Genomic DNA, 57,671 nt, shown 5'->3' with positions numbered 1-57,671 from the left:
TTTCATTCCTACTGTTTTGCACCAATCAACAGCTCTCTACAAGTTCAAAAATTTTTACTAATCCTTTTCACGGTATTTTATATTTTAAGTCGCTGATTAATACCTTACCATATAGGATAATTTTTTGCAAGAGTTTAGTATACAAATTTACATTTTATTTTAAAGAATTGACATCTTTATAAAAATCTTTCACTGCTCGATTAAACATATCATATGCCTTTTTTTCATCTTCTCTATTATCTACTCTTTCAAAGATAGTATTATCTTCTTTATCTTTTAATACAAATTTAGCTGAAAAATACTGCGTATAATAATAATACCCTGGATTAGTCACTATTACAGGAATTGTCACAGATGACATTTTTCCATCTTTATCTTTATGACTAATCGTTTGATTTTGTGTAACTTTTTGTTCATTTGCCCAATGTTTATTCGTTCCCCAACTTAACATCTTTATGGACAATACTGCATCTGCCATATCTTTATTATTCACAAGTTTATATTTTTTCATATATTTTCTATTCTCATTTAAAGATTGTAGAATTTTTAAATTCTCTAAATCTGAAAATGATACACCATCATTTTTATCTATATCGTATTCAATATATATTTTCTGTATTTTATCTATATCATAATCTTCTGCTTTCCATTCAGCCTGTTCAGCACTAACCACCGTTACTGACAACAAAATACACATCATAATAACCATAGAACTCAAATATTTTTTCATTACACCATCTCCTTTATATTGGTTTCTTTTTTCTATAGAAAAATTTTATCATAAGTATTAGTATAAACCAATATTTATTTTTTAATAAAACTTCTATACTACTAAACTAAAATATTTTTCTTAAAATCATCGCCCACTAAAAATACATCTATAAAATACTATTTGTAATAAATTTTTACAAAAAGCCAATAAAAAACATTACTCTTGACAAATTTTTTTTATTTGTAATATTATATCTTTTAATGATATTGTTAATTTGTTAACTTAAAATAAAATTTGGAGGGATATTCCATGGGAATGACAATGACAGAAAAAATTCTGGCAAAACATGCTGGAGTTTCTCAGGTAACACCGGGACAGCTCATTACTTGTGACCTCGATATGGTTCTTGCTAATGATGTAACGGCTCCACCTGCAATTAAAGAATTTGAAAAAATCGGTAAACCTGTATTCGATAATACAAAAATTGCTCTCGTACCAGACCACTTTACACCTAACAAAGATATTAAATCAGCTGGTCTTTCTAAAATCGTGCGTGATTTTGCTCATAAAAACAATATTGTAAACTACTTTGAAGTAGGTCGTGTCGGCATTGAACACGTTATCTTACCAGAAAAAGGTATCGTAGCTCCTGGTATGCTCACAATTGGCGCTGACTCCCATACATGTACATATGGCGCTCTCGGCGGTTTCTCCACTGGCGTAGGTTCTACAGACCTCGGTGTTGCTCTCGCTACTGGTCAAGCTTGGTTTAAAGTTCCTGAAAGTATTAAAGTAAATATCACAGGCAAAAAACCAGCTAATATCTGCGGTAAAGATGTAATGCTCACATTAATCGGCATGATTGGCGTAGATGGCGCTTTATATAAATCTCTTGAATTTGCAGGCGATGGCATCAGTGAACTTTCTATGACTGACCGTTTAACTATCGCTAATATGGCTATTGAAGCTGGTGCTAAAAACGGCATATTCCCAGTTGATGAAAAAACTCTTGAATATATCAAAGACCGCGTAACTAAACCATATGAAGTCGTATCTGCTGACCCAGATGCTAAATATTGCCAAACAGTAGAAATCAATCTTTCTGAATTAAAACCTGTTGTAGCGTTCCCTCATCTTCCAGAAAATACACATACTGTTGAATCCATTAAAGAACCTATCACTATCGACCAAGTTGTAATCGGCTCTTGTACAAATGGCAGATTGGAAGACCTCGCAATCGCAGCTTCTATTCTCAAAGGACATAAAGTTCATCCACATGTTCGTTGCATCATTATTCCTGGTAGTCAACAAGTGTACTTAGATGCTATTCATGCTGGTTATATCGATACATTTATCGAAGCTGGCGCCGCTGTAAGCACACCTACTTGCGGTCCTTGCCTCGGTGCTCATATGGGTATCATGACTGCTGGCGAACGTTGCGTTTCCACTACAAACCGTAACTTCCGCGGTCGTATGGGACACGTTGACAGTGAAGTTTATTTAGCAGGCCCATTCGTTGCGGCAGCTAGTGCAATTTTAGGCAAAATAGCAACTCCTGAGGAGGTTAAATAAAATGGCAGAAAAATTAGAAGGAAAAGTTTGGCGCTATGGCGACAATATTGATACAGATGTAATTATTCCAGCTCGTTATTTAAATTCATTTGACCCAAAAGAACTCGCTTCTCATTGCATGGTGGACATTGATGAAACATTTGCCACTAATGTACAAGCAGGCGATATCATGGTCGGCGGCAAAAACTTCGGTTGTGGCTCTTCTCGTGAACATGCTCCAGTTGCAATCAAAGCTAGTGGCATCACTGTTGTAATCGCTGCAAGCTTTGCACGTATTTTCTACAGAAACAGCATTAACACAGGTCTTCCACTTTTAGAAATCGGCGATGATGTAGAAAAAATCCATGCTAATGATAAATTACGCGTTGATATTTCTACTGGTACTATTGAAAATTTAACCACTGGTGATACATTCCATGCCGTTCCACTTCCTGGATTTGTTCAAGAAATCGCTAAAGCTGGCGGACTTATAAACTATATTAAACAGAAAGGTTAATGTTCATGAGCAGAAAAATCGTTGTAATTCCTGGCGATGGCATTGGCAGTGAAATCACTGACAGCGCTGTAGCCGTTTTAAAAAAAGTATCTGAAAAATACAATTTAGATTTAGAATTCGAAACACATCCAGCAGGTGGTACAGCTTATGATTTATGCGGTACTCCACTTCCTGATGAAACTTTAAACGCAGCTAAAGCAGCTGATGCTGTATTATTCGGCGCAGTTGGCGGGCCAAAATGGGACAATGTAGACCCAGCACTTCGTCCAGAAAAAGCTGTTTTAGGACTTAGAAAAGGCCTTGGTCTTTATGCTAACCTTCGCCCTGTTAAAGTGGCTGATGCACTCGTTGAATATTCTCCACTTAAAGAAGATATCGTCAAAGGCACAGATATTTTAATCGTGCGCGAATTAATCGGTGGAATTTACTTTGGTGATAAATGTGAAAGTGAAATTCACAACGGTGCTGAACGCGCTTGGGACTTAGAAAACTATTCCGTACCAGAAGTTGAACGCATTGTAAAATTCGCTATGGAAGCTGCTAAAAAACGCAGAAACAAAGTAACTTCCGTTGATAAATCCAACGTTCTTGCAACTTCCAGACTTTGGAGAAGAACTACAGCTAAAGTTGCTGAAAATTATCCAGAAGTTGCACTTGATAATCTTTATGTAGATAACTGTGCTATGCAGCTTGCTATCAATCCATCTCAATTTGATGTAATTGTTACAGGCAATCTCTTTGGCGATATTTTAAGCGATGAAGCAGCTGTTTTAAGTGGTTCTATCGGCATGTTACCATCTGCAAGCATCGGTTTTTCTACTAGCCTTTATGAACCAATTCATGGTTCTGCACCAGATATTGCAGGCAAAGGCATTGCAAATCCAGTTGCTACAATTTTATCTGCTGCTATGTTACTTCGTTATTCTCTCAATGAAGATAAAGCTGCTGATGATATTGAACAAGCTGTAGATAAAGCTTTAGCTCAAGGATATCGCACATTAGATTTATATAAAGAAGGCTTCAAAAAAGCTGATACAAAAACTATGACTGAAGCTATTTTAAATAACATAGATTAAAATCTAATCCTTGAATATATAAAATCTATATTTAAATCGATTTTGTTTATATTTTGTATTGACAAACTTTTAAAAATCTAATATAATTTTTTTGCTAGGACTTATATACATTCTTTACTCACCCCTTAGTATAATACTAAGGGCTTTTCTTTTAATAAAAAAAGCCGGACATCTGTCCGGTTTTTTTATATACTCAAATCTGGTCGAGGATATTTGCGATAATTAAGTGGTGTATCATTATAAGCCTTCTTAAACTGATGACAAAAAGATGACACATCATTAAAACCACAAAGTTCAGCAATCTCCATAATTGAAAGCTGAGTACATTCTAATTTATTTACAGCCACTCTTAAACGAAAATTTAGCAAATACTTTTGCGGTGAAATACCACATTCCTTTTTAAACAAGCGATATAAATACGTTCTATCTATATTTAGATAATTTGATATATCGGCTATAGTGATATTCTTATTATAATTTTCAAAAATATAATCTATAGCTTTTTCTACGTAGATAGATTTTACATTTTCTTTTTTTAATTCTTTTTTCATATGAGCAAAAAAATTGTACAGTAAACTCAACATTGTATATTTATTATGTTTGTTACGTCTGCAAGAAAACACAAATTTGAGTAAAGCATTTCTAACTTTTCCATCACTTTTATCAAAAAATAATAAATTGTTCTCGGAAAAACCACAATCTCGTAAAATATCTGGCACATCATAGCCGTCTATACAAATCCAGCAATATTCCCAAGGCTCGTCTTTATCCGCTGTATATGTAGTAATAACGCCTGGTCTTATCAAAAATATCGTATTTTCCCCAATTTCATAACAAGTATTTTGAGCATCATTAATCCATAATTTGCCCTTTCCTTTTGTCACATAATGCAATAAATAATGCTGTCTTATAGCTGGCCCAAAACTATGTAACGATTTACAAATTTCCCAACCACCATAATATAAAGTGAGCGCTCTACTCAATGTTGTTGTATTATTAAAAAAGTCATACGTACCTCGAAATTCCATAAACTATGCCTCGAATTCTCATATTTTTTTCCTCTAGTCAAAATAAAAACAAAAAATAAAAAAAAATAAAAAAATTTGCTAAATAATTCATTAATAATATTTTCTTATATAATAAACTATTTCCATTATATATGCAACATCTAACCAAAAAATGTATATATATACTTGACTTATGTATATGGAATTGATACCATATATATGGAAACAGTTCCATATATTACATAAAAGGAGTAGTTCGTATGCAAAATTTAAAATTAACTAGCCCTATACAAGGCAAATTAATTCCCTTAAATGAAGTCAAAGACCCTGCCTTTGCTAGTGGAGCTATGGGCGCGGGCGTCGGTATTATTCCAAGCGAAGGAAAGGTATTTGCTCCATTTGATGCTAAAGTAGAAGTTTTATTTGAAACAAAACATGCAATTGGCTTAACTGGAGTAAATGGAGAAGCTATTTTAATCCATATTGGCATTGATACAGTAAATTTAAACGGTGCTCCTTTTAACAATCTTGTAAATCAAGGAGATACTGTAAAAAAAGGTGATTTGCTCTTAACATTTGATATCGAAGCAATAAAAAAAGCAGGCTACGATGTAACTACACCTTTTTTAATCACAAATGCTTACGATTACAATGAAATCATAATCGAAAATGATGCACAAAGCTTAATCGCACAAGCAGATAAACAAACTAAAATAGCAGAAGAAAAATCTGATGAAACTTCCGCGCCAGATACTGCAAATAATGAAGAAGCAAATGATAAATACGCTAATTTATCTAAAGAAGAATGCGTTGCAGCTGAAATTTTAGACAATATCGGCGGTAAAGATAATATTCGCTCTGTAGAACACTGTGCTACACGTTTGCGCTTAATCTTAAACGACAAAACAAAAATCAATGAAAAAGCCATTGAAAATATCGACGGCGTAAAAGGACAATTTTTCGCAGCAGCTCAATATCAGATAATTTTAGGCACTGGTTTTGTCAATAAAGTTTATGATGTTGTGATAAAGCAAACAGGAAATTTTAATAGTAACAATAAAGCTGAAGCGTATGCTCAAATGTCCATGTCCCAAAAAATTTCCCGTACATTAGGCGATATCTTCGTTCCTATCATTCCTGTATTAGTTGCCACCGGTCTTTTCATGGGTATTCGCGGTACTTTAATGAGCCTTGGTTTTGAATTCAGCGATAATTTCTTAATGATATCTCAGATTTTAACCGATACGGCATTCGCATTTTTGCCAGCACTTGTTACATGGTCAGCCATGAAAAAATTTGGCGGAACACCAGTAATAGGCATTGTCCTCGGTTTGATGCTCGTAGCACCACAATTGCCAAATGCTTATGCTATCGCCGCTGGAACAGTTGACCCTTTGTATTTTAATATCTTAGGCATAAACATTCCTGTAGTTGGCTATCAAGGTTCTGTTTTACCTGCTTTGATTTTGGGTATTGTTGCTTCCAAATTACAAGCGTATTTGAAGAAAATCATACCTGATGTAATTGATTTAATCGTCACACCATTTTTGACTTTATTCATCTGCATGATTTTAGGACTTTTAATCATTGGACCAATCATGCACACAATTGAATTATTTATATTTGATGCTGTAAAAACCTTCCTTGAAATGCCATTCGGTATCGGTGGCTTTGTTGTCGGCGGTCTACATCAAGTAATCGTCGTAAGTGGTATCCACCATGTATTCAACGCTTTAGAAATCGAATTATTATCCTCTACAGGAAAAGATATGTTCAATGCTATCATCACTGGCGCTATCGTTGCCCAAGGAGGTGCTGCTCTCGCTGTTGCTTTTCGCACTAAAAATAAGAAAAAACGTACTATGTATATATCTTCCATCATTCCTGCATTTTTAGGTATAACTGAACCTGTAATCTTCGGTATCAATCTGCGTTTTATGAAGCCATTTATCTGTGGTTTAGTAGGCGGTGCTTGCGCTGGTGCTACAGCTAGTTTATTAAAACTTGCTGGAACTGGTATGGGCATCACTGTTATCCCTGGTACATTGTTATACATGGATAGATTGCCTGCATATCTTCTCGTTAATTTCATCGGTCTAGTTGTTGCTTTTATCTTAACTGTGGTATGCTTTAAACCAGAAGAATAATAAAAGCAAAGGAATGACTTTATCATGAATAAAAAAATTACCATACAAGAAATAGCTACTATGGCAGGGGTGGCAAAAAGCACAGTATCCCGCTATTTAAATAATGGATATGTGAGTAAAGAAAAAGCTGCTCTTATTGATAAAGTTATAACGCAAACAGGTTATAAATCAAATTTTTTTGCTAGACGTTTAAAGACAAAAAACAGTAAATTAATCGGCATTGTAATGCCTCGTCTTGACTCATTTTCTGCCAGTAAATTGCTCGCTGGCTTCAATTCAATTTTACAAAAAGAAGATTATCAAGTTCTCATATTAGTAAGTGATTTACAGATTGATAAAGAAATAGCTAATATTCGCCAATTAATTCAGCAAGGTGTAGATGGGATTATCGTGCAATCTATAGCTATAACAAAAGAACATCTATCCATTGTCAAAAATGCTCCCATTCCCATTTTATTCACTGGTCAAAGCCATCCTGATACAACGTATTTAAAAGTAAACGATATAAAAGCTGGTCATATTATGGGCGAATATATTGCTAGCCTAAATCACAAAAATGTCGCATATCTCGGCGTATCACCTTTGGATATAGCTGTAGGTGTTGACCGTTATAAAGGATTTGCAGATACTTTTCTATCTATAATTCCAGATGGAAAAATTCATTTCATTGAAACGGATTTCAACTTTGATACTGCATATAAAAAAGGAAATGAAGTTCTTTTTTATAAACCTACTGCTGTAATTTGTGCTACTGATAATATCGCTTTAGGTCTTTTGCGCTATTTACACGAAAAAAATATCAAAGTCCCTCAAGATATTTCACTGACAGGTTTTGGCGGATATCCTTATAGCAAAGTCTCTTATCCATCATTGACAACGATATCTTTTGATTATAAATATCTCGGTGCTAAAACGGCTGAAAAATTATTATCCATGTTACATGGAAACGCTGTACAATCTGAATTCGATAATAATATGGTTCTTTTAACTCAAGAAAGCACACGGAAAATCTAAAAATTTATAGAAAGGAGTTTCTCTATGGACAATAAAACATTGAAGGACAATTGGCATATATACATGGAAAAACCTAGCCTCTGGCACAATAAATTCCATTTAGAAATGCCCTTTGGCCTCGTAAATGACCCAAACGGTCTTTGCGTATATAATGGCAAATATCAAATTTTTTATCAATGGAATCCTACAGGCTGCCAACATATCAATAAACATTGGGGCTATACAACCACAACTGATTTTATCAACTATTCCATTCCTCAATTAGCTTTAGCACCTATAGATGATTTTGATAAAAATGGTTGTTATTCCGGTTCTGCGCGCGTAAATAACAATCGATTAGAACTTGTTTATACTGCTAATCTAAAAGATGCAAATAACATTCGTTATCCTCGTCAAGTTTTAGCTATAAAAAATGATGATGGCAGTTTTTCTAAAAAAGAAATTCTCGTAGATGATGTGCCAAGTGGATATACTACACATTTTAGAGATCCTTATCTTTTTAAACACAGCAATCGCTCATTTTTTATAATCGGTGCTCAACGCGAAAATTTAACTGGCTGTGCCCTAATCTATGAAGAAGTAAATAATGCTTGGCAGTTGCGTGGCGAATTGAAAACAGATTATAAAGACTTTGGCTATATGTGGGAATGCCCTAATTTTATAAATATCGACGGTCATGATATCTTAATCTTTTGCCCGCAGGGAATTAAAGCCCAAGGACATAAATATAACAATATTTATCAAGCAGGCTATTTAATCGGCAAATTCAATCCAGATACACTTGAATTTACTCATGGTGAATTTCAAGAACTTGACCACGGTTTTGATTTTTATGCACCCCAAGTTCTTGTCAATAAAAACCGCAATATTTTAATTGGTTGGATTGGCATGCCTGAAAAAGAAAGTGAATACCCTACAACTAATGAAGGGTGGATTTATTCTTTAACCATACCACGTGAATTGCATATAAAAAATAATATAATTTATCAAACTCCTGTACAGGAATTAAATGCACTCAATAAAAATAATGAAACATATTTAAATTGCCAAGATTTAATTTTAAATACTCCTTGTAAAATCACTCTTGATATTGATATGACCGATAAAAATTATTGGCAGGGGGATTTTGAAATTGGTGGCGATATTTTAAAATTATCTTTTGATAAAAATACACAAGAATTTTGTGTAAATCGCGATGATTTATCTTTAGGTGGAAAGGGAAAAAGATATTTTACTGTTTCAGTTAAAGAAAAACTTCATTTAGATATTTACATTGATACTAGCGTCATGGAAATATATTACCAAGATGGCGAAGCTGTAGCAACTAGCTGTTATTACGCTAAAGAAAAATTATCTGCAATACCATTTAAAACAAATATACCTACTTCAATTACTGTTTCTCAATTAAACTCTATTGAATTTAATTAATAGAAAAAGCGTATCTAAATAAATTAGATACGCTTTTTTTATTTTACATTATTGAAAGTTCGGCATTTAATACATCTGTTATGAACATATAACCAGGTGCATGCGTTATCATAAATTCTGGTTTCACTGCCATTGCCACCGCTTGTGGCGTTACACCGCATGCCCAAAATACTGGAATTTCACCCGGTTTTATTTCTGAGCGTTCACCAAAATTAGGTTTATCTATATCTTTTATGCCGATTGCTTCAGGGTCACCAATATGAATTGGCGCACCGTGTACAAATGGCATGCGCGTCGTAATCTGTACTGCACGAATTGCATCAGCTGGTTTCATCGGGCGCATGGAAACAACCATCGGCCCATGAAATACACCTGCTGGTATACATTCAATATTTGTCTTATACATAGGCACATTATGCTGGTCTGTAATATGGCGAACTTCTAAACCAGCTTCTAACATCGGCCCTTCAAAAGAAAAACTACAGCCTAATAAAAAAGCAACTAAATCATCACGCCAATATTTTTCTACATCAGTCACTTCATCAGTGAGTTCACCATGGCGATATATGCGATAGCGTGGTATATCGTGGCGCAAGTCAGCCGTTGGCGCTACAAGTTTTGGCACTGGTGAACCTACTTCTGTTACATCGAGCACAGGACAAGGCTTTTTATTGCGCTGTGTAAATAATAAGAAATCAAACGCCAAATCTTTTGGCAATACAGCCATATTAGCTTGGGCATATCCATTGCACATACCACTTGTCTGTGCATCAATTTCACCCTTGCGTATCAACTGTCTAACTTCACTAGGTGTTGCTGTTGCTAAATTCATAATCTCACCATCTTTTTATAAAACATCAATATTTATTTAAAATTTCTTCTAAGTGTTCTTCCAAATAATTTGTATCAATTTTGGCTTCTTTAAAAGCTTCTGTCATTAAAATTTTACGTTGTAAATTAATTGTAGTGTTCACCCCTTCAATACGGAAGGAAGCTAAAGCCCTTTCCATCTTTTCAATAGCTTCTTGCCTTGTCGGTGCCCAAACAATTAATTTAGCAATCATTGAATCATAAAATGGCGTTATTAAATATCCTTTATACATGGCACTATCAACGCGGATGCCCTTGCCAAATGGAGGATTATAGCGCGTTATTTTTCCAGGACATGGCATGAAATTATGCAATGGGTCTTCTGCATTTACACGACATTCAATCGCCCAACCATTTATATGAATATCATCTTGTGTCCATGGCAATTTTTCTCCTGCTGCCACGATAATCTGAGTTTTAATCAAGTCTGTACCTGTTACCATTTCCGTTACAGGATGTTCAACCTGAATGCGCGTATTCATTTCCATAAAATAAAAATTCTTATGTTCATCTACAATAAATTCCACCGTACCAGCACCGCTATAATTAACAGCTCTAGCAGCATTGACAGCTGCTTTACCCATTTTATTTCTAATTTCTGGCGTTATGATAGGAGAAGGCGCTTCTTCAATGACTTTTTGATGACGGCGTTGCGTTGAACAATCGCGTTCACCGAGATAAACTACATTTCCATAATTATCAGCCATTATCTGAATTTCTACATGGCGAGAATGTGTCAAATATTTTTCCAGATAAACGCCTGCGTTACCAAAAGAACGTTCTGCTTCTTGAGCAGCTTGTCGCAAAGCTTTTACAAGCTCTGTGCTATCTTCTACCACGCGCATGCCTTTACCGCCACCGCCAGCAGTCGCTTTTATGAGCACAGGATAGCCAATTTTTTCTGCTGTTTCCTGCGCTTCTTTTTCATCATGAATTAAATCTTCTGTTCCTGGTACGACAGGCACGCCTACTTTTTGCATGGTTTTTCTAGCTACAGCTTTATCGCCCATTTGGCGAATAGCTTCACCACTTGCTCCAATATACGTGATATTATAATTTTCACAGGCATCAGCAAAATCCGCATTTTCTGCTAAAAAACCATAGCCTGGATGAATGGCATCTGCCTTGGCAGCTTTAGCCGTTTCTATAATTCTCGATATATCTAAATAACTTTTTTTAGCCTGTGAAGGACCGATACAATACGCTTCATCAGCAAGGCGCACATGTAAAGAGTCCTTGTCTGCTTCCGAATATACAGCTACTGCACTAATTCCCAGTTCATGGCAAGCACGAATGATGCGTACTGCAATTTCACCGCGATTAGCAATTAAAACTTTCTTAAACATAAGCAAAACCTTTCTCTAATACCGTCATACAGTTTTTACTTTAAATAAAGGCTGTCCAAATTCAACAAATTCACCATCTTTAACGAGAATTTCTGTGATTTCGCCTTCAACTTCCGCTTCAATTTCTGAAAACAATTTCATCGCTTCCAAAATACAAACCACTGTATTCGGTGTTACTTTAGAACCGACTTTGACAAAAGGTTCAGCTTTAGGGTCTGGCGCACCATAGAAAGTTCCTACCATAGGTGCTGTAATTTCCACAATCTGTTCGCCCGTTTTTGCAGGCATTGCCATAGGTGCAACTGTCGTATTTACCACTGGTTCATTTATTGCAGTAACTGTTTTTTCTAATAAAACTTTACCGTCTTCATATTTAAGTTCTAATTTATTTAAAGAAGAGTCTTCTAATACTTTTACTAATTCTTTTATTTCCTCTAAAGATAACAAATCAAAAACCCCCTGTTAGAGTTTGCCAGCTACAGCAATTTTTATATTTTCAATACATTTTTCCATAGCAATAAATAATCGCTCGCCTTCTTCATTGCTAATCAATTTAAAATTAATTCTATCGCCCGGTTTTAATTGAGCGATACGCGCTACATCTACAAGCGCAATCTGTCCAATAACTGGATAACCAGCCGTGGTCTGATGGTCTGCCATTAAAATAATCGGCAAACCATTCGGTGGCACTTGAATTGTCCCTGAGCAAGCTACTTCAGAAATCATTTCTAAATGACCATTTGTTTCCAGTTTAGCACCTTCTAAGCGATAACCCATTCGGTCTGATTGCGTTGTAATCAAATAATCCGTTGCAAAAAAATCATATTTGGCTTTTTCTAAAAAACTATCGTATTGCAATCCGGCCATCACTCTAATCGGTTTGCGCAAATTTTTCTCAGAAGTATGAACTTTGCTTATGCACCATTTAGCATGAGCAAATGAATGAGCACCGCGCGATAATAAATTTATCATCATCTGTTGTCCGTATTCACTCGGTTCATTCGTATTTAGTAAATCGCCTTTTTTCAAAACACGACCATTAAAACCACCTATATTAGCTCTTAAATAAGTGCTTTTACTGCCCATAACTTTTGGCACATCATAACCACCAGCTACAGCAAGATATGCTCGACAACCGACTTTGCACGAACTGAATTTTAAAATAGCACCCGCTTTTACTGCAACAGGTCTAAGTGTTGGCACTTTTTGCCCATCAATTATCGGTGAAAAATCTCCTCCAGTAATTGCAATCAAAGTATCTGAAGTAAATTCTATCGTCGGCCCTGTAAGTGTTATCTCAAGTGCTGCCTCATTTTCATCATTGCCCACTAAAATATTAGCCAAGCGCAGAGAATATACATCCATAGCACCAGAAGTTATTACACCTACTTTTTGATAGCCATATCTGCCAGTATCTTGCAATGTAGTCAACAATCCTGGACGGATAATTTTAAGACTCATCTGCCTGTTCCCCCTTTAGTGCTAAATACTCTTGTTCAGATATCGCATAAAATTTTACTAAATCACCTGAATGTAGCAGCGAAGGATTTTGTTCATCTTTCGGATTGAACATTTCAATCGGTGTACGTCCAATTATCTGCCAACCACCAGGGGTACTTATTGGATAACCACCCGTCTGTTCACCTGCAATGCCAATGCTACGAGCTGGTATTTTTACGCGTGGAACTTCGCGGCGCGGTGTGGCAATACGCTTATCCATACCGCCTAAATACGGAAAACCAGGACAAAAACCAATCATATACACTAAGTATTGCGGTGCTGTATGAAGTTTTATAACTTCTTCTACAGATAAATTATTATGCTTTGCCACAAATTCTATATCAGGCCCGTATTCTCCGCCATAACATATTGGAATTTCAACCACTTTAGCGTTGTTTTCATCTACTTTTTGCATTTTCTGCACACAATCTTTTATATATGTCGCTACAATTTGAAAAGCCGATTGACCTTTATACATGATAAAAGATTTTTTCACGATAAATGGATTGTAATATATTGCCAAACTCGTATATGATATAACGTATTCTACCATGCCTATAAATGGATGTTGCTCCAAATAATCCGACAAAGCTTTTATTTTATAATGAATATCGGGGCTGATTTCATTACCAAATTTTACAATAATACCAGCCTCGCCTAATGGTTTTATTTCAAAATCATTATTCAAATCAAATCGCCTCCATATCACATGAATAATTTAGGCAATTGATTTATAACGGTTAAAATGCCCATATAAGCTGTCATTAAAACGACGATAACACCAAAAATACTCATCCATAATGGATGTTTATAATCTCCTACGATAGATTTTTTATGTGCTGCAATAATCATAACTAATAAAGTGATAGGCAAAATCAAACCGTTTAAAGTACCTACTACAATTAAAGTCTTTACTGGCTGACCTACAATTGCAAAAACTACAGTAGAAAATACGATGAAAGCAATTACAAACCAACGATAATTATTTTCTATTTTAGGGCTGAAACTGCGAATAAATGATACAGAAGTATATGCTGCACCGATTACAGAAGAAATAGCTGCTGCCCACATTACAACGCCAAAGATTTTATAACCAACATTACCTACTGCAAGATTGAATACAGATGCTGGTGGATTAGCTGAATCAAGTTGCAGACCTTGTGAGATGACGCCTAATGCTGCTAAGAATAAAACAACGCGCATGATACCAGTTACACATACACCTGTTACAGAGCTTCGTGTAATCTGTGGCAATGCTTTTTGACCAACAATTCCTGCATCTATTAAGCGATGGCCACCAGAAAAAGTGATATAACCGCCAACTGTACCGCCTACAAGTGTGACAATAGCCATAGGGTCAATGATATCTGGCATAAAAGTCTTTGTAATAGCTTCGCCAACTGGTGGAGCAGAAGAAATTGCTACATATAAGGTCAATATTATCATTACGAAACCAGCAATTTGCGTAAATCTGTCCATCAAGCGTCCTGCTTCTTTAAATAAAAATATGGATATAGCAATAATTGCACTTATGACAGCACCTGTTACCGTATCAATGCCAAACATTACATTAAAGCCCATGCCAGCGCCTGCGATATTGCCAATATTAAATCCAAGACCGCCCATTACGATTAAAAGAGCTACAAAATATCCTAGCCCTGGCATTACCATATTAGCTACATCTTGACCGCGTTTGCCAGAAATACCAATTACACGCCATACATTGAGCTGTGCACCAATATCTAAAATAATAGAGATTAAAATAACAAAACCAAAACTAGCTAATAATGTCTGTGTGAATACTGTTGTCTGTGTTAAAAATCCAGGGCCAATAGATGATGTTGCCATCAAAAAAGCAGCACCTAGTAAAACACTCCAATTAAAACCACCTTTATTACCCATATAGACACATCCTTTCTTAAATAAATGCTTTCATTTCAATATTTTCTCGTTTTAAAGCATCGTTTATTTTTTGTGCAAAAGCCAAAGCCTTTTGGCTATCACCATGAATACATACTGTATCAGCTTTTACTTTTATCTTCTTACCTGAAACAGTAGTAACTTCACCCGTTTTAACCATACCTAAAACTTGCATGATAGCTTTTTCATCATCAGTAATCATTGCATTTGCTTGACTGCGCGGTGTAAGCGAGCCATCTTCTTGATACGTTCTATCAGCAAAAACTTCACTAGCCGTTTTAAGTCCTACTTTTTCACCTGCTTTTATGAGCCAACTTCCAGCAAGTCCATATAAAATTAATTCTGGGTTTACATCATAAACCGCTTGTGCAATAGCAGTTGACAATTTTTCATCTTTTGCAGCTGTATTATAAAGCGCACCATGCGGTTTAACATGTTGCATTTTTCCACCTTCAGCTTTTACAAATGCCGAAAGAGCACCTATTTGATACACAATCAAATCATATACTTCCTGCGCTGTTAAATCCATTTTACGACGACCAAAGCCATTTAAATCCATAAAGCCAGGATGTGCGCCGATTGCAGTATTATTTTCAAGTGCAAGTCTAACTGTCTTATGCATTACAAATGGGTCTCCAGCATGTAGACCACAAGCGATATTTGCAGAGCTTACATACTTTAAAACTTCGCTATCATTGCCAATTTTATAAATGCCAAAACTTTCCCCTAAATCACTATTTAAGTCAACTTTTACCATATTACAAACCATCCTTTCAAAATAAAAATATGTTTTCAATAAAATCCGTATAAAAAAAGATGCTGAAGATAATTGTCCAGCACCTTTGCTTTTTATTGATAATAACTATTATAATTTATTTATATTCTATTGTAAATATGTTAACTTAATTTATGCATTATCATAATAATTCATCTAAGCTATTCATAATTTTTACGTATGGCATTTTAACGAAATCTTCTCTTACATTATTTCCAGTCAATACAGCTGCAAAATCTACACCAGCATTTTGTGCCGCACCGCCATCAATTACATTATCCCCAATATAAAGCACATCTGATTTTGCAACCTTAAATCTTTCGATTGCCATGAGTATCCCCTCTGGTGAAGGCTTATGTGATTTAACATCTTCACTGCCGATGACAAATTCCACTAAATCGGTAATTTTATCGCGCGTTAAAGTCTGCATAATGCGACGACGAGTTTTACTAGATATGATAGCCGTTTTAGCGCCAGCTTCTTTTATTTTTTTTAAGGCAGGTATCGTCTGCGGATATAACTTTGTGTTTTCTGTCATGAACTTATCAGCAAATACAGTGTATTTATCTCTGAGTTCATGTAGCAATGCCTCATCATCTTCCTTGAACAAAACGCGTATAGCCTCTATCATCGGCATACCAATCGTTCTTTTTATTTCCTCATCTGATGGTATAGAATAATGTTCTTGTTGCATCAATAATTTAAAGCATTTTACAATTCCAACTTCCGAATTTGCCAGTGTATACTGAACCTCCCACGACTAAAGTCGCAGAATTCTCGGTCAAGTATTCTAACGAATACAGTATCTCCGAGCTATCCCCATAGTTCCTACGGTTCTTGTATATGTTATTCAAGATTAAGCTATGTTTAATATTCTTAATCCTTCATCTCTAATATTTATAGCTGCATTTACATCTCTATCGTGATGTGTTTTACATTCAGGACAGTTCCACTCTCTAACATTTAAGTTTTTTACTTCAGTATTTTTATACCCACAAACATGACATAATTGGCTTGAAGGATAAAATTTATCTATTTTGACAATAACCCTGCCAAACCATTTGGCTTTATATGTTAGTTGTCTCATAAACTCTGACCAACTAACATCAGCTATATTTCTTGCTAATTTATGATTTTTCATCATGTTTTTAATCTGCAAATCTTCAAGACAGATTATATCGTAATTCCTAATAAGTTGACATGTTACTTGATGTAGTAAATTGCGTCTTTGATTGGCAATTCTATCATGCAATTTAGCTACTTTTACTCTAGCCTTTTCCCAATTTGAACTTCCTTTTGTTTTTCGAGAAAGCTCTCTTTGAAGCTTAGCTAATCTAGTCAATGATTTTTGCAAGTATTTAGGATTGCTATATTTTACTGCATCTGAGGTTATGACAAAATCCTTTATTCCTAAATCCAAACCGACATATTTATTCGTTTTGATGAATTCAGGTTGAGGCAGTTCTGTACAACATAGTGCAACGTAATATTTTCCACTAGGAGTTTGTGATACTGTCGCACTTAAAATCCTACCTTCTATTTGGCAATATTTATCTCTTATTTTTATCTTACCTATTTTAGGTAATTTTATTTTATTTCCTAAAAATACAATGTTGTTATTTGTCATATTTGTTTTATACGATTTATACCGATTCTTTTTAGATTTAAATTTAGGAAAGCCTGCTTTTTGTCTATTAAAAAAGTTTTTATAAGCTGTATCTAAATTCTTTAAAGCATTTTGTAAAGAGGATTTATCTGGTTCTTTAAGCCACTTTTTTTCTTTTTTTAATTGAGTAAGCTCTTTTGAGCATTCATTATAACCTATATTTTTCTTATTTTGTTCATATGCTTTAATTCTTCTATCTAAAAAGTGATTATATATAAAACGTACACAACCAAAAGTTTTTTGAAGTAAATTTTCTTGTGTTTTATTGGGGTATATCCTAAATTTATAAGCTTTTTCCATAATAAACACTTACGCTTTCTTCTAATTAATGAATAAATATATCCCACGTATTACTTCCATACTATCATCTAATATAATCATGACATATGTATAGCAATATAGCAAGTGTTTATATATTAACTGCCTATTTTAAATAACATATACAAGAACTGTAGGTTCTGCTTTAGTCGTATTATGAGGTCTCGTTCATATAGAAACGCTACTTTCTATACAGTTCTCTTATGAACTTCCGTTACTTTCATAACGGCACAGACTATATCTTATCCCTCAGCTTTACCTGTTAGAGTCTGTCCACTTCCTCAGTCAATAGCTTACTGAGTACTTCCCTCAAGAGGAATAGTCGTTGAACGTTCTCCTATTCGGAGCTTCGCTGCTGATTGTCCATTTTTCAACACTTAGGATTTAACCTTATGCTATATATCTGATTTTTTCTGCTTTCGCCACATTCACGTTTAACTTTATTTCATGTTTACGTTGTAGTTCAGATATCTTTAGGGCTTTCCAGCAATTCAAACAGTATTGGATAGATCTTAGTCTATCTCTACGTACATATTTCTATATACGCTGACTATTTTGTTCGCCTAACTCATGATTAAAATCACAAGTGTGCGGCTCACAATAATCAAAATCGAATAAGTAGATTTTATACGCCATGTTTTTCACCTCTAAACAATATATCGTTACCATAATAACACAAAATAACATAAAATTTTTAACTACTATTACTTAAAATTTTGTCAAAAAATCATTATAACTTATTGAAAAGCATTTTAGACTAATCTATAATATTTTTTATCTTAAAATAGAATGGATGATTATATGAACAAAACGTACGATGATAAATCCGTCAGTGATTACATCAATCATTTTTATGATGACAACCCATTTACTAATCATTTAGGCGTTGACATCATTTCTATAAATGAAGGCAAAGTATCCGTTGCCTTAAAAATAAAACATGAACATACTAATGTCTATGGCATTGCTCATGGTGGCGTTATCATGTCCCTGTGTGATATGGCCATGGGAGCAGCTTGTTTGAGCATGAGTAAAAAAGTTGTAACAATAGATATGAATATAAATATCATAAAATCCATTGCGCAGGAAGATACTGCCCTTGTAAAAGGATGTATTATTCATAATGGAAAAAGCACCATAGTTGCTGAATGTGAAGTTTTCAATACCGCAAAAAAATTATGCGCTAAAGCTCGCGGTACATTTTTTGTAATAGGACCGATACGCCAATGAAACAATTACATCATATTAAACTATTTTTAGTATTTCTTGTAATCTTTGTTCAACTATTTACACCTATAGCTCAAGCTACTGATACAATAGTTGATGACGCTCCGCCAGTAGATGAAAACAAACCATATATTCCTGTCACTGCCGATAATTTAAATGATATGACGGCAGAAGCTGCTATTTTAATTGATGCTAGAACAGGCCGTATTTTATACGAAAAAAACCCTGATAAAAAATTAATGCCAGCAAGTACAACTAAAATGATGACTTGTATATTAGGCTTAGAAAATTCCAATGATGATGATATTGTCAACGTTGATAATCGTGCCGTAGGTGTCGATGGTTCTGCTATTTATCTCAATGAAGGCGACCAAATAAAAATGTCAGAACTCCTTCAAGCAACTATGCTAGCCTCCGGTAATGATGGTGCTACTGCTGTTGGTTATTACGTTGGACAAGGCTCTATGGAAAATTTTGTTCAGATGATGAATGATAAAGCTAAATCCATCGGTGCCGAAAATACTCATTTTAATAATCCACACGGTCTTACAGACCCAAATCACTATACAACAGCTAGAGATTTAGCCAAAATTGCTGCCTATGGTTACAAAAATCCAAAATTCCGCAAAATAGTTTCTACTAAAGAACAAGAAATCAGTTGGATAACACCAAATACTCGCAAAGATGTTTATGGTAGTACTAATCGCCTCTTATGGAATTACGATGATATAACAGGCATAAAAACAGGTTATACTGATGCCGCTGGTGGTTGCCTCGTCGCTGCTGCCGAAAAAAATGGTAGTGCATTAATCGCTGTTGTTTTAAAAACAGCTGATAGTAGAGCTAGATTTACAGAAAGCAGAGCTTTACTTGATTTTGGTTTTAAACAAATCGCTTCACAACAAACTGTAAATCCTGAAGATTTAACCAATATAATTTATGTTCATGGAGCAAATGTTTCTAAAGTTTCAGTCGCTCCAGCTGAAAGCTTTACTTATCCTGTAATGAAGCATGAAAACAGCGATGATTTTTCTTATGAAATGAATTTGCCATCTTATATCGATGCGCCATTAAAAGCTGGTAGTAAAGTTGGTACAGTGAATTTACTGTATCATGGAACAGTAATCGGTAGCATTGATATGGTAACTACAGAAGATATTTCTGAAGGCTTTAATTTTTTAGGTTTCCTTCATGAATTATTCTTAAGTTAATCATTGAATTTAAATTAATATACAATTGCATAATAACACGGGAGATGATACTTTGGACACTTTATTACATGCTATAAGTGGTGTATTAACTTTAATCTTAATGGGACTTATTGGCTGTGTCTTGGCTGAACTCGGTTGGATAAATGACACTAATAAGTCTATTTTGCCTAAATTGATAAACTATGTATCATTACCCTTGTTCTTTGTGTATAATATCACACATACCTTTAGCCATGACCAATTGCTTCATTTAATAAAAGGCTCTATCGTTCCTTTTATTTCAATTGCAATTTGCTTTGTTTTAAGTGTTATTGCAGCACATTTCATGGCACCTAAAAGTCGTCGTGGTATCTTTCAGTCTAGTTTTACGACTTCTAATGTAATCTTTGTCGGTTTACCTGTTACCATGGCATTATTTGGTGAAGAAGCTATACCGTACACACTTTTATACTTCTTCGCTAATACGACATTTTTCTGGACTTTGGGCAATGCTAGTATTCAATCAGACTCGGCAAATTTCTCTTACAGAAAAATTCTCACTATGTCTACTTTAAAGCGAATTTTTTCCCCACCAATCTTGGGCTTTTTAATTTCATTAGTAATTTTAATAATCGATATTCCACTACCAAAATTCTTTTTAGATACAGCTCAATATATGGGTAATCTCACAACACCACTTGCTCTTATCTTTATAGGGGTTACACTCCATTCTATGGGACTTAAAAAACTTCGTTTTGATTTTAGTCTTAGTGGTATTTGTATTGGTCGATTTATTATTGCCCCACTCAGTATGTTCATTTTAGCGCATATTTTTCCAATGCCTGAATTGATGTACAAAGTTTTTGTAATTATGGCTTCACTGCCTGCTATGGTACAAACAGTTGTTTTATCTAGTTTATATCAAACAGACCCAGAATACGCTACACTCGTCGTATCTTCGACAACTCTTTTATCCATAATTACTATACCAATTTATATGGTCTTACTGTCGTAACAATCATATAATCATTAATAAAATTTATTAATACATGCACAAATGACTTTAAATTAACTTTTTTTTAGAAAATTACTTATTTTTTTCTAAAAGATACTAGTCATTTGTGCATTTTTTGGTTATAATTAACAAAGACATAATTTTCAAACGATATTATAATTAATTATGTTATACAGATTAAGAGAGGGGTTTATTCTTATGGAAACAACACTTATTATTGAAAACAAAACTGGACTTCATGCTCGTCCTGCATCTATGTTCGTACAGGAAGCAAACAAATTCAAATCCAAAATCAAAATCTCTGCTAAAGGCAAAACTGTAGACGCTAAAAGCATTCTTATGATCATGAGCCTTGGTCTTACTCAGGGAACAGAACTCACAATCAGCGCTGACGGTGAAGACGCTCAGGCAGCTTTAGACGCTCTTACAGGTCTTATTAAAAGCAAATTCGGCGAAGAATAATTCTAACGTTTTTTTGAGAGAGAGAGGGGGATTTGTACTTTGCCGTACGAATTAAGAGGGAAAGGTGTTATTACTGGTATTTCTATCGCTAAAGTAATGACCCTTAATGAAGATTTACAAAGTTATATTGATAATTACACTCCAGAAGCTCCTGAAAAAGAAGCAGAAAAAATTAAAGAAGCTATAGCATACGCTGCTGAAGTTTTACAATCCAATATCAAAACATTGCGTGAAAAAGGAATGCTCGAACAAGCTGGTATCATGGAAGCTCATCGCATGATGGTACAAGACCCAATGTTAGAAGAAAATGCTTTGACAAAACTCGGCACTTGCGGTAGTGCTCCAAAAGCAGTTTTAGAAGCTTCTGAAGAAAATGCATCTATTTTTGAACAAATGGATGATACTTATTTCCGTGAACGTGCTGTAGATATTCGCGACGTTGGTAAACGTGTTGTAAGACGTATCTTAGGTCTTGCTGAAAGAACAGTAGATGGTGAAGCTGTAATCTTATGTGGTGACGAAATCGAACCATCTGTTATCGCTAACATCCCAACTGAAAAAATTGCTGGCGTAATCTTAGGTAACGGCAGTACTACTTGTCATGCCGTAATCATTGCTAAAGCAAGAGCAATTCCTACTGTTGCAGGTCTCGGAGATAAAATCCAACAAATTCCAGACGGTGCACAAGTTATTTTAAATGGTGAAACCGGTGAAATTTTTGTTAACCCAACTGAAGAATTAATCGCTTCTTATCAGGTAAAATTAGAAGAACAAAAACGTTTGAAAGAACATTATGCACAACTTTCTAAATTGCCAACAGTAACAAAAGATGGTATCGAAGTTGACCTCATGGCTAATATCAGTACACATCTCGATGTTGAAGCAGCTATGAAATATGGTGCAAAAGGCGTAGGTCTGTTCCGTTCTGAATTCTTATTCATGGGTAGAGATACTATTCCTGATGAAGAAACTCAATTTAAAGCATATAAAGAAGCTATTGAAAAATGCAATGGTAATTTATGTGTTATTCGTACTATGGATATCGGCGGCGATAAACCACTTCCATATTTAAACATTCCGGAAGAAGAAAATCCATTCCTCGGTTATCGTGCAATTCGTATTTGCTTAAATCGTCGTGAAGTATTCATGCCACAAGTTAAGGCAATTCTACGTGCTGGTGTTTACGGTAAAGCTGCAATGATGCTTCCTATGGTTATCAATGTAGAAGAAGTAAAACAAGTACGTGAAATTATAGAACAAGCTAAAGCCGAACTTGCTGCTCAAGAAAAACCATTCTCCGATAATGTTCAACTCGGTATCATGGTTGAAACTCCAGCAGCTGCTGTTATGACTCCGGTACTTGCTAAATATCTTGACTTTTTCAGTATCGGTACTAATGACCTTGTTCAGTATACACTCGCCGTTGACCGCGTAAATGCTAACGTAAGTTATCTCTATAACCATTTCAATCCTGCTGTACTTCGTTTAATCAAACTCACTATTGATTCTGCTCGCAAAAACAATATCTGGGTTGGTATGTGCGGTGAAATGGCAAGCGACCCTAACGCTGCAGCAATCTTAATGGCTATGGGTATCAATGAACTTTCTATGAGCGCTCCTTCCATTCCACGCGTAAAAGAAAAAATTCGTTCCATAACTTCTGCTCAAGCAAAAGCTGCACTCGACACAGTTATGACAATGGAAGATGGCAACGCTATTAAAGAATATCTTCAAACTGCTCTATAATAAACAATGACAACAACAGATGACAAGATAAAATCCGACCACGGTAAACAGCAAAATATAAAAATTGAACTGCTCAAATGGCTAAATGAAGGCAAAAATTCATATGAAATCATCTATGAATTTGCCAAATATCTTGAAGATGTTTCTTCTGAACCGGGTTATGCGGATATCGTACTTAAAGATATTCGTAGCGTTTACGGCATTGGTTTAAATGAACCTAGCATTTTAAGTAATGAACTTCTAGAAATTAGAAATCGTCTGGCCAAGCTAGAAACAGCTTTAAAATCAGCCGATAATGAAGAAATTCAAAATCACTTAAAATTTGCTATTGAACATCATAAAAAGAAAATACAAGAACTTGAACATAAATTAGAGCAATAATAAAAGGCTCAACTTCAAATAAAGAAGTTGAGCCTTTTACTTTTTTCAAAAATATATCACAAAAATTTGTATGACATATTGTTATTTTTGGCAAAATATGTATAATAAATATTAGATGTTAATTATACGGTACTTTAAAGGAGAGAATGCCAAATGTTGGAAAATTTGAAAAAAGTCGTATTTGAAGCTAATTTAATGTTACCAAAATATCATATGGTTACATTTACTTGGGGTAACGTTTCTGGTATTGACCGTGAAAAAGGTTTAATGGTTATAAAACCATCTGGTGTGGAATATGATACTATGAAAGCTGAAGACATGGTCGTTGTAGATATCAACACTGGTAAAGTAGTTGAAGGCGATTACAATCCATCTTCTGATACTGATACACATATTAAAATTTATCAAGCTTGCCCTGAAATTGGTGGTGTAGTACATACACATTCTCGTTATGCAACATCTTGGGCACAAGCTCGCCGCGATATTCCAGCTCTTGGTACAACACACGCTGATGATTTTTATGGTGGCATTCCTTGTACACGTGCTATGACTCCAGAAGAAATTCATGGTTCTTATGAAGCTGAAACTGGTAATGTCATCGTTGAAACATTCAAAGAACGCGGCATTAAAATGATGGATGTTCCTGGTGTAATTGTATACTCTCATGGTCCATTCACTTGGGAAAAAGACCCTATTGCTGCTGTAAAAAAAGCAGTAGTTCTCGAAGAAGTAGCATTTATGGCTTATCATGCTATGACTATTGACCCTAGCTTAACACCAATGCAACAAGAACTTTTAGACAAACATTATCTCCGTAAACACGGTGCTAATGCTTATTATGGTCAAAAGAAAAAATAACTAATAAATAAATAACATATAATACAAAAACCACTTATTAAACAAATATGTTTAACAAGTGGTTTTTGCATTTACTTTATTTAGCTAATTCTTCTTTAGCTACAGTTTCTTTATTTCTAATATCTTCCAAATACGGAACAGTTTCTTCATCTTTTAAATCAATATTATTAATATATTTTTTCGTTTCAGCCACAATCACTGGCGATAATAACAATACTGCAATAAGGTTTGGAATTGCCATCATCGCATTTAACGTATCTGCAATGAGCCAAACAAGATTTAAAGAAACGATTGGAGCAATAATAGCTACTAAAAGATAAAGTACTTTATAGCCAGTTAATACTTTTCTACCTGCAAAATATTCAACGCAGCGTTCACCATAATAAGACCAACCTAAAATTGTAGAGAAGGCAAATGTGATAATACCTATAACGAGAATAAATGGTCCAATATATGGAATTTGATTAAAAGCTAATGTAGTTAATACACCACCATCACGAATTGCCCCCATATCTATTGCAGGGTTTTTCATGATACTAGATACTAATACAAGACCAGTCATAGCACAAACGATAACAGTATCCCAGAAAACACCTGTCATTGAAACCATCGCTTGGCGAACTGGATTTCTTGTTTGAGCAGCAGCTGCTGCAATTGGAGCAGAACCCATACCAGATTCATTGGAGAATAAACCACGTGCTACCCCAAAATGCATAGCCTGCATAATACCGCCACCAACAAGACCACCAGCAGCAGCACCAGGATTAAAAGCTAATGTAACGATTGTTTCAATTGCAGGAATGATAAAATCTGCATTTAAAACTAAAATAAATAAACAACCTAATACATAAAATGCAGCCATAAATGGAACTAAACGTTCACATACATAAGCAATGGATTTTATACCACCAAAAATAACAAGTGCTACTAAAATAGCGATGATAATACCGACTGCCCATGCTGGAATACCTAAGTTTTCACTGCAAACTGTAGCAATTGCATTTACCTGCGTTGCACAACCTATACCGAAAGAAGCAAATCCGCCAAAAAAAGCGAATAAAACGCCAAGCCATTTCATATTTAAGCCACGTTCTAATGCATACATTGCGCCACCTTGCATTCTGCCATCTTTCGTTTTTACACGATATTTTACAGAAATCAAAGTTTCACTGTATTTTGTCGCAATGCCAAACACACCAGTAAGCCAACACCAAAAAACAGCTCCCGGACCACCAAGGGCAACGGCTGTTCCTACACCGATGATATTACCTGTACCGATAGTTGCTGCTAAAGCTGTTGTCAAAGCACCAAACTGACTTACTTCACCTTCAGCCTCTTTATCCTTTGTAACAGATAATTTAATACCTTGAATTAATCTTCTTTGAATACCTTTTGTCCTAAGCGTCATAAAAATATGAGTGCCTAACAATAAAATTATCATTCCCCAGCCCCAGACAATGCCATTCAATGAAGTTACAAATGAATTAATCGCTTCTAGCATAATTTACCTCCTTTAAATTAAAAAAATACAATATAAAATATTTACTTATATAAAAAAGACGTATGAAAAAACTAATTCATACGCCTTTGTATAAACTATTCTGTGTTCTTTTTGTTTATTATATAACTACATTTGTATTTTGTCAATATTCTAATTTATTTATAATTAAAAATAATATGTCACTTTGTATATAGTATGTCTAAGAAAAAGTTTTTTATTATATTTTATAAGCTGTATAATCATTAAATGATATAATATATATATTTATTTCTTATAAAATTTTTTCAAGGAAGTGTTTTTCGTGATTGGTTTAGGTACAATTGCCAATACTGCCGCTGTACTTATCGGTGGCGCAATCGGTTTATTTTTAAAGAAAGGTATAAAAAAATCGCTACAAGATTCCTTGCTACAAGCCATGGGTATTGCTGTTTTATTCATTGGCATAGGCGGTACACTGTCTCAAATGCTTGTATTTAAAGATGGTCATTTAGAAACAACTGGAACAATGCTGATGATTTTTTCCTTATTAATAGGTACTCTAATCGGTGAAATCATCAATATTGAAGCCAAACTAGAAAGACTCGGTGAATTCGCCCGAAAAGTATTTCATGCTAATGAACAATCAAAATTTGTAGATGCTTTTGTAACTGTTACGCTTGTAATATGTATTGGTGCTATGGCTATTATCGGAGCACTCCAAGATGGTTTATCTGGTGATTACAGTTTACTTTTAACAAAAGCAGTATTAGACGGTGTAATTTGCATGGTTTTTGCCTCTACTATGGGTATTGGTGTTTTACTAGCAGCCTTGCCACTATTTATTTATCAAGGTTTAATTACCTTATGTGCTAGCTTTATCGCTCCATATTTAACTCAAGCTTTAATCAATGATATTTGCTACATAGGCAATATTTTAATCACTGTCATCGGTATAAATCTTACATTCGATAATATAATACATATTCGTGTAGGTAATATGCTGCTTGCTCTTCTTGTGCCAGTAGTTTATCATATATTTATGTAATTTTTTATTGGAGGAAATTTTGTGGACAAATTAAATCGAATTAAAGGTGCACTTTATGGAGCTGCTATCGGCGATGCTCTCGGTGCTCCACTTGAATTTATGCCGCAAGAACAAATTAAAGCTCAATTCGGTACCGTTCGCGATATGATTGGTGGAGGTTGGCTCAAAACCATGCCTGGTGAAGGAACAGACGAAACAGCTTTAATGCTTGCTACAGCTTATGGAATTATGAAACAGCCTGAAAATCCGTTTCCGGAAATTGGCAAAAACTTCATCAATTGGGCTATCAGTCGTCCAAAAGATATCAGCGATACAACGCTTCGCAGTATTGATAAGACAATGTCTAAAGGACATGGTAAATACACTATACCAAAAGCTCGCTGGCATGAATCAGCAGCACAAGTTGATGTATTTAGCAATCGCGGCAGCGTAGACAACGGAGCAATTTTAAATACACTTTATCCTGCTCTTTATTATACAGATGAAAATACAGTAGTTTCTAAAGCACTTGATATCTCTAACATGACGCATGTAAATACTCAATCTGATAATGCTTGTCGTATATACTGTCAATTTATCTTCCGTATATTAAATAAAGATATCACTAAAAAAGATATGGATATTATGCTCGATAATACGATGTATTACGATTATAAAAATGAAGAAGTACAACCAACAGCTTCAGCTTATGATAGTATTGTCACTATGCTTCATGCTTTTATGAATACAGATAACTTCGAAGATGCTATCATCACTGCTGTAAATTACGGTGGCGACAGCGATACCATCGGTGCTATCACTGGTGGATTAGCTGGTTGTTTCTATGGTTACGATGCTATTCCAACACGCTTTATTGATACTTTACCAGAAGATATAAAGCATATGCTCGATACTGTTATAAATGCTATAAACTTATAAAAAAAGCCTCTATTAGTTTTAAATCTAATAGAGGCTTTAACTTTTATTGTTGTTTTACTTTATAAACACGGATTTCATATGAACGAAGTAATGTTTTTTCTCTATTGCCATAGTTAGAAATCAAAAGTTGTGCACCTTTTATTTCTGGCACTTTATAACCGCGAATTTTAGCAGTAGTATTCATGATTACTATGATGCGTTCTGATTTATCCTGTGCAGTGCGCGCATAAGCATATATCCCTGGGCTATACGATAATAATTCTTCATAATCACCATCATATAAAGCTTTATGTTCATTGCGCAATTTAATTAATTCTTTATAATAGTTGAGTACAGAATTTTCATCTTGCAATTCGCTTTCTACATTGATTTTACCGTATTCATCATTGAGTAGAAGCCATGGTTTGCCTTTAGAAAAGCCAGCATGTGAGCCATTATTCCAAGTCATAGGACTTCGTGCATTATCTCTACTGTATTTCCATACACCTTGCATAGCTTCTTTTGGCGATAAACCTTCTTTTATTGCCAACTCATATTGACCAATAGAAGAAACATCATTGTACATCTTAATTGAAGGCCATTTTATATTCGTCATGCCCAGCTCTTGTGCCTGATAAATAAATGGTGTTCCACGCATAGTGAGCAAAATCGTTCCGATAAATTTTGCAGCTAAATCCGTATCAGTTCCTTTAGGGAAGAAATAATTTACACAGCGCGGCAAATCGTGATTTTCAAAAAATACTGGTACCCAGCCACTATCTTTTGTAGCTTCTTGTGCAGCTGTAAAGCATTTTCTAATATCGATGAGTTTCCATGGATTGCGTTTATACCAAATATAGCTATCTTCAAAACCTAAACGAATATGGCTAAAATCAAAAGACATATCAAAAACGCCATTTTCACCAATCCATTTTGAATAATCCGCAGGTTTTACTCCATCCGTTTCCGCTACAGTAAATACATCTGGATATTTAGCAAAGATTTCATCTTTCCATTCATGCAAAAAGTCTAAAATTCCATCTTGGCAACCGTCCGCTTTTGCTATATTCCCTAAACCATCAGGTCCATCTACTGGCAAATCTTCAAATACTGCTGGTTTCTTTATATAAACGATAGCATCTATTCTAAATCCACTGATACCTTTATCCAACCAAAAACGGCATACATCATATAAAGCTTTGCGTACTTCTGGATTTTCCCAATTCAAATCAGGCTGTGCTTGCGTAAAAGTATGCAAATAATACTGCCCTGTCGTTTCATCTAAAGTCCAAGCTGAACCGCCAAAAATACCACGCCAATTCGTTGGCGCACTTTTATCATCTTTACCATCACGCCAAATATACCAATCACGTTTTGGATTATCCTTTGAGCTTCTAGCTTCTTCAAACCATTTATGTTTATCTGAAGTATGATTGAATACCAAATCCATCACGATTTTTATATTGCGTTTATCAGCTTCACTGATTAATTTTTCCATATCTTCCATAGTTCCATATTCTGGAGCTATAGCACAATAATCTGATATATCATATCCATTATCGACAAGCGGAGAAGGATATATTGGGCAAAGCCAAATTGCACCGACGCCTAAATCATGTAAGTAATCTAATTTACTGATAATACCTGCGATATCACCTATACCGTCATCATTACTATCACAAAAAGATTTAGGATAAATCTGATACACAATTGTTTTCTGCCACCATTTCAATTCACCCATAAAAACACCTTCTTATCATTTAATAAAAAAGCAGGTACAAAAGTACCTGCACTGTTTGCATAAATTATTTAATAGCGTTTAAAACTTCATCAGTAATATCAACAGATGTATATAATACTACGTCAGAACCAACTACTACTGTATAGCCATGCTGTTGAGCAACTTGCTGAATTGCATTATTGATTTTTTCTTGTACAGGTTTTACTAAATCAATCTGTTTCTGTCTTAAATCAGTAGCAACACGAATACGAACTTTTTGAATTTCTTCCGGATTCATTTTTTCATTAACAGATTTTTCAAAGTCCTTTTGTGCTTCTTCGGAAAGCTTTGCCATAGATTGTTGAATAGTTTTGCTTTCAGGGATATTAGCCAATACGTACTGATAATTAATTGTTGCTACAGAAGATGTAGCTGCTGGCTGATAAACCTCTGCCGCAGAAGCAGTTGAACCTATTCCAAGCATGAAAAATGCAGAACAGATAATTGCCAAAAATTGCTTTTTCATAAGATATCCTCCTAAAAAACATTAAGTCATTAGAGCTATTATATCATAAATAGATAAAAACCGTTATAGCTTATTTATTATAATTCGATTAAAATTTTTGCAATCCTCCTGCCAGAAACATCTACTGACGATTTCTTGTATATCTGTAAAAACAGTGTTAAAATTAATATTCAATTTGACACTATATTTTGCGAAAGGATGTTATTCATGTCATTTAAAGAACCTTTATGGACAAAAGACTATATACTCAATATTGTAAACAATTTTCTCTTGTTCATCATCTTTTATATGCTTATGGTTTACACAACCTCATTTGCCATTTCATCGTTCAATGCTTCCGTCAGTGAGGCGGGGCTTGCTTCCGGAACATTCATACTCGGCGCACTCGTTTCCCGTCTGTTCTCCGGCCGCTATCTCGATTTTGTCGGACGCAGGAAAATGCTGCTGTTTTCCGCCTGTCTGTATCTATTGAGCACCGTGAGCTATCATTTTATCATGAACATGATGTTTCTGCTCGTTTTGCGCTTCGTGCAGGGCGCTGCTTACGGCATGATGTCGACCGTAATCGCTACGGAAATAACTTCTATCATACCGAAAAGCAGACGCGGCGAGGGTATCGGCTATTTCACCCTGAGTATCACGCTCGGATCGGCTATCGGACCGTTTCTCGGCATCACCCTGCCGAAAATAAATCCCGTCTATCCGCTGTATTTCTGCGATATAATCGCCGTAACAATTGTTATCGTATCGCTTGCCACTAAAGTTCATGCTATCGTGCCCGGTTTTCGCCAGCGCGTGGAAGTCAAATCGCTGCGCCTGCGCACTTTTATTGAAACAACGGCTCTGCCGATTTCCTTCATTGGTTTTCTGGGCGCAATAGGCTTTGCTTCCATCATGAGTTTCATTGGTACATACAGCGAAGTTATCGACTTGGCTTTTGCCGGCAGTATATTTTTTATCGTGTATTCTCTGGCGTGCCTTGTCTTTCGCCCGCTGTTCGGTATTTTGTTGGATAGATACGGCAACCATGTCGTCATGTTTCCCGTACTGTTTGCCATGATAACCGGCTTCATGGCTATTGCGCTGGCTGACTCTTCTTTCACTTTGCTGCTCGGCGCCGTCCTCGTCGGCACAGGCTACGGCTCCATTCCGTCAGCCGGTCAGGCTATCGCCGTCCAAAAAGTCAAACCGAACCGCTTCAGTTTGGCAACATCCACATTATACATGTCGCTCGATGCCGGCAGCGGTGTCGGTCCGTATCTGCTCGGCATGATTGTTCCTGTCTACGGCTTCCGCTCCGTTTACGTCTGCGCATCTTTGCTCGCTGTCGTTGCGCTTATATTTTACTGCGGCAATATATTTTTCTCCCGCAAGAAAAATGCCTGAAAATCCATATAATAAAAAAGGCAAGTATTTATATCGTTCGCTGACTACCTGTCATTTATATGATGGGAGGTGATAGCATGAGTTTGGATGAATTATTCATTATGATACTTGATATTGCTATAAACAATAGCTTATCCGTTATCATTGCATTCACGGCACTGCTCATTGTTGTTACTTTAACGCTCAAAGATTGGCCGTCTATAGCGTTTTAGTTAGCCGTTTGAACATTGCAACCTTATTCACATTATCAATAAATGATGAGGTTTCAGCACATGTGGCAAATGTAAAAGAATTATATAAATACTTGCTTTTCATTTATTCTATTATAGATTTATTATAACTCACTGATAGTTATATTTCAAATATCTATTATATTATTTTTTTATTCTACGAAAGTGCCGGTGCGGCACAATATATATCAAACTACCCATCATTCATTTTTCTTTTGAAAGGTCAAAAGAAAAACGAACCAAAAAGAAAAAACCTTTTAACGTTTCGCTATCGCTGCACTAGGCGAGCCTTCGCAACTCTTCTATGAATATATTCAGTACAACGGCTCGAAACGTTTGGAATTTGGCTCGTGCCTTCTGTTTCCAGCAGGAACTCAATTTGAGCTGTTGACACTATAATTCGCTACTCATGCTGAAACTTTCATCTATGTTAGAGATTTTCACGGTAGCTTTAGCTATTAAAAATAAAATTTATTAGATGTGTCTTTAGTTCAAATGTTTGAGCATAAGTGAGTTTTTGAACGTTACAGCTAATAAATTTTATTTTTAAAGTGAAAATCTCTTATGGGCTACGAACCAAGGCATTTTCTTTTTCGACAACTTTTCTTTGTGCCAGCAAAGAAAAATTGCCTGGCATAATATAGAAATAAATTATTAAATATTTATCTTTAACATATATTATGCCAAACGGTAATTTCTTTAATTAAATTTCTTTATTCTAAAGAAATTTATAAAGTAGTATTTTCACCGACCAGACCGATAAAGCCGCCGTCTTTATCCACGCCGCTTTCGCTGTGGCCGATAAGCCATTTATTAGCTGCAAAAAGCAATTGATTTTCGCCTTTATTTTCAACTGGTTTTACTTTAAGTGGTAAATTTGTGCCTTTTGGCAATACTACACCACAGCGAAATTCTTCATTATTTTCTTTGCATGGTGCATAATGAAGTGTTGTAGCATAAAGTTCTACTGCTGTACCTGCTGGCACGAAAAAGCACTGTATATTTTTTGTTTCATACGTGTTATTTGTATAATCTATATCTTGTTGACGGCCAAGCATTAAAACTAAATCAGTAGCTGCAATATCAATTTCAGAAGAACGATGATATTCCACTGCATTTAATTTATCATTATATCCACTGCAAAAACCAAATTCTACTTCTAAACCACCATAAACTTCATCTTGCATCTGTTTAAATAAAGGCAATGCTTCTAAATCTGCATCTGATGGTTCATATACAACGCCTTCTTTAATAGCTTCTTTTGCCATCATTGTATTTACAAATTCAGTAGTATCGACATCTAAAACTCTACCGTATTGTTTAAATTCAACATCATTTACACTTTTCATCATTTTTACCTCATAGATTTTCTAAAATTTTTATTTCATTTTTCATAATATGTTTACTTTTATCCGGACTAATACCATTTACTAGATATTCGAAGACAATCTGCATAGCTCGTTGACCTTGTCTATATGGATGTTGATAAATAACAGCTTTTATCACATGTTTTTTCATCATCTCAATAGTTGTAGGCACTGTATCAAAAGCAATTATCGTTAAATCATTCTGTTTATCAAGCGATAATACTGCTCTACATGCACCATATACACCAGCTGCTACAATGAAGACTGCATTTATTTCCTTATGTTTTTCTAACATAATTTTTGTTTTATCATACGAAGAAATATCATCATCATCATTTTCTTGAATATCTACTATTTTAAATTTAGGATTTTTACTTATATTCTTTTCAAATCCAGCTAGACGCTGTTTATGCCCTAATACTTTTGATGAACCCATGATTATGCCTATATTAGCTCCACTCGGTATAATCATTTGCAATAATGCCCCTGCTGTTTCTCCACCATTTATATAATCACTGCCTACATAACATTGGCGTTTTGAGTTATCTACATCGTTATTCACCGTTACTACAAAAATTCCAGTATCTACAAATTCATCTATTTCTTTTATAATTACAGGGTCATTTACTGGATTAATGATTAAAGCATTTACCTTATCTTTTAAATCTTCCATGATTTCATATTGCGAAGAAACATCATATCCTCGCATATTACGCCAAATAACTTTAAGTCCGTAAATTTCATATTTTTCCGCAGCTAATTTTATACCTCTAATAACATCTTCAAAAAAAGGATTACCTTCTGATGAAAGTAATACGCCCACTACTGGATGTTTTTTACGAGCTGATAACGCTTTACCGGCTGGATTTGGTTTATATCCAAGTTGTTTCGCCATATTTAAAACCAACTCTCTTGTTTCTGGTTTGACATTGCCACGGTCATTGATGACTCTGTCTACCGTTCCGCGTGATACACCGCACAAATCAGCTATTTTCTTAATCGTTACCATCAACAAAATTCCCCCATAATATTATAAACTTTTATTTCGTTTCCTTTTATAAATATATTACCATAATAACCTTTTACTATGCGAAAATAAATCCCTATTAAATATTAATAACAATAACTTTTTTTATATGCTATAATGAACTTAAAGGAGGTTATGCTTTGGATATTTTTACTATACGAAGAAAATGTAATGATAATACCATAGAAATTACCCAACACTGCTTACTCCGAATTCATCAACGAAAAATTTCTTATAAAGAAATAAAAAATGTCATCATGAACGGGGAAATTATTGAAGAATATCCCGATGACTTTCCTTATCCCAGCTGTTTAATATTAGGGACAACAATTAACTGTCGTATAATACACGTTGTTGTCGGTATAAATGACACCAAACTATATTTAATAACAGCTTATGAACCTGACCCTGATAAATGGGATAATAAATTCAAGAAAAGAAAGGACTGTTGATTTATGGAAACATGTTTTTTCTGTAAAGGTACTATAGAAAACAGCTTTACTAATTACATGGTCGATTTAGATGGTCATTTTGTTATTATAAAAAATGTTCCCTGCCATAAATGCCGCCAATGTGGTGAAATTTCTTTCAGCGGAAAAACTGTAACTAGAATAGAAGAAATCATAGAAGACTTAAAAAAAATTCTGACTGAGGTTGCTATCGTAGAATATGTTGCTTAATATTTTAAATTAGCTGATACAAAAAGTATCAGCTAATTTTTTATAAATATTTATTCTAACTCTTTATACATAAAATAATCAAAGTCAGCTGGTTTATTTGTTCCGCTTATATCTACGCAGTTTATACCTACAAATGCTCCTGTAAAGAAACCGCCGCCGCGGATATAATCATCGGATAATTTATAACTGTCAAATACAACCGGTATTTTAGTAAAGTTTTCTCCATCAAAGGAATATAAGTAATAATATTTATTGTATCTTACTTCAACTTTAAAATGAACTGTTTTTATATTTTCAGGAATAACAATTTCATTGCCTTCCAGCGGCATAGTGAATACACCGTTATCCGCACAAATAATATCAATAACTTTACCGACATTTTCTTTCCATGTAATATGCACATTTGTCCAATTTTCCGTATTATAATAGCATACCATACCTGCCATCTGTTGGAAAGTTTCTGGTTCAAATTCCACACTTGTTGCCGCATCGAAATTAAATGCCTGCCATCTTCTTGCTACTAATGCCTGTGTAAACACTGATGTCAGTGATTCCTTTCCGTATAAACGCAAAAATCCTTTTCTTGCTTTTAATGTGGCGATATTTTCTGTAAGAGGAATACGTAAGGACTGAAAATTAATATTCAGCGTATCTCCATCAAAATCATCTTTAATTGGACAAGTAGGTTCCCATTTCTGTTCCGGTAAATCAGGTGCCTGAACTTCCGTAAGACCCGCTCTGCCGCCGACAACAACAGGCCATCCGTTCTTCCATTCAACTTTCTGAATAGCCGTTTCACGTCCGAGCGGACAGTATGCATGCTGTTCACGTTCTCTAATCGGCTGATTAGAAAAATCAAGAGGACGACCCGTTAAATGCGCCAGATACCATTCACCATTTTGAGTTTCCACCAGAGAAGCATGACCGCATTTTTGTAATTTGTTTTTCGGTTCCAACCATGCAGATAACAGCGGATAATTAGGGTCAGTTTCATATTCACCGTCAATAGTCTTACACCGTGCCACTGTTTCTGCATGCTGATATGTCGTACCGCCTTCTGCCACAAATAGATAATACATACCGTCTATATGATATAAATGCGGACCTTCTGTATATTTAATATCAGTACCTTTATAAATAATTTTCGGTTTACCGATTAATTTTTTCTGTTCCGGAGAATATTCCTGCAAGCAAATACCGTAAAAATTATGATTATACACTCTGTGGTCCCAATACATATTTACAAGATATTTTCTGCCGTCGCTATCGTGAAACAGTGATGCATCGAAACCGGAGCCATTAAGCTCAACAGGGTCGCTCCACACGCCATCAACCGTATCACATGTAGTAAGATAATTTTTACAATCTTTCCACATACCGTCTACAACTTTTACATCCGTATAAATGAGCCAAAATTTACCATCAGCATACGATAAATCCGGTGCCCAAATACCGCCTGAATTCGGATTGCCCTTCATATCCAAATATTTTACTGCATTTAATGGATGCGCTACTAAATGCCAGTTTACCAAATCCTTAGAATGATGAATTTGTACTCCCGGAAACCATTCAAACGTTGAAGTAGCAATATAATAATCATCACCCGCACGACAAATGCTAGGGTCAGGATTAAAACCTCTCAGTACAGGATTTTTTATCATCATTGTTATTCACTCCTTATTTATTTTTTACATATTCCACAATGACATTTGCAGCTTCATCTAATGTCATCTTGCTGGTATTTATAATCATATCGTGATTTTCAGGGTCTCCCCATTTTTGATTAGTATAATGTTTATAGTAATTCGCACGTTTTTTATCTTCTTCATTTAATTCTTTTAAAGTTTTGCCATCGTACACTTCCAAACCGCGTCTTGTTCTGTAATTATCATCTGCACAGACAAAAAAAGAATAATGATTTGGTAAATCTGCCAAAATAAAATCGGCACAACGACCTAAAATGACACAATCCCCGTCATCGGCCAACTGTCTTATAGCTTTAGCTTCATTAATGAAAACTTCATTATTTAAATCTCCGCTGTGATTGCCAAAGTTAAAAAACGGTATAAATCCTAAAGATAATGGACTGACATTATTTTCCAATTCTCTTAAATTTTCCTCACTTAAATCATTAATACCTATTTGAGCTGCCGCTAAATGTATTATTTGTCTATCATATAATTTTATATTTAATTTTTCAGCCACTTTCTGTGCCAGTTCACGACCCCCACTGCCATATTGACGGCTTATCGTTATAACCATATTAAAACCCCCTTAAATTGTTAAACAACAATCAATTTTCTTTCGCACGACGAATAGCCAATTCTCTTATAACCTGCGGATATACCTTATCAATATTGGCCGTCATCATCAATATTACACCTAAAACACATATTAAAATCGGAATATATACATATATTGCCATTATAGCTGTTATGGCACTTGCACTTTGAATTAAAGCTGAACCATCATAATTACCCATAGCCAGTACAATACCAACAATAGCTCCGCCGACACCGCCGCCGACTTTCATACCGAAGCTGGTTACACTGTAAGTTACGCCTTCAATACGTTTATTCGTTTTCCATTCACCGTAATCAACAACATCCGCTACAAGAGCAAACAAACCCGCATTATGCGGTGCTCTACCGATACCTGCAATAACATTACCCAAAAGAGCACAGTAATAGTTATCCGGGAACAATGCTATAATACCGAAGCCGATAATCATAACAACATAACCGCCAATCATACAATTCCATTTACCGAATTTATTAGCAATAACCTGGAAAAACAGACAAGACAACATAAGTGGAATATTACAGAATAAAGTAATTACACCGAACATATTTTCATCATGAAAAATATATTTTACATAATACATACCGCTGCTGCTATTTACAGCAAACATAATGTAATCCATTACGAAGATTATTGTTAAATAAATGAAATACTTATTTTTTACCAGATAAGATAAGGATTTTAAAAAACCTATATTTTCTTCTTTCGTTGCTACCGGCTGAACACGTTCTTTACAGAAAAAGAATGTTATAAGCAGACAGCACATAGCGATTATACCGTAAATACTGGTAATACCGAACCAGCCTAAAGCTTTAGCAGCCGGAGGAGTTATAAAAGCAAGTGCAATTACCAATAAATTTACCATGAAAAAACGAACTGAACTTAAAGACGTACGTTCCTTCTGACTATCAGTAATAAAAGATAATAAAGCGTTATATGGTAAATTAGCTGCCGTATACACTACAACAGTTAAAAAGAAATACGTACAGAAAGCATAAATGATTTTTCCCGTTTCACCGATATCCGGTACACTGAAAGTTAAAACCAAAGCGATTGCCATAAACGGAGCCATCCATAAAAGCCAAGGACGGGCTTTACCCCATCTTGTTTTTGTTTTATCGATAATAGCCCCCATTACCAAATCACTGATACCGTCAAAAATTCTTGATGCCAGCATAATCCCGCCGACTGCTGCCGCACTAATCATTACACTGTCCGTATAATAAATTGTCATGAACAATGCTAAAACGTTCCATACAAAGTTACAGCCGCAATCGCCTGCACCAAATGCCAATTTTTCGCCAATAGAAATCTTTTGTCCCTTTTCCATTTTAAACTCTCCCTTATAATATATAGACTTATAACTTAGCTAAATCACTGTAACAATCTTTTAATTGTAAATATAATTTTTTATATAAAGCGTGTCCTTTTTCATAATAATCATGTTCTTCTTTTATTGGTCCACAAGATGTTCCTGTTTTAATAAATTCATCACATGCTGAAACTACATCTTTAAAGATACCTGCACCAACGCCTGCTAAAATAGCAACACCAAGTGCTGGGCCTTCTTCTGAGGATAATGTCTTAACTTCACAATTAAACATATCAGCAAGCATTTGACGCCATACTGGGCTTTTTCCGCCACCACCGCAAGCCATCATTTCAGAAACATTTACACCCATACCTTTTAAAATGTCATAACAATCACTAAGTGAATAAGCTACCCCTTCCATGACTGCGCGCATCATATTTTCTTTTGTATGAATAGCAGATAAACCAAAAAATACGCCTCTTGCTTCTGGATTTAAATGTGGGGTGCGTTCACCCATCAAATATGGCAAATACATCAATCTATCACTGCCACATGGAATTTTTTCAACAGCTTCATTCATGAGTACATATGGGTCTTTGCCTAATTCTTCAGCTTTTGCTTTATAGTTATCAGCTATATTGTCGCGGAACCATTTAAGTGATAAACCAGCTGCAAGTGTTACTCCCATTACATGCCAACAACCTGGTACAGCACAGCAAAAAGTATGAACTCTACCTTCTGGGTCAATGCTGAGTTTATCTGTATGCGCAAACACTACGCCACTTGTACCGATTGTTGTAAATGCTTTACCATCTTTAACAATACCTGTGCCAATTGCTGCTGCTGCATTATCTCCAGCACCACCAACTACAACAGTGTCTGTACTCAATCCAGATAATTTAGCAAATTCATCATTTATATGGCCTGTTACTTCTGGTGATTCATAAACCTTTGCCAATAAACTCTTATCTATATCAAGTTTTTCTAAAATTTCATCAGACCATTGACGTTTTGGAATGTCTAAAAGTTGCATTCCACTTGCATCAGATACTTCAGTCGCATACTCTCCAGTCATGCAAAAACGCACATAATCTTTTGGCAACAATATATGTTTACATTTAGCATAATTTTCTGGTTCATTATTGCGTACCCATAAAATTTTAGAAGCAGTAAAACCTGTAAGTGCAGGATTTGCCGTAATTTCAATAAGGCGTTTAGCACCTACTTTTTCCGTGATTTCTTCACATTCTTTAGCCGTACGTTGGTCACACCAAATAATTGATGGACGAATTACTTTATTATCTTTATCTAGCATTACAAGACCGTGCATCTGTCCTGACAAGCCAACACCTTTGATATCTTTTGGATTAATCTTAGATTTTGCAATTACTTCTTGAATAGTATGTAGCGAAGCATTATACCAATCTTCAGGATTTTGTTCTGCCCAACCATTTTGTGGTTGATACATTGGATATTCTTCACTAGCAGAAACAACTGGCTGCATTGTTTCATCGAACAAAACTGTTTTAGTAGCCGATGTTCCAATATCCAAGCCTAATAAATATTTCATATATATAACCGCCTTTCTTTTATCTTTATCAACTTTTATTTTTGTCATTCAATTTTGTGCTCAAGCACATTTATTAATTAAAATATATCATCTTTAAATTTATCCGTCAATACTTATTTTTAATATTTTTCAGTTTTTTTCAAATCAAACAAACTTTTTTATTTCAAATTAAGAACCTTTTATTTTTCAATATATTTAAGATATATTTTTATTTTATATCATAAATATAGATTAGTACTATATATACTAGATTTATACTTTATTCTCTTCATCTTAGATAAATTATTATAAATTTTAAAAAAATTTTATATTGACAAAAGCATTATCCAGTGTTATTCTTTTATTGTGCTTAGGCACAAGATAATAGAAAAAGAAAAAATAAAATGATATATATTATAAAGGAGAATTTCATATGTTTACTAACATTCCTGAAGTTAAATGCGGTATTATTTCCGTAAGTCGTGACTGTTTTATTATTTCTCTTTCCGAAAACCGTAGAAAAGCTATTGTTGATGCATACAGTGCAAAGTATGGTTCTATCTATGAAGCTAAAACAACTGTTGAAAACGAAACTGATATGCTCAAAGCTGTAGAAGAAGTTAAAAATGCTGGTTGCAATGCTTTAGTTGTTTTCTTAGGCAATTTCGGTCCTGAAACTCCAGAAACTTTAATTGCTCAAAAATTTGATGGCCCTGTAATGTATGTAGCTGCTGCTGAAGAAACTGGCAAAGACCTCATCAATGGTCGTGGCGATGCTTATTGCGGTATGCTCAACTGCTCTTATAATTTAGGACTTAGAAAAATCAAAGCATTCATTCCTGAATATCCAGTTGGTACTGCTGATGAAATCGCAGATATGATTAATGAATTCCAGCCAGTAGCACGCGCTTTAATCGGTATTGCAAATCTCAAAATCATCACATTTGGCCCTCGTCCACAAGATTTCTTTGCTTGCAATGCTCCAATTAAACCTCTTTATGATATCGGCGTAGAAATCGAAGAAAACTCTGAACTCGACCTTCTCGTTTCCTATAAAGAACATGCAAATGACCCACGTATTGACGAAGTTGTAAAAGATATGGCTGAAGAAATGGGTTCAGCAAATCCATATCCAGATTTATTAAAACGCATGGCTCAATATGAAATCACTCTTCTCGACTGGGCAGAAAAACACAAAGGTGCTCGCAAATATGTAGCATTTGCTAATAAATGCTGGCCAGCTTTCCCTTCTCAATTCGGTTTTGAACCATGCTATGTAAATAGCCGTCTTGTATCTCGTGGCATTCCAGTTGCTTGTGAAGTAGATATTTATGGCGCACTCAGCGAATATATCGGAACTTGCGTAAGTTGCGATGCTGTTACTTTGCTTGATATCAACAACTCTGTACCAAAAGACCTCTTTGAAGAAGATATCGCTCCAAAATACAGCCAATACACTCTTAAAGATACTTTCATGGGCTTCCATTGCGGTAATACTCCAATGTGCAAACTCGCTAAAGGTGCAATTAAATATCAGCTCATTCAAAATCGTTTGCTTGAAAACGGCAATACTCCTGATATTACACGTGGCACACTTGAAGGCGATATCGCTCCAGGTCAAATTACTTTCTACCGCTTACAAAGCAATGCAGCAGGTCAACTCCGCTCTTATATCGCACAAGGTGAAGTTTTACCAGTTGCAACTCGTTCCTTCGGTGGTATTGGTATCTTTGCAATTCCTGAAATGGGCCGTTTCTATCGCCATGTTCTCATTGAAAAACAATATCCTCATCATGGTGCAGTAGTATTCGGTCATTATGGCAAAGCTTTATTCGATATCTTTAAATTCTTAGGCGTACAAGATGTAGCATTCAATCAGCCAAAAGGCATGTTATATCCTACTGAAAATCCATTCGCTTAATTATATTCTAAAATCCTCTTTAGACTTTATTTATATTGCACAATCTAGCAAATAGAGAGTATCTTAAAAGATACTCTCTATTATTAAAAGGAGAATTCATCATGATTATTACAATAGGTCGTCAATATGGCGCAGGTGGTCGTGAAATAGCTGAAAAATTAGCTAAAAAACTGCAAATTCCACTGTATGATAGAAAACTCGTTGCTTTTATTTCTGCTCACTTAGAAAAAGGCGTTGGACTTGATGAACTTGATTTAACATACGCTAATCTTTATGGCAGTGTATCTCCATATGAAACAATGTTTGCTGATTTAAATGTAGAAGATGATAATTATTTATTTACTCCACAATCCAAAGCTATTCGAGCACTTGCTCAGAAAAACTCTGGCATCTTTATCGGTCGTTGCACTAATTTCATATTAAAAGATTTTGACAACGCTTATCATTTCTTCATTGCAGCAGATGATGAATATCGCCAAGAACGTGGCATAAAAGTTTATCATAAATCATTAAAAGAATTGAAAAAAGAAGACGCTAAACGTGCTTCTTATTACAATTATTACACAAGTCAAAATTGGGGCGACCCAGTAGATTATGATATGGTTATCAATGCAGGCAAATGCGGTATCGATAAAGCTGTAGATGTAATCTGCAATTACATTCAATCAAAATAAATTTATCAACAACTTTTTTCTTAAATATAACTTATCTTATCAAACAAAAACCGAAAGCCATTTTTTAGCTTTCGGTTTTTTATATATATTATTTTTGTGCTATCTCAGCTATTGTTGGTAATGGTATTTTTTTTCTCAATATCTCCTTATCAATATCATTATTTATGTCCATATACGAAATTTTTTTACACCATTTACTATTATCGATATTTTCAATTCCCATTATTATTCTTAAATCATTCATTCTTTTTTGATACAAATCCAACGACTTTTTAGAATGACTCATTAAATATTTGTACATATATTGATTAAATTCTTCTACATATTTTTGTGTATCTTCTATTAAACTATATTCCTTAAATTTTTCACATCCATCAAAAAGCCTTGTATAATATTTATCATCTCTCAAATATAAATCAGCTAAAATTTTTACACTACCTAATCCAACCGATTTTCCCATACCTAATTTATAACAACAATTTTCTTCGCCTAATTTAAATAAATATACCAATGCCCCCAATTCTACTTCATCCAAATTCTCAAAACGTACTCTTCCTTTAAAATGACATCTTTCTCTAAAAGGTTTTTTTATTAAAACTCCATTGTATCTCTTATTTACATCATCTTTTTGTATTCCTTTCCAATCCATTTTTTTATGCCAATACATTTTATACCCTCTAATATTTGTATCACCATTCCAATTTTGCACACTAGTACCATCATCATCTGTATTTAAATAAAATTGATATGCTGCTGGATTAGGACTTTTTACACTCAAATTAAAACCTTTATAAAATATCTCTTTTTTCCCTTCATCTTTTAAATAACAATCATCAACATAAATTCTACTTCCCCAATATTCCTTATTTCCAAAAACAGCATCTGTAAAATCTATTACAGGTATCTTTAATTCCGAAGGAACATGCATATCTACTGTTTTCTTGTAAGGTATCCTATAATATGGACTAGAACCTAAATGACATACTTTTCCATTTTCAATACAATAAAAACATGGATTAATAACTTTATATCTTTTCTTTAGTGCATACTCCAATAACTTTATTCCTCTAGGTACATTAGAGAAGCTATTTCCCTCAAATTTAAATAAATTTTTACTATTTCTATTCTGATCTAATTTATAAAAATTCATAAATCTGTCCGATATAGCTATTCTTTTATCCCATACAGGTTCTGTTATTCTATAAAAATATAATTTATCCTTTTCATCTATATTCCCTGAAAAAACATCTACACAGTCATTTCTCCATATTATACGAGGACTCTTTTCTACTTTTTTTATGTTTGTTGTATTTTTAATTACTTTAAACTTAGCAGGACAAACATATTTTTTTCCCATGAATTCAATCAAAAAACCTGCTTGAGCTCTAGGCCTGTTTTTACCTTGTAAAGACATTTCATTTAGATACTCTTCTGTAAATAAATCATCTTCCGAAATACTTCTCCAAAAAAATAACCTATCACTAAAATTTCCATTCTCATTACATCTCATGGCAGAATTAGTTATTATTCTAAAAATATTTTTTAAACATCCTCTTAAACTACTTCCTGGAATGGCATTATGTATTCCATCTATTAAAGCTCCATTTTCTCCACCAAAATATAAAGGTGTTATATTTTCTATATCTACATCAAAATAACCACTATATTTTGCACTATCTTTTATGAAAGCTTTATAACCTGCTTCATTTAATATTTTTTTATCATTTTTATTCCAATAATTTAATTTGTTATTTTTTAACTGCTCTTTTTCTACATATTCATTTATTTTTGATGGAACAATTACATCATTTAATTGTATAAAATTATATGGTGCTCTAGCTTGTTCTTTTAAATCAGAAATATTTTTTCCCATATAGAAACAACTATTTAAATATAATTTATTATTTTATATTTACAGAATAAATAGCTGCTTTTTCACCTCTCTTAACTTATGATTTCTGTAATCATTATTTTTCAGGTTTTATATCTACGTAACGATAATAACCATATCCAGCTTGACCAGTTTTCTTATTATATTCGATATAACTTCGCGTAGTTAATGCATAATAATCACTTTTTATACTAGAAGGAATTACTTTTCTTATCTTTCTTCCTGCATCATATAATTCTACAAAACCATCTAATAAATTTTCATCTTTATCTAATTTTCCAAATAAAACCGATATACTATCAACAGTTTCTATAAGTTTACTTTCTCCGTTCATTTCATCTTTTATAACTCTTAAATAATATTCCTCTTTATTACTTAAAACCAATATTTCTTCTATTTCATTAAATAGTCTCATTTGTATTAAATATTTAGGAACAACATCACTACCATCATTAAATATAAAATGTTTATCTCTATAATAACCAAATTTCATTTCATTCACATTTTGTATTAATACTTTATAATCATTAACAGCTACTTTTTCTAAAATATCATTTAAAGATATTTTTTTATCATACACATATTCTTTTTTTATTGAATATCTATTTTCATATCGTAGACAATTATCTTTATCAAAAAAACTATTTTCCATAGAATTCACCACACAAAACTTTAACATACCGTTCTAAAACATCTTGAACGTCTTCTTCACAACCATCTTTTTCAATTTTTATCTTATTTCTATTTTTATCATCATCATCATTTACTCTTTCTATTCTAAAGGTATTTCCTTGATATTTTATTAAACAATTATTTCCTTTAAAAGTGCCTCTACCAATAGATTTTCCACCACCAATTGCTAAATTTCCTAGCCATAAATCCTTTAGAATTAATAACATAAGACCAGCTTCAGCCTCAGTACACTTTCTTATTCTCAAGTTAATAGAAATCATTGTTTTAGACTTGTCTATTTGCCAAATAGGTTCATCACCAAACAAATTTCCATAAAAAACTCCTCCTGTAAAGCTATCTATTCTAGTTCGTGGTTGTTTTGCACTGACAAAATTATTCTTTCTAAGATAAATTTCATTTACATATAGTCGACTTCGTAGAAGTTTATTATTGCCATCCTTATCAACTTTCTTTCCATGTCCCATTAAATCATCTATAAACGATATTACTTTCTCTTCATTATAATTCGATAAATATCTCAATATATTAATAGCTCTATTTCGTATAACTCCTTTTATACTAGTACCAGGAATAACATAATCGTCTCCATTTTTCATTTGTACTGCTCTTATTTTTATGCTACTTTTTTTCGTTAAATCTTCTTGAACATTAGTATCTGCTATCATAATAGCACTATTTAACGACAAACCTATCCTCATTGTAAATTCATTAGATATATTTGTTCTAACGTTTTCATATTTTACAGGTTTCTTGTTAATCTTACCATCTAGATAATCTAACCAAGCCCATGAATCTGCCTCATTATTAAAATCAAAAATATAATATGGAGTAGGTTTTTTCTTTGTTTGTATTTTTCCATAACCTTTTGTCGTCAATGCCCCAATGCTCATGCCATTATCCAATATATATGCTATTGTTTTTGCCACTTCGTCAATATCAATATTTTCAAATTTCTTTCGTACAGTAATTTCTATATTTAATAATCCTTCTGCACCTCTATCAATCATTTCAAAATCATATTTAGCTTTGTTCTTACTTACATTGGTGATATCATCAATAGCTACTCCATCTCTATGAATAATTTTTACATTTTCTAATTTTACATCACCAACTCTAATTAAACTTTGACTTTCGCTATTATTTTTCACATTACCAAAAATAACATCTTCTATCTTTTCTCCATAGATATCATATATATAATTTCTCAATACACCTATTATTGAAGTTCCTGGTATAAATGCTTGTCCATGATTATCTTTCAAAATCAACATATCTATGATGCCATCATTTTTTCCAGTAGATATTCGTAACGGTGATTTTACTTTTATAGGAACATTTGGAAAAACTATCTTTTTTATTATTTTTGCTTCATTATCCATTACCATCTCTCCTATAAATTTATACAACTAATTTCTCTTTTTTAAATGTTTTACAAACCATAACCAATATTCTTTAAATAAAATATTCTTATCAATGTCAAAAACATTGTATCCTAAATCATTTTTTAATAATTCTATCTTGTTACCATCTAATTCTAAATATTTTTCCCATTTTATATCATCATATGGCATTTTTAAATCTTTAAATAAAAAATCATACATAGTTATTCCATTTAATCTTATTTTACGTAAATTATCTTTTGCTATCGATTTAAATTCACTTATTTCTTGTTTGATAGTTTCTTCCTTATAATTACTCAAAAGTATTCGTTCTATTCTATTTAAAACATTTTTGCTTTTTAATGGATTTATTTTTTCTGCATCCATTATAGCTTTTTTTCTAACTTCTAATATAATTCTTCTATGAATTATTTCTCTAGCATTTTTTCGAACTTCATCACTTATATTATCTCTACTTATTACTTCAGTCGGATAATCTACTATTTTTATATCATCCATCGATTGCCATATTCTAAATTGACCAAAACCTTCTTCATATCTGCAGCCCAATCCAGAATACAAGATTTCACTTAAGTTTTTTAAAATATCCGTATCCATTTTATCTATAATAAATTCTATTAATGAACCCGCAGAAATGGCAACTTTTCTTTCTCTCATAGACTGCCAAACATTAACATAACCACTAATCTCTTCACAAGTAGATAAAATAGATATATTTTCTTTTTTTATATTTACATTAAATCCAACTTTTTTTAACTGTTTTTCTATATCAGATAAAAGACTACTTACTACTTCATCAACAGATTGCCATTCTTTTATAGGAATATATGGTGTTATTGCTTGTAAATATACATTTTTATTGCTTAAATTATATTTAAAAATATCACAATCTAAACTTTTTCCCATTTTGCAGGAGCATTTACCATACTGTATATTTTTTGAACGACCTATATGAATATTTGTTAAATCAATGCTATCCAAGAAATCTTCAATACAATCAACTACATCATCATCTATTATCATATATCCTTTAAAAAATTGATTAGGTTCTATATATTCATAATTAAAAATTCTTCCATCTTTGTTACTGCCAATAAGACGCAATTTATCACTATTACGCGCCATATGTAATTCAACCTGCGTATTTACATCAACCTTACAAATTTCATTATTATCCTTCAATATAAAACCATTCATTTTTTTATATCCTGGAGTTATTTGTTTATTCAAAGAAATATCTTTTATACTTTTTCCATCTTTACTACATACCAAAGATAATGGTATATTCATCGGCGAAAATCCTTTTTTCAGAAACTTTAAATTTTTTCCTACTGGATAAGCCGATAAAAAACGTACCTTTCCAGATAAAAATATATTAAAAAACTCTTCATCTTCATGTGCATTTATTAAATTTTTATACTTTATAAATTTTCCAGCCAACATTCCTCTAATTATAGAACCTGGAATATATTTTTTTGTAACATATAATGTATTATCATTATTTTTTTCTGCCAAACTTACTGGAGCTAATGTTTCTATAATATACTCTATCTTTTTCACATTTATACCTCCTTATACTATATTATTCCATTTTTAAACTCATCAAAAACTTTATTATATCTATCTTTATTACTATCCCAAATACAAGTAATTTCACCATAACCACGATTACGCTTTGCACCCACAAACCGCAAATTTTTCAATGCTAAAATTAAGATTAATAAATTTTTTTCTGTATCTTCTACGAGTTCTATTTCTCCTTCAAAGGTTGTTCCATCATTAATAACTTGCATATTATATAAACTGGTAGCTTTAGCAGTACCTGTTTCTCTATCTATTGCCGTTTGAAACCTTATATCTGTATATAACTCTAATACACTTTGTTTGGTGAATATACCTTTATATTGGCTATTCAAATACTGCCAATCTCTACACATCTGTTTGTAATTTGGTAAATAAAAATTTTCCATACGTATTTTAGATTCAGTATTTCCTAAACCAAACAAATCATTTATATCTTTAATTGTTATCCATTTTTCTTGGCTAATCTCTGCCATCTCTAAAGCACTTTCATATAATAAGCCTTTAAATCTTTTAGCAGGAAAATATGGCATTCCATACTGGTCATGCACTACTTCTGTATCAACTGTTATATCTGATTTATTTGTAGATAATTGTAAGGATGATTTTGCTACTATTTTTATTTTAAATTTTTCCATATCTATCACCTATTTACCATCAAACTTTTAAAGAAAAGTCTATTAATTCTATTGCATCAACATATCGTGTCTTTAATATCTTTTCATTTTTCATATACTGCCATAAATCACTTGCCCCAACATCTTCTTTTTGCAATTCATCTTTTAATATATTTTCTACCTCTGGACAATTTTCTAAAAATCTAACAATACTATGATTATCCTCATTTAAAACATTACGCAAATCTTTTATTTTATTATTAGGCACCTTTTTTATCTTTTCTATCAAAGAAAATAAATCATTTATATTGCTCTTATCATTTTGCTCTTGTGTTATACAATACGGTCCATAATGTAAATAACCTTCTGGTGCTTCATATTGTTGTACACACAATTGGTCTAATGTTGGTGACATATCTCCATGCAATATAGCAAAATCAACAAAACTCTCATCATCTTCACGTGATTTCTTTTTAGCCGAACCACAAAGTTGCTCTGCTAATTCATACGCTCTATAAAATGGATATTTAGCTGGTACAATCGCTACTCCAGCACAACAACTCATATTATTATTAACTTTTATATTTTGATTATTAAATATCTTTCCTGCATAACTTTGTGCATTAGAATACAATTTTTCATCTAATAATTGTTCTTTACTAACAAATTGAATAAATCTTTTTGCATATTCTAAACCTAATCTACCAGGACAAACAAAAGTAATGTCATCGCCACCTATTATTATTGGTCTTATTGGCAAATACCTATTTTTCATTTTATTTATATTAAGGCTTTTATCATATATTCCTTCTTTAAAATCTATTACAACAGACTTTAATAATTTATAAAAGCCTCTTTTTACAATCTGAGCTGTTCTTAGTGATAATTTTTTACGTTCCTGCATGTTCTTACACGAAGCAAACTTTATTCCCATATTGTTTCCATCTATATGAACAACACTTATATAACTTTCATTATCTTTATAGCCCAAATTATCAAATTTTGTAACAAAATCAAATCTATTTCCTAAAATGTCCTTATACTCTTCTTTTAATTTTTCTGTAGCTACATTATACGCACTTGATTTTGCCACAATTTCCGCTGATACCATTTTATTATCAAATTCATTAATAATACTATCCTCTACCCTGCCTCTAAGATATTCCGCTGTTTTTCCACTGTAATCACACTCTAAAGTAAAACCTACATATGGCACATCAACCTGTGGCAAAATAGTATTTTGATTATCTTTTAATTGCTTATATAAAATTCCCAACGATTTTTGAAAATGTTCACTATCTATATCTAACATACCAATTGCTGCACCTGTCTTCAATCCTGGTGCTTTTATTAATATTTCTTTACTCCAACTACCTACAATTTTTTTACAAAGTTCAATAACATCTTCATCTTGTTTTCTTACCAATATAATCATATTTCCGCCGCCAATATAAGCAACTTCACATTCAATACTATCATCTTCAAGCATTTGAACATTATCTACTTCATTCCATGAAAATTCAGGCATTTTTAAATTTAAACTAGGTAGTATTTTATTTACCATCAAATCGCTAAAAATACTATCTACAAGAAAAGAAGCTCCAATATTAGTTTTTAATCTATTACAAGAAAAAACATATTTCTGTATAGAACGTGTATCTAATAAAATTGCACCTACTGAATTTAACATACACATTACTCCTATCAATATGATAATTATTTCTTATCCTATAATATATAAAAAATCCGGAGTGCCCAAAAAGGCACTCCATATATAGTTACTGTAAAAAATCTTCCTCTAAAAAACGTCTAAAATATCTTAAACCAGTATTTTCTGATTTTATTGTTTTATACATTTCTTTTAATACTACATTTTTATGCTTTCTACCAGTATCGTACGCTATATCTAAATAATCCGTTATAAAAGCTATTGCTTTATGTACTATTTTTTCATTTGGTAAATCATATTTTTTATCTGTAGCATTTTCTATATAATTAGGATTTTCTGTATCAGGAATATTTTTATTATAAAATTCTATAAAATTAGTTTCATCTTTTATATAATCGAATAATTCTACGTCATCATGACCTCTTCTTTTAAATTCTAATATAATATATCCAAATACATATTTAAAAAAGGTTCGTGATGATTCAGATAATTTATCTTTTATATTTTCATAAATATCTATATAAGAAAAAAACTTTTCTTTAGCATATTCAAAAGATGGTTGCTTTAATGCCCTATGCTCTAATATGGAATACTCTTTTCCATCTTCATTCATTTCAAAAATATCTACAATAAGACTTTCTTCAAATACTTTTTGTATTTTATATAAACAAGTCTCTATTGCTTCCATTTGCAATTCTATATCTTTTAATTTGTTTATATCAATCCCTTTCATATTTTTCAATTGTTCTTCTAAAGCATTTTTATTTTTCATAGCTTTATAAATGTATTTATTATTATCTCCACCGCGATCTACTGAATAAAATCTGTTTAATATATCACTTACATTTTTCTTTAATTGTTCCAAATCTTCTTTACTTCTTGTTTTTATAAGATATTCTATCTCCTGTTTAGGCGTTCCTTTTTGTATTTCTTCCTTCCTTATATAATCATATACATTATTATTTACTTCTTCATTTTCAGATGGCAATTCTATATATAATAAAATGTTTTTTACAAAGAAATATTTTATTGTATGATAATTAAAACTTTTCTTGTCATTAAGCTGTTTTGTTACCTTTCGCAAGAACGCTTTATCATTTTTAAATAATTCTTTATATAAAATTCGTATTTCTTTTTTTACAAAACTTTTACGCATTTTATATTGTACATTCTCTTCATTTAATAAATTTACAACTGCCTCTCTCATTTCATTATAGTATTTTTTTCTAAATTCAATTATGAATGAATATATTTCTCCTGTATCCTTATACTCTTTTACTTTACTATCCAAAATTTTCTTTACCAATGAAACATATCCATCTGATTTTGCTTCATAAAAAGTTAATTTCTTATTATAATAATTTAAAATTTTTAATGCACCTAATCGTTGCTTAGCAAAAAAATCATATTCTTTTTCTAAAAATATTAAATTCTTAACAATTTTCATTACTAAATAAGTTTTACGTGTATCACTTAAAATTTCATCAGCTGTACCTTGTACATATTCTCTTACGCTATCTTCTATTTGATTTCTTATTTCTCTTACTTCTTTTATTTTAGTTTCTGCTAATAATTTTAGACCTAAATAATATTCTTTTTCAAATATCGTAAAAAATGATAATAAAGTAGTATCTTTTTTATATTCTATTACAATGTTATCTAAACTATCTTTTGTAACTTTTTTAAATTGTACTATATCGACATTACTTAAATAAATATTTTTATCTTGATTTGGCAGCAAATTTAAAGCTTTTTTTCTAACTTTAGCAAAAGCATCATACTTATAATCCAATAACATTAATTTTCTAGTTATCTTTAAGTTAATATTGTTTTCTTCTTTTCTCTTAAGATTGCCTTCAAACAAATATTGTAAATATGTTTTCACATATCCTTCTATTTCATTTTTTAGTTTATTTATATCTTTTTTATCTTCTTTTTTATCTTTTTCTTCTTCTATATCTCGATTTATCTCAATATATTCTTTACTCTTCTTATATCTAGCTTTAACTTTTTCTTTAGAGTCATTTGTATTTCCCATATACAGTTCCTCCCTAAAAAATCAAAATATTATCCCCATCAGTCATTTATCAATAAATCTAATGCCTTATCGAGTTTATGTTTTTGTCCAGGTTTAGCATTACCAGCAATAGCATTTAAATAAAACAATCCTGTTATATCATAAATTCTAGATTTACTTGGGTCTTTAGCTTTTTCTTCAGCTGTTTTAGCTCTACTGAAACCACTATATTTTTGCGCATAAATTACAGTATCCACATCAACATTTCTAGCAGCTTTTTCAGCATAAGCTACAGCTACAAATAAACTAATACAATATGGTTTCATACCAAATGTAACATCTACAAACAATTGGTCATTATCATTAATCAAAACTGCTACTTGTTTAAAAAACTTATTAAAAGTCAATGAATCGAAATTCTCAGTCAACATAATTTCTTCAAATTTAAAATTTACATTACGCTCTTGAAGAATTTTTTCTACTTCTGCTTTATATTTTTTATAATTCACTGTAGCATTATTAACATTATTTCCACTATCTTGCTGAATGGCCGTAATTATTACAATTTCATCATTAGCCTTAACTTTATCATCAATAAGATATGTCATTGGAAAATCATACCTGTTTTCACTTAATTCAAAATCATCACTTGTATAATACGTTGGGTCTTCTGGTTTCAACTCATTTAATAACATAGAAGATAAAAATACTTTTCTCATTTTAATTTCTCCTTTATTTTTCTAAACTGCAAAACTTATACTTATCAATTAAATTCTTCCTATAGTACAAAAAATCCTTCATATGGTTTACAAATTTACATTAACTCACCTCCTTTCGTATTTTTTACCATTTTACTTATCAAGCTCCTTTTTTATCTCCTTAGCAAATGAATACATTAACACAATCTCCAAAATATATGGGCCAAAGAAATAAAGCAGTATCAAACCAAGGATAACAAAAATCAACTCACTTTCAATTATAAAATGAGCTATACCACCAAAAACAACACCAGCAAATATCATTAAGCAAACCTTAATAAGAAACCATACAAATTCAAATAATGCTTTCATGATTTTCACCTCATTTTTTCTTTATATATATAATATCCACCACTAAAAACAAAATTCGGCATAAAAAAGAAAAATTTTTATAAAAAAAGACATAACCTTAAAATATATTAAAGTTATGTCTTTTCTTATTCTCTTTGCAATTAAGCATCACTTGTTAATATTAATCAATAAAATAACATCACTAAAAAACAAATAACATATTCAGCCTATTACATCATATCAATAAATGGACTCAAGAGAGACCGTACAATATTAAGGCTTAACCGAAAAGCGAGAAAAAAACGTAATTCATTCTACGTAATGAGAGACCGTACAATGTTAATGCTTAACCCGTTACCGACGCTTTTAAATGTTAAGTCTTGTATTAACAAGAGACCGTACAATGTTAATGCTTAACAATTGTAATGTAAAATTAGGATTATTTGTATTTGAAACAAGAGACCGTACAATGTTAATGCTTAACCGCAGTAAAATCAATATTCTTTTTCTTCATTATAACCTATAAAGCCTTATTTTTCAAGGTTTATAAAAAAATTACCAGCTAATATTAATTTTTAAAAGTTCTCTATCTATAAGCTTTTATCCATTTTAGCTGGTAATTTTTATTTATTAATCAATTAACTTATTTAGATTAAAGCCATCATTATTTTTCACGGCTTCATATACGTTAACCTTTGCTATACTATCATGAATTTTGATGTAATGTTTTATTTTAGCCATTAAATCTTTATTTTCTGTTCTTATAATCAAATTAGGAATTATATATTTTTGCAATAAAACAACAAATTCAGCATATAAATCCTGCCAAGTATCATTTAAATAACTTTCAGGCTCTTTAAAAACAATTATTTTAGGTTTTGCCCATTTATGGCCACAAAAGAAATATCGTTCTAATAAGATTTTAAAATCCACAAAGCATCGTAAATCTCTAGGAGCATCTGTTAAATTAATTTTTTTATTTAAGTATTTATAAACAAGATAATACTTATTATCAGAAGTTTTTTTAATACTATCTACTACTTTATCTAAAATATCATAAAAATTATTAATCACATTTTTATCAATACCATAAACTTCTAAATTGTCTCTATCTGATACATCATTTATCAAGGAAACACTATTTCCATTCGATACAAAACAAACTTCTAATACTCTTTTATACAATTTTTTCTCACTATAATTAAAATCTTTTCTATAACCATCTGCTAAAATATCACAAATTCCCAACGACTCCATGTTCATTACTGCATTGCTTTTGTTTAAGACTTTTAACTCTGTACATTGATAATTTTTTTGTGTAAACTTTTTTACCTCATTATCCTCAATAATTTCTATCTTTATATCACTAGCTTCAAAAGAAACCTTTGGCAAAAATTCTGTTTTTATCTTTGTTTTAACTATTTCTATGAAACTTTGCTGTAATTTATTATGTAATAACTGGTTTATCTTGCCTAAATAAGTTTCAATATCTATTTGTTTTGCTATCGAAGATTTTTGTTTTAAAACAGTTTCAAATATATCTAAAATCTCTCTGATTTCTTCTTCCAATGTATTATATAAACGAGCCTTTTTTTTAAGTTCTCTATCTATTTTATTAAATAAATATAACTTATTTATATTCGATAAAGACTCTATACTAGTATTTTGAGCACACATCTCAACAATCTCAAAGGCTCTATGTTCATATAATTTATTTACATAACGACCTAATAATACATCACTACTAAAAATCACATTACCAATCAAATTTTTAGGTGCATATTTTGATGTTAATATAATAGTTATACCTTTTAATTCTATATTTGCTTTTTTTATTTTATCTACATTCTCCAGATTTATATACATAAAAAACCTCCAATAGATAATAATTAATCAAAAAAATATACTGTTTGCATAAAATCATCTTTATTTTTTAACACCTTTTGTAATAAATTATTCTTCTTTAATGATACAAATAGTGCTACTGCTTCTGCTTGACAATTTAAGGATTTTTGCGGATTAAATTCTATATCTGTAAACGCATCAAAATTCATGATTGCCTCTGCTAATTCTTCATTAGAATTTAAAGCGTTTATATACAACCAATTATAAAAAAAAGTTTTTGGTCGTGACTTAAATTCTTCTCCCTGAAAATTAAAACCTATTATAGAGCCACTGGTTTTTAATCTTTTATCTTTTTTAGCTTCTTTTGAAGAAACATATAATAAATCTGTATATGGTCCACCTTTTTCAAAAACTTTACTCGATTGAAATGCTGCTTCTACTGAAAATAAATCTTCTCCCTTTTCATTTTTTACCATTAAATTAAACGCACTCAATGCAATGCCTAATGAGTCTTCCGACTTAGTAGAAATTTCTAATATTCTACTACTAGGATTTAAAACATTGAAAGCATCATGTAAACTTCTAATATTTTTTTGTTTCTGTTTTACAGAAAATCCACTAAAATATTCAAAATCTGTCATTTTACACTTAAAATACGGTTTAGTATTTGAAACAATATAAACTGGTCTTTTTGCCATAACAAACACTCCTAATCATATTTAATATAATAATAAATTCTTTTTTTATAATAAAATTCCTTTAAAAACATTAAGCATGAACCATACATATATATATTATACGATTCATGCTTAATTATAATTTTTAAAAATATTAACTTATATTTTAAGATTTATTAGCAACAAAATTTACAAATTCAGCATTTGATATCGAAATATGATATCTATCTAAAGCATATAAAACATAATCTTCTATAAATATAATAATCGATTTTGGATTTAAAGCATATGATATATCTTTCATATCTTGAGAATACCATATTATTACTGTACCTTCTTTAAAATCTATTATTTCATCAGGCTCTCCATGTTCTTTTAACATTTCTTTTTTTACATTTTCATACTGTTCTGATGTTAGTTCCTTTATAAAAGGCATGTTTATTGCTATCAATCCATTGATATAAGTCTTAACCGTATGTGTATACTCTGATATCTTTTGGCCATATAGCGAACTAAATTTTTCTGATGTTTCTATTTCCCTAATATATATATCCTTATGTTCAAATAATTTCTTTGTTTTATCCCTAAGTTCTATAAACTCTAGTTCTGCTTCATATTCGCCTCTACGGTATGCCTCTAAATCTTCTATAAATTGGCGTTTTTCTTCTTCAGTAAGCTCGTCTTCACCATAAGGAGCACAATCATATATATATCCATAGTCATATGTTGTTTCATATTTTTCTTTATCTAAATTTATAATAAGCTTTATTAAATCAATAATATCTATTACTAAATCGTATTTTCTAAAATATTTTAAAGCCTCAAAGATACATTCCATATTATATTTATATAAAATTTTAGTAAATACTTTAGAGTTTAACGCATATAAATCAGACTCTACACGCCAAACTATTGTAACACCGTTTGTAAAATTTTTTATCTCATCATATTTACCATATTTTTGAGATAATTCTTCTTTTAAATTTTCAAATTGTTCAGGTGTCAATTCTTCAGTAAAAATATACTTTTCTGCCATTGAACCACCACATGAACAGCATTCAACGCTAAAAACATAAGGCAAAATAGGATAACCAAAGACTGTTTGGGATGATATCTTTTTCTTCATAAGATATATTTCAAATTCATCTTTAAAAAAATTTCTCATATAATATAATTTAAAATCATTACATGGATAATTTTTATAATCACAATATTCAATAAAATCAAAAAGAGCTGCAATTTTAGTTGTTGTTTCTTTTGTCATAATAAAAATCCTTTCAAAATAAAACTATAATCATAAATTCTCATTACATATTCCTAAAAAATCAAAACACAACATAAAATTTAAAAATCTTATAAAAATACTAAGCATGAAATACATATTTATATAA

Annotated in this window: 53 protein-coding genes and 1 other annotated feature (1 of these 54 only partly in view); of the genes, 21 read left to right on the top strand and 32 right to left on the bottom strand. The window is 32.6% G+C overall.

Annotated features, from left to right (window positions below):
* Positions 1 to 80: a binding site (T-box leader), on the bottom strand (it extends 158 nt beyond the left edge of the window).
* Positions 81 to 154: 74 nt separating this feature from the next.
* Positions 155 to 730, bottom strand: a complete 576-nt coding sequence (locus CKV65_RS10560; RefSeq protein ID WP_027889469.1) for a hypothetical protein — start codon at positions 728 to 730, stop codon at positions 155 to 157.
* 291 nt (positions 731 to 1,021) lie between these two features.
* On the opposite strand from CKV65_RS10560, the gene leuC reads away from it, so the two are divergent.
* Genes leuC through leuB form a run of 3 tightly spaced genes read left to right on the top strand, consistent with a single transcriptional unit; the run spans position 1,022 to position 3,856 of the window.
* Positions 1,022 to 2,284 (top strand): 3-isopropylmalate dehydratase large subunit, encoded by a 1,263-nt coding sequence (gene leuC, locus CKV65_RS10555; RefSeq protein ID WP_027889468.1) that lies wholly within the window; start codon positions 1,022 to 1,024, stop codon positions 2,282 to 2,284.
* 1 nt (position 2,285) lies between these two features.
* A complete protein-coding gene (locus CKV65_RS10550; RefSeq protein ID WP_027889467.1) occupies positions 2,286 to 2,780 on the top strand; it encodes a 3-isopropylmalate dehydratase small subunit in 495 nt (164 codons plus the stop codon).
* A gap of 5 nt (positions 2,781 to 2,785) precedes the next feature.
* Positions 2,786 to 3,856, top strand: a complete 1,071-nt coding sequence (gene leuB / locus CKV65_RS10545) for a 3-isopropylmalate dehydrogenase (protein ID WP_027889466.1) — start codon at positions 2,786 to 2,788, stop codon at positions 3,854 to 3,856.
* Positions 3,857 to 4,041: 185 nt separating this feature from the next.
* Here the strand turns inward: leuB and CKV65_RS10540 are convergent, their stop codons facing one another.
* Positions 4,042 to 4,884, bottom strand: a complete 843-nt coding sequence (locus CKV65_RS10540) for an AraC family transcriptional regulator (RefSeq protein ID WP_027889465.1) — start codon at positions 4,882 to 4,884, stop codon at positions 4,042 to 4,044.
* 239 nt (positions 4,885 to 5,123) lie between these two features.
* On the opposite strand from CKV65_RS10540, the gene CKV65_RS10535 reads away from it, so the two are divergent.
* Genes CKV65_RS10535 through CKV65_RS10525 form a run of 3 tightly spaced genes read left to right on the top strand, consistent with a single transcriptional unit; the run spans position 5,124 to position 9,452 of the window.
* Entirely contained in the window at positions 5,124 to 7,010 is a 1,887-nt protein-coding gene (locus CKV65_RS10535) for a sucrose-specific PTS transporter subunit IIBC (protein ID WP_027889464.1), read from the top strand.
* Positions 7,011 to 7,034: 24 nt separating this feature from the next.
* A complete protein-coding gene (locus CKV65_RS10530; protein WP_027889463.1) occupies positions 7,035 to 8,024 on the top strand; it encodes a LacI family DNA-binding transcriptional regulator in 990 nt (329 codons plus the stop codon).
* A 24-nt stretch (positions 8,025 to 8,048) separates the two neighbouring features.
* Positions 8,049 to 9,452, top strand: coding sequence for a glycoside hydrolase family 32 protein (locus CKV65_RS10525; protein WP_027889462.1), 1,404 nt, complete (start codon positions 8,049 to 8,051; stop codon positions 9,450 to 9,452).
* 43 nt (positions 9,453 to 9,495) lie between these two features.
* Here CKV65_RS10525 and CKV65_RS10520 read toward each other — a convergent pair whose 3' ends face one another.
* From CKV65_RS10520 to tnpB, 9 genes are all read right to left on the bottom strand, one after another.
* On the bottom strand, positions 9,496 to 10,284 hold the full coding sequence (locus CKV65_RS10520; RefSeq protein ID WP_081654835.1) for a putative hydro-lyase: 789 nt from the start codon (positions 10,282 to 10,284) through the stop codon (positions 9,496 to 9,498).
* 25 nt (positions 10,285 to 10,309) lie between these two features.
* Positions 10,310 to 11,668, bottom strand: a complete 1,359-nt coding sequence (accC, locus tag CKV65_RS10515; protein ID WP_027889460.1) for an acetyl-CoA carboxylase biotin carboxylase subunit — start codon at positions 11,666 to 11,668, stop codon at positions 10,310 to 10,312.
* A 24-nt stretch (positions 11,669 to 11,692) separates the two neighbouring features.
* Positions 11,693 to 12,115 carry an acetyl-CoA carboxylase biotin carboxyl carrier protein gene (gene accB, locus CKV65_RS10965; protein ID WP_027889459.1) on the bottom strand — a complete coding sequence of 141 codons (423 nt, stop codon included), beginning with the start codon at positions 12,113 to 12,115 and terminating at the stop codon, positions 11,693 to 11,695.
* A 15-nt stretch (positions 12,116 to 12,130) separates the two neighbouring features.
* Positions 12,131 to 13,129: a 5-oxoprolinase subunit C family protein gene (locus CKV65_RS10505; RefSeq protein ID WP_027889458.1), complete on the bottom strand. Its 999-nt coding sequence runs from the start codon at positions 13,127 to 13,129 to the stop codon at positions 12,131 to 12,133.
* Positions 13,119 to 13,856 carry a 5-oxoprolinase subunit PxpB gene (pxpB, locus tag CKV65_RS10500; RefSeq protein WP_027889457.1) on the bottom strand — a complete coding sequence of 246 codons (738 nt, stop codon included), beginning with the start codon at positions 13,854 to 13,856 and terminating at the stop codon, positions 13,119 to 13,121. Before pxpB ends, CKV65_RS10505 begins: the two co-directional genes overlap by 11 nt.
* Positions 13,857 to 13,873: 17 nt before the next feature.
* Positions 13,874 to 15,070: an NRAMP family divalent metal transporter gene (locus tag CKV65_RS10495; RefSeq protein WP_027889456.1), complete on the bottom strand. Its 1,197-nt coding sequence runs from the start codon at positions 15,068 to 15,070 to the stop codon at positions 13,874 to 13,876.
* A 16-nt stretch (positions 15,071 to 15,086) separates the two neighbouring features.
* On the bottom strand, positions 15,087 to 15,845 hold the full coding sequence (locus CKV65_RS10490) for a LamB/YcsF family protein (RefSeq protein WP_027889455.1): 759 nt from the start codon (positions 15,843 to 15,845) through the stop codon (positions 15,087 to 15,089).
* Positions 15,846 to 16,005: 160 nt separating this feature from the next.
* On the bottom strand, positions 16,006 to 16,602 hold the full coding sequence (locus CKV65_RS10485) for an HAD family hydrolase (protein ID WP_051177565.1): 597 nt from the start codon (positions 16,600 to 16,602) through the stop codon (positions 16,006 to 16,008).
* Between the two features lie 117 nt (positions 16,603 to 16,719).
* The gene (gene tnpB, locus CKV65_RS10480) at positions 16,720 to 17,829 is read right to left on the bottom strand and encodes an IS200/IS605 family element RNA-guided endonuclease TnpB (protein ID WP_095197727.1); all 1,110 of its coding nucleotides are present in this window, start codon (positions 17,827 to 17,829) and stop codon (positions 16,720 to 16,722) included.
* Between the two features lie 819 nt (positions 17,830 to 18,648).
* On the opposite strand from tnpB, the gene CKV65_RS10475 reads away from it, so the two are divergent.
* The 7 genes from CKV65_RS10475 (at position 18,649) to araD (ending at position 24,726) form a co-directional block, all read left to right on the top strand.
* Entirely contained in the window at positions 18,649 to 19,077 is a 429-nt protein-coding gene (locus CKV65_RS10475; protein WP_027890331.1) for a PaaI family thioesterase, read from the top strand.
* A complete protein-coding gene (locus CKV65_RS10470) occupies positions 19,074 to 20,285 on the top strand; it encodes a D-alanyl-D-alanine carboxypeptidase family protein (protein ID WP_027890330.1) in 1,212 nt (403 codons plus the stop codon). Before CKV65_RS10475 ends, CKV65_RS10470 begins: the two co-directional genes overlap by 4 nt.
* Positions 20,286 to 20,337: 52 nt before the next feature.
* Positions 20,338 to 21,279 (top strand): AEC family transporter, encoded by a 942-nt coding sequence (locus CKV65_RS10465; protein WP_027890329.1) that lies wholly within the window; start codon positions 20,338 to 20,340, stop codon positions 21,277 to 21,279.
* A gap of 198 nt (positions 21,280 to 21,477) precedes the next feature.
* Positions 21,478 to 21,741: an HPr family phosphocarrier protein gene (locus CKV65_RS10460; RefSeq protein WP_027890328.1), complete on the top strand. Its 264-nt coding sequence runs from the start codon at positions 21,478 to 21,480 to the stop codon at positions 21,739 to 21,741.
* A gap of 39 nt (positions 21,742 to 21,780) precedes the next feature.
* Positions 21,781 to 23,487, top strand: a complete 1,707-nt coding sequence (gene ptsP / locus CKV65_RS10455) for a phosphoenolpyruvate--protein phosphotransferase (RefSeq protein ID WP_027890327.1) — start codon at positions 21,781 to 21,783, stop codon at positions 23,485 to 23,487.
* Positions 23,488 to 23,493: 6 nt separating this feature from the next.
* Positions 23,494 to 23,868 (top strand): hypothetical protein, encoded by a 375-nt coding sequence (locus tag CKV65_RS10450; RefSeq protein ID WP_027890326.1) that lies wholly within the window; start codon positions 23,494 to 23,496, stop codon positions 23,866 to 23,868.
* A gap of 153 nt (positions 23,869 to 24,021) precedes the next feature.
* The gene (gene araD, locus CKV65_RS10445) at positions 24,022 to 24,726 is read left to right on the top strand and encodes an L-ribulose-5-phosphate 4-epimerase (protein ID WP_027890325.1); all 705 of its coding nucleotides are present in this window, start codon (positions 24,022 to 24,024) and stop codon (positions 24,724 to 24,726) included.
* Between the two features lie 76 nt (positions 24,727 to 24,802).
* Here araD and CKV65_RS10440 read toward each other — a convergent pair whose 3' ends face one another.
* Entirely contained in the window at positions 24,803 to 26,227 is a 1,425-nt protein-coding gene (locus CKV65_RS10440; RefSeq protein WP_027890324.1) for an alanine/glycine:cation symporter family protein, read from the bottom strand.
* Positions 26,228 to 26,528: 301 nt separating this feature from the next.
* Here CKV65_RS10440 and CKV65_RS10435 point away from each other — a divergent pair, with 301 nt between their 5' ends.
* Both CKV65_RS10435 and CKV65_RS10430 read left to right on the top strand, forming a co-directional pair.
* Entirely contained in the window at positions 26,529 to 27,251 is a 723-nt protein-coding gene (locus CKV65_RS10435) for a DUF554 domain-containing protein (RefSeq protein WP_027890323.1), read from the top strand.
* A gap of 21 nt (positions 27,252 to 27,272) precedes the next feature.
* Entirely contained in the window at positions 27,273 to 28,169 is an 897-nt protein-coding gene (locus tag CKV65_RS10430) for an ADP-ribosylglycohydrolase family protein (protein ID WP_027890322.1), read from the top strand.
* 43 nt (positions 28,170 to 28,212) lie between these two features.
* Here CKV65_RS10430 and CKV65_RS10425 read toward each other — a convergent pair whose 3' ends face one another.
* Both CKV65_RS10425 and CKV65_RS10420 read right to left on the bottom strand, forming a co-directional pair.
* Positions 28,213 to 29,889, bottom strand: a complete 1,677-nt coding sequence (locus CKV65_RS10425) for a glycoside hydrolase family 13 protein (RefSeq protein ID WP_027890321.1) — start codon at positions 29,887 to 29,889, stop codon at positions 28,213 to 28,215.
* Between the two features lie 64 nt (positions 29,890 to 29,953).
* On the bottom strand, positions 29,954 to 30,394 hold the full coding sequence (locus tag CKV65_RS10420; RefSeq protein WP_027890320.1) for an OmpH/Skp family outer membrane protein: 441 nt from the start codon (positions 30,392 to 30,394) through the stop codon (positions 29,954 to 29,956).
* Positions 30,395 to 30,601: 207 nt separating this feature from the next.
* Between CKV65_RS10420 and CKV65_RS10415 the strand changes: the two genes are divergently transcribed.
* Together CKV65_RS10415 and CKV65_RS11000 are read left to right on the top strand one after the other, a co-directional pair.
* Entirely contained in the window at positions 30,602 to 31,780 is a 1,179-nt protein-coding gene (locus CKV65_RS10415; protein WP_036254772.1) for an MFS transporter, read from the top strand.
* Positions 31,781 to 31,857: 77 nt separating this feature from the next.
* Complete coding sequence (locus CKV65_RS11000; protein WP_269457063.1) at positions 31,858 to 31,992, top strand: hypothetical protein; 135 nt, start codon at positions 31,858 to 31,860, stop codon at positions 31,990 to 31,992.
* A 746-nt stretch (positions 31,993 to 32,738) separates the two neighbouring features.
* On the opposite strand, the gene CKV65_RS10410 is transcribed toward CKV65_RS11000, so the two are convergent.
* Together CKV65_RS10410 and CKV65_RS10405 are read right to left on the bottom strand one after the other, a co-directional pair.
* Positions 32,739 to 33,359, bottom strand: coding sequence for a DUF4867 family protein (locus CKV65_RS10410; protein WP_027890317.1), 621 nt, complete (start codon positions 33,357 to 33,359; stop codon positions 32,739 to 32,741).
* A gap of 10 nt (positions 33,360 to 33,369) precedes the next feature.
* Positions 33,370 to 34,386 carry a LacI family DNA-binding transcriptional regulator gene (locus tag CKV65_RS10405; RefSeq protein ID WP_027890316.1) on the bottom strand — a complete coding sequence of 339 codons (1,017 nt, stop codon included), beginning with the start codon at positions 34,384 to 34,386 and terminating at the stop codon, positions 33,370 to 33,372.
* A gap of 158 nt (positions 34,387 to 34,544) precedes the next feature.
* Here CKV65_RS10405 and CKV65_RS10400 point away from each other — a divergent pair, with 158 nt between their 5' ends.
* On the top strand, positions 34,545 to 34,856 hold the full coding sequence (locus tag CKV65_RS10400; protein ID WP_027890315.1) for a DUF4258 domain-containing protein: 312 nt from the start codon (positions 34,545 to 34,547) through the stop codon (positions 34,854 to 34,856).
* A 3-nt stretch (positions 34,857 to 34,859) separates the two neighbouring features.
* Complete coding sequence (locus CKV65_RS10395) at positions 34,860 to 35,084, top strand: type II toxin-antitoxin system MqsA family antitoxin (RefSeq protein ID WP_027890314.1); 225 nt, start codon at positions 34,860 to 34,862, stop codon at positions 35,082 to 35,084.
* A 50-nt stretch (positions 35,085 to 35,134) separates the two neighbouring features.
* Here the strand turns inward: CKV65_RS10395 and CKV65_RS10390 are convergent, their stop codons facing one another.
* From CKV65_RS10390 to xylB, 4 genes are read right to left on the bottom strand one after another with little or no spacing between them, the layout of a single operon-like run.
* Positions 35,135 to 36,748, bottom strand: coding sequence for a glycoside hydrolase family 43 protein (locus tag CKV65_RS10390; RefSeq protein ID WP_027890313.1), 1,614 nt, complete (start codon positions 36,746 to 36,748; stop codon positions 35,135 to 35,137).
* Positions 36,749 to 36,761: 13 nt separating this feature from the next.
* A complete protein-coding gene (locus CKV65_RS10385; RefSeq protein WP_027890312.1) occupies positions 36,762 to 37,346 on the bottom strand; it encodes a cytidylate kinase-like family protein in 585 nt (194 codons plus the stop codon).
* Positions 37,347 to 37,377: 31 nt separating this feature from the next.
* Entirely contained in the window at positions 37,378 to 38,715 is a 1,338-nt protein-coding gene (locus CKV65_RS10380) for an MFS transporter (RefSeq protein WP_027890311.1), read from the bottom strand.
* A gap of 28 nt (positions 38,716 to 38,743) precedes the next feature.
* On the bottom strand, positions 38,744 to 40,267 hold the full coding sequence (gene xylB, locus CKV65_RS10375) for a xylulokinase (protein ID WP_027890310.1): 1,524 nt from the start codon (positions 40,265 to 40,267) through the stop codon (positions 38,744 to 38,746).
* Positions 40,268 to 40,679: 412 nt separating this feature from the next.
* On the opposite strand from xylB, the gene CKV65_RS10370 reads away from it, so the two are divergent.
* Positions 40,680 to 42,167 (top strand): L-fucose/L-arabinose isomerase family protein, encoded by a 1,488-nt coding sequence (locus tag CKV65_RS10370; protein ID WP_027890309.1) that lies wholly within the window; start codon positions 40,680 to 40,682, stop codon positions 42,165 to 42,167.
* 101 nt (positions 42,168 to 42,268) lie between these two features.
* Positions 42,269 to 42,841 carry a cytidylate kinase-like family protein gene (locus CKV65_RS10365; protein ID WP_027890308.1) on the top strand — a complete coding sequence of 191 codons (573 nt, stop codon included), beginning with the start codon at positions 42,269 to 42,271 and terminating at the stop codon, positions 42,839 to 42,841.
* Between the two features lie 88 nt (positions 42,842 to 42,929).
* Here the strand turns inward: CKV65_RS10365 and CKV65_RS10360 are convergent, their stop codons facing one another.
* The 12 genes from CKV65_RS10360 to CKV65_RS10305 form a co-directional block, all read right to left on the bottom strand.
* Positions 42,930 to 44,714 (bottom strand): TIGR03986 family type III CRISPR-associated RAMP protein, encoded by a 1,785-nt coding sequence (locus CKV65_RS10360; protein WP_027890307.1) that lies wholly within the window; start codon positions 44,712 to 44,714, stop codon positions 42,930 to 42,932.
* A 94-nt stretch (positions 44,715 to 44,808) separates the two neighbouring features.
* Positions 44,809 to 45,384, bottom strand: a complete 576-nt coding sequence (csx19, locus tag CKV65_RS10355; RefSeq protein ID WP_051177625.1) for a type III-D CRISPR-associated protein Csx19 — start codon at positions 45,382 to 45,384, stop codon at positions 44,809 to 44,811.
* Positions 45,374 to 46,804, bottom strand: coding sequence for an RAMP superfamily CRISPR-associated protein (locus CKV65_RS10350; RefSeq protein ID WP_027890306.1), 1,431 nt, complete (start codon positions 46,802 to 46,804; stop codon positions 45,374 to 45,376). The genes csx19 and CKV65_RS10350 overlap by 11 nt, the downstream gene beginning before the upstream one ends.
* Positions 46,805 to 46,831: 27 nt before the next feature.
* Complete coding sequence (locus CKV65_RS10345; protein WP_027890305.1) at positions 46,832 to 48,385, bottom strand: RAMP superfamily CRISPR-associated protein; 1,554 nt, start codon at positions 48,383 to 48,385, stop codon at positions 46,832 to 46,834.
* Between the two features lie 17 nt (positions 48,386 to 48,402).
* The gene (locus CKV65_RS10340) at positions 48,403 to 49,044 is read right to left on the bottom strand and encodes an RAMP superfamily CRISPR-associated protein (protein ID WP_051177624.1); all 642 of its coding nucleotides are present in this window, start codon (positions 49,042 to 49,044) and stop codon (positions 48,403 to 48,405) included.
* A gap of 19 nt (positions 49,045 to 49,063) precedes the next feature.
* A complete protein-coding gene (locus tag CKV65_RS10335) occupies positions 49,064 to 50,713 on the bottom strand; it encodes a Cas10/Cmr2 second palm domain-containing protein (RefSeq protein ID WP_027890304.1) in 1,650 nt (549 codons plus the stop codon).
* Positions 50,714 to 50,801: 88 nt separating this feature from the next.
* The gene (locus tag CKV65_RS10330) at positions 50,802 to 52,730 is read right to left on the bottom strand and encodes a hypothetical protein (RefSeq protein ID WP_027890303.1); all 1,929 of its coding nucleotides are present in this window, start codon (positions 52,728 to 52,730) and stop codon (positions 50,802 to 50,804) included.
* A 38-nt stretch (positions 52,731 to 52,768) separates the two neighbouring features.
* Positions 52,769 to 53,428, bottom strand: a complete 660-nt coding sequence (locus CKV65_RS10325; RefSeq protein WP_027890302.1) for a TM1812 family CRISPR-associated protein — start codon at positions 53,426 to 53,428, stop codon at positions 52,769 to 52,771.
* Positions 53,429 to 53,560: 132 nt separating this feature from the next.
* On the bottom strand, positions 53,561 to 53,779 hold the full coding sequence (locus tag CKV65_RS10320) for a hypothetical protein (RefSeq protein ID WP_027890301.1): 219 nt from the start codon (positions 53,777 to 53,779) through the stop codon (positions 53,561 to 53,563).
* Between the two features lie 609 nt (positions 53,780 to 54,388).
* Entirely contained in the window at positions 54,389 to 55,624 is a 1,236-nt protein-coding gene (locus CKV65_RS10315; protein ID WP_027890300.1) for a hypothetical protein, read from the bottom strand.
* 23 nt (positions 55,625 to 55,647) lie between these two features.
* Complete coding sequence (locus tag CKV65_RS10310; protein WP_027890299.1) at positions 55,648 to 56,301, bottom strand: DarT1-associated NADAR antitoxin family protein; 654 nt, start codon at positions 56,299 to 56,301, stop codon at positions 55,648 to 55,650.
* A gap of 145 nt (positions 56,302 to 56,446) precedes the next feature.
* Entirely contained in the window at positions 56,447 to 57,544 is a 1,098-nt protein-coding gene (locus tag CKV65_RS10305; RefSeq protein ID WP_027890298.1) for a hypothetical protein, read from the bottom strand.
* Positions 57,545 to 57,671 lie beyond the last annotated feature (127 nt).

It is taken from the genome of Megamonas hypermegale, assembly GCF_900187035.1.
GTDB classification, from domain to species: Bacteria; Bacillota; Negativicutes; order Selenomonadales; family Selenomonadaceae; genus Megamonas; species Megamonas hypermegale.
Note: the sequence above shows the minus strand (reverse complement) of the source record. Positions and strands in the feature narration are given on the sequence as shown.

Excerpts from the sequence above, each read along its gene's own strand:
- CKV65_RS10385 (WP_027890312.1), bottom strand. The coding sequence starts at position 37,346 with ATGGTTATAACGATAAGCCGTCAATATGGCAGTGGGGGTCGTGAACTG.
- CKV65_RS10325 (WP_027890302.1), bottom strand. The coding sequence starts at position 53,428 with ATGAGAAAAGTATTTTTATCTTCTATGTTATTAAATGAGTTGAAACCA.
- CKV65_RS10305 (WP_027890298.1), bottom strand. The coding sequence starts at position 57,544 with ATGACAAAAGAAACAACAACTAAAATTGCAGCTCTTTTTGATTTTATT.
- CKV65_RS10440 (WP_027890324.1), bottom strand. The coding sequence starts at position 26,227 with ATGCTAGAAGCGATTAATTCATTTGTAACTTCATTGAATGGCATTGTC.
- CKV65_RS10520 (WP_081654835.1), bottom strand. The coding sequence starts at position 10,284 with ATGAATTTAGCAACAGCAACACCTAGTGAAGTTAGACAGTTGATACGC.
- CKV65_RS10425 (WP_027890321.1), bottom strand. The coding sequence starts at position 29,889 with ATGGGTGAATTGAAATGGTGGCAGAAAACAATTGTGTATCAGATTTAT.
- CKV65_RS10310 (WP_027890299.1), bottom strand. The coding sequence starts at position 56,301 with ATGGCAAAAAGACCAGTTTATATTGTTTCAAATACTAAACCGTATTTT.
- CKV65_RS10320 (WP_027890301.1), bottom strand. The coding sequence starts at position 53,779 with ATGAAAGCATTATTTGAATTTGTATGGTTTCTTATTAAGGTTTGCTTA.
- xylB (WP_027890310.1), bottom strand. The coding sequence starts at position 40,267 with ATGAAATATTTATTAGGCTTGGATATTGGAACATCGGCTACTAAAACA.
- CKV65_RS10415 (WP_036254772.1), top strand. The coding sequence starts at position 30,602 with ATGTCATTTAAAGAACCTTTATGGACAAAAGACTATATACTCAATATT.
- CKV65_RS10470 (WP_027890330.1), top strand. The coding sequence starts at position 19,074 with ATGAAACAATTACATCATATTAAACTATTTTTAGTATTTCTTGTAATC.
- CKV65_RS10330 (WP_027890303.1), bottom strand. The coding sequence starts at position 52,730 with ATGGGAAATACAAATGACTCTAAAGAAAAAGTTAAAGCTAGATATAAG.
- CKV65_RS10505 (WP_027889458.1), bottom strand. The coding sequence starts at position 13,129 with ATGAGTCTTAAAATTATCCGTCCAGGATTGTTGACTACATTGCAAGAT.
- CKV65_RS10495 (WP_027889456.1), bottom strand. The coding sequence starts at position 15,070 with ATGGGTAATAAAGGTGGTTTTAATTGGAGTGTTTTACTAGGTGCTGCT.
- CKV65_RS10550 (WP_027889467.1), top strand. The coding sequence starts at position 2,286 with ATGGCAGAAAAATTAGAAGGAAAAGTTTGGCGCTATGGCGACAATATT.
- CKV65_RS10315 (WP_027890300.1), bottom strand. The coding sequence starts at position 55,624 with ATGTATATAAATCTGGAGAATGTAGATAAAATAAAAAAAGCAAATATA.
- CKV65_RS10370 (WP_027890309.1), top strand. The coding sequence starts at position 40,680 with ATGTTTACTAACATTCCTGAAGTTAAATGCGGTATTATTTCCGTAAGT.
- araD (WP_027890325.1), top strand. The coding sequence starts at position 24,022 with ATGTTGGAAAATTTGAAAAAAGTCGTATTTGAAGCTAATTTAATGTTA.
- CKV65_RS10350 (WP_027890306.1), bottom strand. The coding sequence starts at position 46,804 with ATGGATAATGAAGCAAAAATAATAAAAAAGATAGTTTTTCCAAATGTT.
- CKV65_RS10410 (WP_027890317.1), bottom strand. The coding sequence starts at position 33,359 with ATGAAAAGTGTAAATGATGTTGAATTTAAACAATACGGTAGAGTTTTA.
- CKV65_RS10405 (WP_027890316.1), bottom strand. The coding sequence starts at position 34,386 with ATGGTAACGATTAAGAAAATAGCTGATTTGTGCGGTGTATCACGCGGA.
- CKV65_RS11000 (WP_269457063.1), top strand. The coding sequence starts at position 31,858 with ATGAGTTTGGATGAATTATTCATTATGATACTTGATATTGCTATAAAC.
- CKV65_RS10390 (WP_027890313.1), bottom strand. The coding sequence starts at position 36,748 with ATGATGATAAAAAATCCTGTACTGAGAGGTTTTAATCCTGACCCTAGC.
- accC (WP_027889460.1), bottom strand. The coding sequence starts at position 11,668 with ATGTTTAAGAAAGTTTTAATTGCTAATCGCGGTGAAATTGCAGTACGC.
- CKV65_RS10525 (WP_027889462.1), top strand. The coding sequence starts at position 8,049 with ATGGACAATAAAACATTGAAGGACAATTGGCATATATACATGGAAAAA.
- CKV65_RS10530 (WP_027889463.1), top strand. The coding sequence starts at position 7,035 with ATGAATAAAAAAATTACCATACAAGAAATAGCTACTATGGCAGGGGTG.
- CKV65_RS10450 (WP_027890326.1), top strand. The coding sequence starts at position 23,494 with ATGACAACAACAGATGACAAGATAAAATCCGACCACGGTAAACAGCAA.
- CKV65_RS10340 (WP_051177624.1), bottom strand. The coding sequence starts at position 49,044 with ATGGAAAAATTTAAAATAAAAATAGTAGCAAAATCATCCTTACAATTA.
- CKV65_RS10420 (WP_027890320.1), bottom strand. The coding sequence starts at position 30,394 with ATGAAAAAGCAATTTTTGGCAATTATCTGTTCTGCATTTTTCATGCTT.
- CKV65_RS10460 (WP_027890328.1), top strand. The coding sequence starts at position 21,478 with ATGGAAACAACACTTATTATTGAAAACAAAACTGGACTTCATGCTCGT.
- CKV65_RS10335 (WP_027890304.1), bottom strand. The coding sequence starts at position 50,713 with ATGTTAAATTCAGTAGGTGCAATTTTATTAGATACACGTTCTATACAG.
- CKV65_RS10535 (WP_027889464.1), top strand. The coding sequence starts at position 5,124 with ATGCAAAATTTAAAATTAACTAGCCCTATACAAGGCAAATTAATTCCC.
- csx19 (WP_051177625.1), bottom strand. The coding sequence starts at position 45,384 with ATGGAAAATAGTTTTTTTGATAAAGATAATTGTCTACGATATGAAAAT.
- CKV65_RS10365 (WP_027890308.1), top strand. The coding sequence starts at position 42,269 with ATGATTATTACAATAGGTCGTCAATATGGCGCAGGTGGTCGTGAAATA.
- CKV65_RS10380 (WP_027890311.1), bottom strand. The coding sequence starts at position 38,715 with ATGGAAAAGGGACAAAAGATTTCTATTGGCGAAAAATTGGCATTTGGT.
- leuB (WP_027889466.1), top strand. The coding sequence starts at position 2,786 with ATGAGCAGAAAAATCGTTGTAATTCCTGGCGATGGCATTGGCAGTGAA.
- CKV65_RS10395 (WP_027890314.1), top strand. The coding sequence starts at position 34,860 with ATGGAAACATGTTTTTTCTGTAAAGGTACTATAGAAAACAGCTTTACT.
- CKV65_RS10490 (WP_027889455.1), bottom strand. The coding sequence starts at position 15,845 with ATGGTAAAAGTTGACTTAAATAGTGATTTAGGGGAAAGTTTTGGCATT.
- CKV65_RS10475 (WP_027890331.1), top strand. The coding sequence starts at position 18,649 with ATGAACAAAACGTACGATGATAAATCCGTCAGTGATTACATCAATCAT.
- CKV65_RS10540 (WP_027889465.1), bottom strand. The coding sequence starts at position 4,884 with ATGGAATTTCGAGGTACGTATGACTTTTTTAATAATACAACAACATTG.
- CKV65_RS10360 (WP_027890307.1), bottom strand. The coding sequence starts at position 44,714 with ATGGGAAAAAATATTTCTGATTTAAAAGAACAAGCTAGAGCACCATAT.
- leuC (WP_027889468.1), top strand. The coding sequence starts at position 1,022 with ATGGGAATGACAATGACAGAAAAAATTCTGGCAAAACATGCTGGAGTT.
- tnpB (WP_095197727.1), bottom strand. The coding sequence starts at position 17,829 with ATGGAAAAAGCTTATAAATTTAGGATATACCCCAATAAAACACAAGAA.
- CKV65_RS10560 (WP_027889469.1), bottom strand. The coding sequence starts at position 730 with ATGAAAAAATATTTGAGTTCTATGGTTATTATGATGTGTATTTTGTTG.